General features: G+C 54.3%; 48 protein-coding genes, 2 tRNA genes and 1 other RNA gene (1 of these 51 cut by a window edge). 20 read left to right on the top strand and 31 right to left on the bottom strand.

From position 1 onward, the window contains the following. A partial coding sequence (locus EA20_RS19530; RefSeq protein ID WP_038381490.1) for a penicillin-binding protein activator occupies positions 1-467 on the bottom strand: 467 nt, incomplete at its 3' end. 62 nt (positions 468-529) lie between these two features. Between EA20_RS19530 and rsmI the strand changes: the two genes are divergently transcribed. Both rsmI and rnpB read left to right on the top strand, forming a co-directional pair. After that, on the top strand, positions 530-1393 hold the full coding sequence (rsmI, locus tag EA20_RS0105330; RefSeq protein ID WP_024965851.1) for a 16S rRNA (cytidine(1402)-2'-O)-methyltransferase: 864 nt from the start codon (positions 530-532) through the stop codon (positions 1391-1393). Positions 1394-1425: 32 nt separating this feature from the next. Further along, positions 1426-1804, top strand: an RNA gene (rnpB, locus tag EA20_RS19955) — RNase P RNA component class A. Between the two features lie 500 nt (positions 1805-2304). Here rnpB and EA20_RS0105320 read toward each other — a convergent pair. Together EA20_RS0105320 and EA20_RS0105315 are read right to left on the bottom strand one after the other, a co-directional pair. Beyond that, positions 2305-2607, bottom strand: coding sequence for a hypothetical protein (locus EA20_RS0105320; protein ID WP_024965850.1), 303 nt, complete (start codon positions 2605-2607; stop codon positions 2305-2307). Positions 2608-2891: 284 nt separating this feature from the next. Next, positions 2892-3128 (bottom strand): YgdI/YgdR family lipoprotein, encoded by a 237-nt coding sequence (locus tag EA20_RS0105315; RefSeq protein ID WP_024965849.1) that lies wholly within the window; start codon positions 3126-3128, stop codon positions 2892-2894. Between the two features lie 396 nt (positions 3129-3524). Between EA20_RS0105315 and EA20_RS0105310 the strand changes: the two genes are divergently transcribed. Beyond that, a complete protein-coding gene (locus EA20_RS0105310; RefSeq protein WP_024965848.1) occupies positions 3525-4100 on the top strand; it encodes a UPF0149 family protein in 576 nt (191 codons plus the stop codon). A 39-nt stretch (positions 4101-4139) separates the two neighbouring features. Here the strand turns inward: EA20_RS0105310 and EA20_RS0105305 are convergent, their stop codons facing one another. Continuing rightward, complete coding sequence (locus tag EA20_RS0105305) at positions 4140-4847, bottom strand: pirin family protein (protein WP_024965847.1); 708 nt, start codon at positions 4845-4847, stop codon at positions 4140-4142. A 126-nt stretch (positions 4848-4973) separates the two neighbouring features. Here EA20_RS0105305 and EA20_RS0105300 point away from each other — a divergent pair, with 126 nt between their 5' ends. Next, positions 4974-5876: a LysR family transcriptional regulator gene (locus tag EA20_RS0105300; RefSeq protein ID WP_024965846.1), complete on the top strand. Its 903-nt coding sequence runs from the start codon at positions 4974-4976 to the stop codon at positions 5874-5876. Positions 5877-5995: 119 nt separating this feature from the next. Here EA20_RS0105300 and EA20_RS0105295 read toward each other — a convergent pair whose 3' ends face one another. The 8 genes from EA20_RS0105295 to EA20_RS0105260 all read right to left on the bottom strand — a co-directional run bounded on the left by EA20_RS0105295 (position 5996) and on the right by EA20_RS0105260 (position 10530). Then, complete coding sequence (locus EA20_RS0105295) at positions 5996-6988, bottom strand: glutathione S-transferase family protein (protein ID WP_024965845.1); 993 nt, start codon at positions 6986-6988, stop codon at positions 5996-5998. 282 nt (positions 6989-7270) lie between these two features. Further along, a complete protein-coding gene (locus EA20_RS0105290) occupies positions 7271-7690 on the bottom strand; it encodes a DoxX family protein (RefSeq protein ID WP_024965844.1) in 420 nt (139 codons plus the stop codon). Between the two features lie 208 nt (positions 7691-7898). Then, entirely contained in the window at positions 7899-8180 is a 282-nt protein-coding gene (locus tag EA20_RS0105285) for a YqjK-like family protein (protein ID WP_024965843.1), read from the bottom strand. Further along, positions 8180-8572, bottom strand: coding sequence for a phage holin family protein (locus tag EA20_RS0105280; RefSeq protein WP_024965842.1), 393 nt, complete (start codon positions 8570-8572; stop codon positions 8180-8182). Before EA20_RS0105280 ends, EA20_RS0105285 begins: the two co-directional genes overlap by 1 nt. A gap of 2 nt (positions 8573-8574) precedes the next feature. Then, positions 8575-8880: a YqjD family protein gene (locus EA20_RS0105275; RefSeq protein WP_024965841.1), complete on the bottom strand. Its 306-nt coding sequence runs from the start codon at positions 8878-8880 to the stop codon at positions 8575-8577. A gap of 47 nt (positions 8881-8927) precedes the next feature. Next, positions 8928-9302 carry a DUF1090 domain-containing protein gene (locus EA20_RS0105270; RefSeq protein WP_024965840.1) on the bottom strand — a complete coding sequence of 125 codons (375 nt, stop codon included), beginning with the start codon at positions 9300-9302 and terminating at the stop codon, positions 8928-8930. Positions 9303-9466: 164 nt separating this feature from the next. Then, positions 9467-9853, bottom strand: a complete 387-nt coding sequence (gene mzrA / locus EA20_RS0105265) for an EnvZ/OmpR regulon moderator MzrA (RefSeq protein ID WP_024965839.1) — start codon at positions 9851-9853, stop codon at positions 9467-9469. Beyond that, on the bottom strand, positions 9853-10530 hold the full coding sequence (locus EA20_RS0105260) for a DedA family protein (RefSeq protein ID WP_024965838.1): 678 nt from the start codon (positions 10528-10530) through the stop codon (positions 9853-9855). Before EA20_RS0105260 ends, mzrA begins: the two co-directional genes overlap by 1 nt. A gap of 540 nt (positions 10531-11070) precedes the next feature. Between EA20_RS0105260 and EA20_RS0105255 the strand changes: the two genes are divergently transcribed. Continuing rightward, positions 11071-12549: a tagaturonate reductase gene (locus EA20_RS0105255; protein WP_024965837.1), complete on the top strand. Its 1479-nt coding sequence runs from the start codon at positions 11071-11073 to the stop codon at positions 12547-12549. A 182-nt stretch (positions 12550-12731) separates the two neighbouring features. On the opposite strand, the gene sstT is transcribed toward EA20_RS0105255, so the two are convergent. The 4 genes from sstT to EA20_RS21220 all read right to left on the bottom strand — a co-directional run bounded on the left by sstT (position 12732) and on the right by EA20_RS21220 (position 16544). Next, positions 12732-13973, bottom strand: coding sequence for a serine/threonine transporter SstT (gene sstT / locus EA20_RS0105250; RefSeq protein ID WP_024965836.1), 1242 nt, complete (start codon positions 13971-13973; stop codon positions 12732-12734). Positions 13974-14162: 189 nt separating this feature from the next. Beyond that, entirely contained in the window at positions 14163-15134 is a 972-nt protein-coding gene (locus EA20_RS0105245; protein ID WP_024965835.1) for a TerC family protein, read from the bottom strand. Positions 15135-15382: 248 nt separating this feature from the next. Continuing rightward, positions 15383-16369 (bottom strand): Gfo/Idh/MocA family protein, encoded by a 987-nt coding sequence (locus EA20_RS0105240; protein WP_024965834.1) that lies wholly within the window; start codon positions 16367-16369, stop codon positions 15383-15385. A 46-nt stretch (positions 16370-16415) separates the two neighbouring features. Further along, positions 16416-16544, bottom strand: coding sequence for a hypothetical protein (locus EA20_RS21220; RefSeq protein WP_255342924.1), 129 nt, complete (start codon positions 16542-16544; stop codon positions 16416-16418). A gap of 54 nt (positions 16545-16598) precedes the next feature. Between EA20_RS21220 and EA20_RS0105235 the strand changes: the two genes are divergently transcribed. Then, positions 16599-18290 (top strand): chloride channel protein, encoded by a 1692-nt coding sequence (locus EA20_RS0105235; protein WP_024965833.1) that lies wholly within the window; start codon positions 16599-16601, stop codon positions 18288-18290. A gap of 128 nt (positions 18291-18418) precedes the next feature. Here EA20_RS0105235 and EA20_RS0105230 read toward each other — a convergent pair whose 3' ends face one another. After that, positions 18419-18925: a M48 family metallopeptidase gene (locus tag EA20_RS0105230; RefSeq protein WP_024965832.1), complete on the bottom strand. Its 507-nt coding sequence runs from the start codon at positions 18923-18925 to the stop codon at positions 18419-18421. A gap of 201 nt (positions 18926-19126) precedes the next feature. Here EA20_RS0105230 and rlmG point away from each other — a divergent pair, with 201 nt between their 5' ends. Then, a complete protein-coding gene (rlmG, locus tag EA20_RS0105225; RefSeq protein WP_024965831.1) occupies positions 19127-20254 on the top strand; it encodes a 23S rRNA (guanine(1835)-N(2))-methyltransferase RlmG in 1128 nt (375 codons plus the stop codon). Positions 20255-20263: 9 nt separating this feature from the next. Here the strand turns inward: rlmG and EA20_RS0105220 are convergent, their stop codons facing one another. Next, positions 20264-20977: a polyphenol oxidase family protein gene (locus EA20_RS0105220; RefSeq protein WP_024965830.1), complete on the bottom strand. Its 714-nt coding sequence runs from the start codon at positions 20975-20977 to the stop codon at positions 20264-20266. A gap of 84 nt (positions 20978-21061) precedes the next feature. Beyond that, positions 21062-23071: an FAD-dependent oxidoreductase gene (locus tag EA20_RS0105215; RefSeq protein WP_024965829.1), complete on the bottom strand. Its 2010-nt coding sequence runs from the start codon at positions 23069-23071 to the stop codon at positions 21062-21064. 741 nt (positions 23072-23812) lie between these two features. Here EA20_RS0105215 and EA20_RS0105210 point away from each other — a divergent pair. The 4 genes from EA20_RS0105210 (at position 23813) to EA20_RS0105195 (ending at position 29183) form a co-directional block, all read left to right on the top strand. Further along, positions 23813-24439, top strand: coding sequence for a carbonic anhydrase (locus EA20_RS0105210; RefSeq protein ID WP_024965828.1), 627 nt, complete (start codon positions 23813-23815; stop codon positions 24437-24439). Continuing rightward, positions 24436-25920, top strand: coding sequence for a SulP family inorganic anion transporter (locus EA20_RS0105205; protein ID WP_024965827.1), 1485 nt, complete (start codon positions 24436-24438; stop codon positions 25918-25920). The genes EA20_RS0105210 and EA20_RS0105205 overlap by 4 nt, the downstream gene beginning before the upstream one ends. A gap of 363 nt (positions 25921-26283) precedes the next feature. Beyond that, entirely contained in the window at positions 26284-27393 is a 1110-nt protein-coding gene (locus EA20_RS0105200) for an AI-2E family transporter (protein ID WP_024965826.1), read from the top strand. Between the two features lie 314 nt (positions 27394-27707). Further along, positions 27708-29183, top strand: coding sequence for a TrkH family potassium uptake protein (locus EA20_RS0105195; protein ID WP_024965825.1), 1476 nt, complete (start codon positions 27708-27710; stop codon positions 29181-29183). A 366-nt stretch (positions 29184-29549) separates the two neighbouring features. Here EA20_RS0105195 and EA20_RS0105190 read toward each other — a convergent pair whose 3' ends face one another. After that, positions 29550-29885, bottom strand: a complete 336-nt coding sequence (locus EA20_RS0105190; RefSeq protein ID WP_038381489.1) for a hypothetical protein — start codon at positions 29883-29885, stop codon at positions 29550-29552. A gap of 724 nt (positions 29886-30609) precedes the next feature. Further along, positions 30610-30684: transfer RNA gene (locus EA20_RS0105180), tRNA-Phe, on the bottom strand. A gap of 317 nt (positions 30685-31001) precedes the next feature. Between EA20_RS0105180 and EA20_RS0105175 the strand changes: the two genes are divergently transcribed. Genes EA20_RS0105175 through EA20_RS0105165 form a run of 3 tightly spaced genes read left to right on the top strand, consistent with a single transcriptional unit; the run spans position 31002 to position 32291 of the window. Further along, complete coding sequence (locus EA20_RS0105175) at positions 31002-31484, top strand: type VI secretion system tube protein TssD (RefSeq protein WP_024965822.1); 483 nt, start codon at positions 31002-31004, stop codon at positions 31482-31484. 10 nt (positions 31485-31494) lie between these two features. Further along, positions 31495-31962, top strand: coding sequence for an STM2901 family protein (locus EA20_RS0105170; RefSeq protein ID WP_024965821.1), 468 nt, complete (start codon positions 31495-31497; stop codon positions 31960-31962). Next, positions 31962-32291, top strand: a complete 330-nt coding sequence (locus EA20_RS0105165) for a DUF1493 family protein (RefSeq protein ID WP_038381488.1) — start codon at positions 31962-31964, stop codon at positions 32289-32291. Before EA20_RS0105170 ends, EA20_RS0105165 begins: the two co-directional genes overlap by 1 nt. A gap of 832 nt (positions 32292-33123) precedes the next feature. Here EA20_RS0105165 and EA20_RS0105160 read toward each other — a convergent pair. After that, positions 33124-33199: transfer RNA gene (locus tag EA20_RS0105160), tRNA-Phe, on the bottom strand. A 700-nt stretch (positions 33200-33899) separates the two neighbouring features. Here EA20_RS0105160 and EA20_RS0105145 point away from each other — a divergent pair. Further along, positions 33900-36044, top strand: coding sequence for an ornithine decarboxylase (locus EA20_RS0105145; protein ID WP_024965817.1), 2145 nt, complete (start codon positions 33900-33902; stop codon positions 36042-36044). 35 nt (positions 36045-36079) lie between these two features. On the opposite strand, the gene EA20_RS0105140 is transcribed toward EA20_RS0105145, so the two are convergent. Then, positions 36080-36718, bottom strand: a complete 639-nt coding sequence (locus EA20_RS0105140; protein WP_024965816.1) for a TetR/AcrR family transcriptional regulator — start codon at positions 36716-36718, stop codon at positions 36080-36082. Positions 36719-37003: 285 nt separating this feature from the next. On the opposite strand from EA20_RS0105140, the gene EA20_RS0105135 reads away from it, so the two are divergent. Then, complete coding sequence (locus EA20_RS0105135; RefSeq protein ID WP_024965815.1) at positions 37004-38221, top strand: Tm-1-like ATP-binding domain-containing protein; 1218 nt, start codon at positions 37004-37006, stop codon at positions 38219-38221. A gap of 2 nt (positions 38222-38223) precedes the next feature. Further along, on the top strand, positions 38224-39051 hold the full coding sequence (locus EA20_RS0105130) for a phosphoenolpyruvate hydrolase family protein (protein ID WP_024965814.1): 828 nt from the start codon (positions 38224-38226) through the stop codon (positions 39049-39051). 174 nt (positions 39052-39225) lie between these two features. On the opposite strand, the gene mltC is transcribed toward EA20_RS0105130, so the two are convergent. Genes mltC through mutY form a run of 3 tightly spaced genes read right to left on the bottom strand, consistent with a single transcriptional unit; the run spans position 39226 to position 41714 of the window. Next, complete coding sequence (gene mltC / locus EA20_RS0105125) at positions 39226-40305, bottom strand: membrane-bound lytic murein transglycosylase MltC (RefSeq protein WP_024965813.1); 1080 nt, start codon at positions 40303-40305, stop codon at positions 39226-39228. A gap of 51 nt (positions 40306-40356) precedes the next feature. Next, positions 40357-40629: an oxidative damage protection protein gene (locus EA20_RS0105120; protein WP_024965812.1), complete on the bottom strand. Its 273-nt coding sequence runs from the start codon at positions 40627-40629 to the stop codon at positions 40357-40359. Beyond that, complete coding sequence (mutY, locus tag EA20_RS0105115; protein WP_024965811.1) at positions 40626-41714, bottom strand: A/G-specific adenine glycosylase; 1089 nt, start codon at positions 41712-41714, stop codon at positions 40626-40628. The genes EA20_RS0105120 and mutY overlap by 4 nt, the downstream gene beginning before the upstream one ends. A gap of 153 nt (positions 41715-41867) precedes the next feature. Between mutY and trmB the strand changes: the two genes are divergently transcribed. From trmB to EA20_RS0105095, 3 genes are all read left to right on the top strand, one after another. Beyond that, entirely contained in the window at positions 41868-42587 is a 720-nt protein-coding gene (gene trmB / locus EA20_RS0105105; protein ID WP_024965810.1) for a tRNA (guanosine(46)-N7)-methyltransferase TrmB, read from the top strand. After that, positions 42587-42913, top strand: coding sequence for a YggL family protein (locus EA20_RS0105100; RefSeq protein ID WP_024965809.1), 327 nt, complete (start codon positions 42587-42589; stop codon positions 42911-42913). The genes trmB and EA20_RS0105100 overlap by 1 nt, the downstream gene beginning before the upstream one ends. A 96-nt stretch (positions 42914-43009) precedes the next feature. Then, positions 43010-43720, top strand: coding sequence for a DUF2884 domain-containing protein (locus EA20_RS0105095; RefSeq protein ID WP_024965808.1), 711 nt, complete (start codon positions 43010-43012; stop codon positions 43718-43720). 34 nt (positions 43721-43754) lie between these two features. Here EA20_RS0105095 and EA20_RS0105090 read toward each other — a convergent pair whose 3' ends face one another. From EA20_RS0105090 to EA20_RS0105070, 5 genes are all read right to left on the bottom strand, one after another. After that, the gene (locus tag EA20_RS0105090; protein WP_024965807.1) at positions 43755-44129 is read right to left on the bottom strand and encodes a hypothetical protein; all 375 of its coding nucleotides are present in this window, start codon (positions 44127-44129) and stop codon (positions 43755-43757) included. A gap of 145 nt (positions 44130-44274) precedes the next feature. Beyond that, positions 44275-45414 (bottom strand): radical SAM family heme chaperone HemW, encoded by a 1140-nt coding sequence (gene hemW, locus EA20_RS0105085; protein WP_024965806.1) that lies wholly within the window; start codon positions 45412-45414, stop codon positions 44275-44277. Then, a complete protein-coding gene (locus tag EA20_RS0105080; RefSeq protein ID WP_024965805.1) occupies positions 45407-46000 on the bottom strand; it encodes an XTP/dITP diphosphatase in 594 nt (197 codons plus the stop codon). The genes hemW and EA20_RS0105080 overlap by 8 nt, the downstream gene beginning before the upstream one ends. A gap of 24 nt (positions 46001-46024) precedes the next feature. Beyond that, the gene (locus EA20_RS0105075; protein WP_024965804.1) at positions 46025-46579 is read right to left on the bottom strand and encodes a YggT family protein; all 555 of its coding nucleotides are present in this window, start codon (positions 46577-46579) and stop codon (positions 46025-46027) included. Between the two features lie 8 nt (positions 46580-46587). Then, a protein-coding gene (locus EA20_RS0105070) for a YggS family pyridoxal phosphate-dependent enzyme (protein ID WP_024965803.1) crosses the window boundary here: on the bottom strand, positions 46588-46599 show its 3' end. It continues 696 nt past the right edge of the window; 12 of the gene's 708 nt are visible here — the last part of the coding sequence; its start codon lies beyond the right edge, outside the window — the gene reads right to left on this strand; the stop codon is at positions 46588-46590.

Raw genomic sequence — 46599 nt, 5'->3', positions numbered from 1 at the left:
CGAAGCACCTCAAGCGAAGGACGCCCCTGGCGGGTGGCGATCACCAGTTGGTAGTAACGCGCCTTCTGCGTTTCAGAGAGGGCGTTAACATCCATTCGGCTGAGCAGGGCGTCGGCGCCGCTCAGGTTCTGCTGCACAATGCTTATCTGCGCGTTTAGCAGGTTGCTTTCCTGACGCTGAGTGTCGTTGAGCGTTTGCGGCAGTTTGCTGAACTGATCGATAGCCTGCGGAAACTTCTCTTCTTTCAGCAACGCTCTGATTGCGAGTAATTGCCAGTCAACCTTGTTATCATCGGGGCTTTGCTGCATCTGCTGCAGGTAGTATTCGGAAGTGCCCGTTGCTGCCCCCTGCACGTTTGCCACCGGCATTTGCGGGTCCCGGCTGGAGCACCCGGCAAAAATAAGGGCAGCCAGCAGAAGGGGAAAGCAGCGTCCTGCTTTGTTATGAATGACTTTCGAAGGAAGCATACTGTATCCAGTGATGTTTTTTTCAAGATGCTCAATATTAAATCGGCAATTCGGATCTCACAATGAAACAACACGATCGGGCAGAGATTTCTGCCAGCACGCTTTATATTGTTCCCACACCGATCGGTAACCTGGGCGATATCACTCAGCGCGCGCTGACGGTGCTCTCAAACGTCGATCTGATCGCAGCGGAAGATACACGTCATACCGGGCTGTTGCTACAACATTTCGCCATCAATGCGCGCCTCTTCGCATTGCACGATCACAATGAACAACAGAAGGCCGAGCTGCTGCTGGCAAAGCTGCGCGAGGGGCAAAGCATCGCGCTGGTTTCCGATGCGGGCACGCCGCTGATTAACGATCCCGGCTATCATCTGGTGCGTCTGTGCCGCGAAGCGGGCATCCGTGTGGTACCGCTGCCGGGCGCCTGTGCCGCCATTGCCGCCTTGAGTGCCGCGGGGCTGCCGTCTGACCGTTTTTGTTACGAAGGGTTTCTTCCCGCCAAAAGTAAAGGCCGCTGCGATACCTTACGCGCGCTTGAGCAGGAGGCGCGCACGCTGATTTTTTACGAATCCACCCACCGTCTGCTGGAGAGTTTACAGGATATGGTCACGGTTTGGGGAACGGAACGCTATGTCGTTCTGGCGCGTGAAATCACCAAAACCTGGGAAACGATCAAGGGCGCGCCGGTGGGTGAGCTGCTGGCATGGGTGCTGGAGGATGAAAACCGTCGCAAGGGTGAAATGGTGCTGATTGTGGAAGGCTATCACGCGCAGGAGGATGCGCTGCCGCCGGAAGCGCTGCGTACGCTTGCCCTGCTGCAGAAAGAGCTACCGCTGAAAAAGGCCGCCGCGCTCACCGCAGAGATCCATGGTGTGAAAAAGAACGCGCTCTATAAATATGCGCTGGAACAGCAAGAAGGGTGACAAACCGCGCGGAATGCCCTATTATCCGCGCCGAAGCTGACCAGACAGTCGCCGCTTTGTTGCCGTCCTCTTTCGGGGGGAGACAGACAGAGGGGAGGAAAGTCCGGGCTCCATAGGGCAGGGTGCCAGGTAACGCCTGGGGGGCGCAAGCCCACGACCAGTGCAACAGAGAGCAAACCGCCGATGGCCCAGAAATGGGATCAGGTAAGGGTGAAAGGGTGCGGTAAGAGCGCACCGCGCGTCTGGCAACAGTTCGCGGCACGGTAAACTCCACCCGGAGCAAGGCCAAATAGGGGTTCACCAGGTACGGCCCGTACTGAACCCGGGTAGGCTGCTTGAGCCAGTGAGCGATTGCTGGCCTAGATGAATGACTGTCCACGACAGAACCCGGCTTACCGGTCAGCTTCGAACTCATTCAGTAAAAACCCCGCTTCGGCGGGGTTTTTGCGTTTCAGAATTTAACGGCAAGATGAATGACTGTCCACGACACTCTCTATGACAGGAAAGCGGCTTACCGGTCAGCTTCGAACTCATTCAGTAAAAACCCCGCTTCGGCGGGGTTTTTGCGTTTCAGAATTTAACGGCAAGATGAATGACTGTCCACGACACTCTCTATGACAGGAAAGCGGCTTACCGGTCAGCACCGAACTCATTCAGTAAAAACCCCGTGTCAACGGGTTTTTTACTTTCGGAAAGGCAATAAAACGCCTGTTGACGTTGAAACATGCCTTCCAGACCATGCCTGTTCTGACGCCAGAAGGCGGTATCGAAAAATCCTGCCATCCCTGCAAATCCCAGCCACCGCGTATTGGTTGTCCAAATGTTGCCATGAGAGTAAAAGCCACGCCTGACGTATTTATCAGGATTGTGCGGAAGCCTTGATCCCGACAGGGCAAAACCGGCAATCTGCCCTAATGTTTGATTTCTATTTGGTTCCAGCCTTTTTTAAACATGCAGTCCTTTACCAGAATCTCTCGCTGCTGTTGATTGGCGTCGCTTGTGGTGTAATCAGTATCGTAACTTTTATGTTTCTTATCTTTTGAGGTGTATTTACTGCTAATAATATTGTCAGGCGGCAGCTGGCGTAATGCCTGAGCCTTGCAGTCGGTCTCCGCAATATTTTCCTGCTGCTCCGTAGCCTCCGGTTTGACCCATTTATACTCCACGCATCCCGTCAGACAGAAAGGAAGAAGCAACATAATTAATTTTTTCATGATGTGTTTTTTTCCGGGAAATAAGAACAGCTCAGAACAATGATGCTGACCTGGATAAACAGAATGATGGTGCGTGTTAACGGGCATATCTGGAGAGATCTCGTCAGGCGCCAGGCCAGCTACGGCATTGCTGCCAGGATAGCCAGCCTGCGCCGCCGTTACGTTCAAAGCCCCAACGTTAGTAAATGCACGCCAGCATGCTGATGCACACGCTTTCCGTTTGGCCTGTCCAGACCCACAGGTTTCAAACTGACTAACCTGACAATCTTGTTAAAATAAGCGTTTTATTTTTCAACAATCTCTTTCACGTCCTGCTGCCTCAGTTGATGCATATTGCCGTCACTGTCTTTATAGGATAACAAGCCGGTCTCTTTATCTTTTACCGGTTTGCCAGAAGTCGTCAGCATATGACCATCCTGTGTGGAGATAACGTAATCACTGGAACACGCCGACAGGAGAAATGTAGTAGCAGCTAACAGAAGGGGGAATAAAATAGTTTTTCCTGATACTGAAGTTTTCATTATGCATACCTGTTAATTTTGTAATTATACCTGATACCGTAAAACGCTTTATTTTTACTTTTTTTTATTCAACCGTACTATAACGGGACATTTTTAATTGTTATTGATGGTTTTGTTTTGATCTAAGTCATTTTGTGAGCCTCTCGGATTCGCTTTGTCATTCCCCATCAATGAGCGCTACCAGGACAAGTTAAGAAGCGTTGGTCCTGAAGATGGATTGATTTCCCGCCATATATCACGTTTATTACGGGCGCTTATGAACGCCTGAACGGATTTTCAGCCATACTGCAGGTATCTCTTAATCCGTTTATCCCCGGAAACAGTTTTTTGCAGCACCTTGTTTCAAACGGAGTAAGATGCTTCTCACACACTCTCGACAGGCGCAGGAGATCCCGCATGAATACTGGACCATTAACGGAAGAAGAACTGGAGTGGTTAGATGATGCGCTGCTTCAGTACGGCAATGACGAATCGGTCATGGACGTCTCTGAACTGGACGGCATGTTAACGGCCCTTCTCTCCAGCCCAAATGTGGTGGAGCCTGAGCGCTGGCTGGTAGCGTTGTGGGGAGGTGAAGCGTCACAGCCTGAGTGGCCTTCAGAGGAGAATAAGCGTCGTTTTCAGCAGCTGACCTGGCAACATATGAACGATATTGCTGAAAGACTGAACGATGCGCCAGACCAGTTCGCGCCGCTGTTCGGCGTCAGTGAAATGGATGGCGAAGAGTATACCGTGGTGGAGGACTGGTGCGTGGGCTATCTGCGCGGCGTCGCACTGGGAGACTGGGCCGCCCTGCCGGAACAGCCGCAAAAGGCGCTGGATGCCATTGCGCTTCATGGTATGGAAAGTCGTTTCTCTGAGCTTGAGCAGATGACGCCAGAAGAGTATATACAGAGTCAGAATGCTATCGGTCCGGCGGCGCTGACGCTGCACCGGTACTGGCTGCCGCTTCGCTCATCAAGACTGAATTAAGCCGTTTACCCCGTCACCGGGAGCAGCGACCGGTGTAAATTATTCGCCGGGTAGATCAATCACCAGCGCCCGTAGCGGGGTGCTGGCCGTCAGCGTCACGCTCTCTTCTTCCTGAATAAACGCTCCATCTCCACACACCAACGCCTGTCTGGAACGCGAAGGTGTTCCGACATTTAACGCGCCGTGGATGGATTGCAGATAAGCCTGTCGGCCATGAAGTGCAATAGTTTCTGTCTCGCCAGCCTTAAGCTGCAGCTGATGGATCCAGACCTGCTGACGAAGTTGCAGGCTGTCATGTGCGCCATCCGGCGAAGCCAGCAGCAGATAACGCTGGTCGACAGGCACCGCCATTCGCTGTACCGTCATGTTTTCCCGTGCCGGAGAGGCGTCCAGCCAGAGCTGCATCCGCGTCAGCGTCTGATCTTTACTGAGGTTATGTTCACTGTAGCTGACGCCTGGCTGCGTTGAGAGCAACAGCGCCTCGCCGCTACGGGCCGTGACGTGGTTGCCATCGCTGTCGCGATATTCCGCCTCACCCTGCAGGATCAGATTCAGGACATCGACCTTTGGATAGGTTCTGGGTTGAAAGGAAGCCCCTGGTGTCAGCACTTCCTGGTTGAGCACGCGTAATGAAGCGTAGCCCAGCAATTTGGGATCAAAATAGTGACCAAAGGAAAAAGTGTATCGCGCCTGGAGCCAGCCGTAATCAGCCTTGCCACACTCTTGCGCGGTGCGACTGGTTATCATGAAATCCTCCCGCCGGCCGTTCTGATTTCCGGCCTTGTATGAAGTTCTTATAGTAAGTTTCTGGACGCCGGATTGTTAGCCAGTTAATCTGCTCAGCATATTCAAATTTACTGACAGAGAAAGGCTATGGCAAAAGATCGTGCGCTGACGCTGGAAGCATTACGCGTGATGGATGCTATCGATCGCCGGGGCAGTTTTGCGGCAGCGGCGGATGAGTTAGGGCGGGTACCTTCTGCCTTAAGCTATACCATGCAGAAACTTGAGGAAGAGCTGGATGTGGTGCTCTTCGACCGTTCCGGTCACCGGACCAAATTCACCAATGTAGGGCGGATGTTGCTGGAGCGTGGCCGGGTGCTGCTGGAAGCCGCAGACAAGCTGACCACCGATGCCGAAGCGCTGGCGCGCGGCTGGGAAACTCACCTGACCATTGTCAGCGAAGCGCTGGTCCCCTGCAGCCACCTCTTTCCGCTGATTGATAAGCTCGCGCTGAAAGCGAATACGCAAATTTCGCTGGTGACGGAAGTGCTGGCCGGTGCCTGGGAGCGTCTGGAGCAGGGGCGGGCAGATATTGTGATTGCGCCCGATATGCATTTTCGCGCCTCATCTGAAATCAATACCCGCAAGCTCTACAGCATGATCAGTGTGATAGTCGCCAGCCCGGATCATCCCGTTCATGATGAGCCAGAGCCGCTTTCCGAAGTCACTCGCGTAAAATATCGCGGCATCGCCGTGGCGGATACTGCCCGGGAGCGCCCGGTGCTAACCGTGCAGCTGCTGGACAAACAGCAGCGCCTGACGGTGAGCTCGATTGAGGACAAGCGCCGTGCGCTGCTGGCGGGACTGGGCGTGGCCTCAATGCCTTACCCTATGGTGGAAAAAGATATTGCGGAAGGCCGCCTGCGCGTCGTCAGCCCGGAATATACCCGCGAAGTGGATATTATTATGGCGTGGCGACGGGACAGCATGGGAGAAGCGAAGGCCTGGTGTCTGCGTGAGATCCCTAAGCTTCTGGCAAAGCAGCAGAAATAAGCACTGCCTGACAGGCTGGATGGGCGCGGTTTAATGGGCTGGAATCGAGTCAGATTCTGTCGCTAAGGACGGAAAGTGTCTGCCGGACAGCGTTTGTCCGGCAGAGCGACGGCGGGTAATCAGCGTGCGCGGAAGCGTTCGTCCCTGCCGTGCGGCTCATCCCAGTTAAAGGCTGGCCCCAGGGAAATCACACCCGACGGATTAATGGTGGTGTGGCTGCGGTAATAATGGTGACGGATATGCGCAAGATCCACCGTTTCTGCCACTCCGGGCAGCTGATAAATTTCCCGCAGGAAACCGTTCAGATTAAGATAGTCGCTGATGCGATGCTTATCGCATTTGAAATGGGTCACATAGACCGGATCGAAGCGAACCAGCGTCGTCCATAAACGCAGATCGGCTTCGGTCAGCTGATCTCCCGTCAGATAACGGTGCTGTCCCAGCATCTGTTCAAGACGGTCAAGGGAGCTGAAAAGGGCGGTCACCGCTTCATCATACGCTTCCTGCGACGTCGCAAACCCGGATTTATAGACGCCATTATTGACCGTATCGTAAACCCAGCTATTCACCTCATCGATTTTCTCCCGCAACGCGACGGGATAGTAATCTCCTGCACGCGCGCCGACGGCATCAAAAGCGCTGTTGAACATACGCAGAATATCGGCTGATTCATTACTGACGATGGTGTTCTGCTGCTTATCCCAGAGTACGGGAACGGTGACGCGTCCGGTGTAGTTTTCATCGGCGTGCAGATAGAGCTGATAGAGAAACTCATTCTGATAGAGGCTGTCACCGGTCGCCGCCGGGAAAGATTCGTCAAATGTCCAGCCGTTCTCCTGCATCAGCGGATGAACGACGGAGACGGAAATCATCTGCTCAAGCCCTTTCAGCTTACGCATAATCAGCGTGCGGTGCGCCCAGGGGCAGGCGAGGGAAACATACAGGTGATAGCGTCCCGCCTCGGCCTGAAAGCCAGCCTTACCGGTGGGGCCGGCCTGGCCGTCTGCGGTCACCCAGTTGCGCCAGGCGGATTCAGAGCGTTTGAAACGGCCACCGGTGGATTTGGTGTCGTACCAGTTATCGTGCCAGACGCCCTCGATAAGTTGTCCCATTAGCGGGCTCCTTCAGTTGATTTCGCTGTTTTCGGTTGGAATTAATTGTGGTGGCTTTTCCCGGGTAACGCTGTGGAAAATGTCACACCATAAAGATCACATCCGGAATGAGTCTGTAAGTCCTGCTGACAACCTCTCTGCCGATTATAGTAAAAGCCTGGAGAAGTATTAAAACAGAGCGGGTAATCACACTACTCATACCCGGAGCGGATCTTTGCCGGGCTGGGCAGATGCGTGAAAAGCGTCAGGCGGGCAGTCAAACTGACTGACCCGCCTGTTTTTTCAGATTGTCACCTTCGCGCCAGTCAATTTTGTTTTTTTGCGCAGCAAATGATCGATGCTGAGAGCGCCTGGGCCGGTAATAAACAGCAACAGGTAACCGCCAGCAATGCTCATGTTCTTCATAAAGTTAATGGAGTTGCCCGCCACTGAGGCATCGCTGTGAAACAGGAATGCGGTCAGCAGGGTAAAAATCACGGTGACGATTGCCGTAAAACGGGTCAGAAAGCCAAACAGAATCGCCAGGCCACCGCCGAATTCAAGCAGGATTGTCAGTGGCAGAAAGAAGCCGGGAACGCCCATGCTTTCCATATACTGTTGGGTGCCAGCGTAACCGGTGATTTTTCCCCAGCCAGCCACGATAAACAGCACCGGCATCAGGATACGCGCTATCAGAAAACCTACATCTTCGAATTTTTTCATTATCTACTCCAACAATAATTGTATGCCTGGCGACAAAGCCAGTGGCTGTTTTTACAGGCATGACGCGAAGTTAGACGCGGTGCCGTTTGTTGAGGAAGATAATATTCGGGCGGGGGTAGGATTGTAAGCGAGATAAATTGTTATAGTCTTTCAGTAAAACTGAACCCTCCGGGGCGAAGCCCGGAGAGTCCGGTGAGGCGAAGACCGCTTAACGCCCAGGCAGATAAGTCCGCACAATGCGCCAGGTACTCCAGAATCCAAGCCCCCGCTTCACCCAGCGGGTGATAATGCGCGGATTACGGACGGACCAGATAGCCATCAGGCCGCTACCTACGGCAGCATAGCGACGCAGATTAACCAACGTCAGCCAGCCCCGATCGTAGCGCGCGGTGCGCTCCAGCCAGAGTTTTTTACCGGCGCTCAGATCGAGCCGCTGCTGCTGGATCTGGCGCAGCAGTTCGGCTTTGTGTTGATCGCGCTCGCGGCTCATTACTCATCCTCCAGCAGTTCACGGTCTGACTTCAGCTCCCGGCGCGTGGCGCTAAGCAGCGTGGAGCGCCGTGATTTTGCCCGTGTCCAGAGCCCGAAGAAGAGGGCCAGCGCAAAGAGTACGCCGGTGGTGACGCCGATGGCCATCAGTCGGTATTGAGCATCAACGGCCCAGATGATCAGCACCATCAGACTCATCAGGCCAAACGCGGTAAAGAGCATCGTCAGGCCAATCATGATCAGCATCTGGATCAGATTGGCCTTCTCTTCCTCAAGCTCAACCACCGCCAGCCGCACACGGGTTTCCACGATGCCGACCAGCGTGGTGACAATGCGCTGACCGATGTCTATGACCCCTTTGCCGGGGCCGTGGCTTTGCGGAGAATTAGCCATAATTAACGACGCGTCAGCAGAACACCCAGCACCACACCAATGGCGGCACCGATGCCTACGCTGGTCCAGGGATTTTCACGCACGTAGACGTCAGCATGATCCGCCACTTCACGCGAAGTTTTAGCGATGCGATCGCCTGAATCGCCCAGGCGGGCACGGGTATCTTTCAGCGCGCTTTGCGCTTTGCTGCGCAGCTTATCCAGTTCGTTTCTTGACTTATCGCCGGTGTGGCTCAGCACTTCTTCCAGCGTATCCGCCAGCGTTTTCAGTTCGGCGCGCAGATGCTCAGATGTGGTGTCTTTAGACATGACAAACTCCTTTAATAGTCAGATGTGAGAGCCAGATGGTCAGGCACCTAATAGGGTGCTGCCTGGACTTCCCTAAGTTCACGCCTGGCCTCAGCCAGTTTAGCTTCACGTTTGGTGATTTTTTGACTGTCATCACCCTCCGCTTTTTCCTGGTCCAGCGCTTTCTGGCGTTCTTCCACTTTCTGATGATGCGCTTTTACCTTCGCCTGGTGAAGAGATTCGAGCTTTTCATCAGTGCAACCCGCGCGCGCTTCCGTTAAAGCTCGTTCCAGTCCGTTCACGCGGCGTTGATTGTCATTCTGGCGAGCCAGATCGATCTCATGCTCAATATCCTGCGCCTTTTGCGTACAAAGGGAGTCTGCTGCATGAGTGAAAGTGGTTAGCGTCAAAATGCCAAGGCCAAGAATCGTGCGGTAAATCATAGTGGTCGCTACCTTCCCTTGTTTGGGCCGCTGGAACGTCCCGGTTTTCCCGTCGCTGCCGGTTGGAAATATCAGCCACTTAAGCATAGTCATAAAACCGGGAAAGCTCAAAAAGAGAGAAGATTCTTAGGGATAGCGCAGAAGAGGGGACGGGCAGACGCCCGTCATCCCAGCGTCTGCTTAGAGGAGGGAAGGCGATTACTTTTCTCCAGCGAAGCCGTTTTTCCCATTCGGGCGATCTCAAAGCCTTCAGGCAGCATGTCACGCAGCACCTTTTCCGCCGCATTGCTTTGCTCGGCAGAATCAAACTTGATTACCAGTGAATCTTTATCCGGCGTGATGCTTTTGATATGGATGCCGTTGGCGTTAAGCCGCTGGTAGACATAGAACCCGTCGGGCACGCTAATGCCCTGTTGCGATGGGCGGATCTGCAGTGCGGTTTCGTTGCGAAACAGTGCAGGGATAAACGCCACCATCAGCAGCGCGGTAGCGCCAGCAAAGAGAAGGGTAAGCAGCCGCAAAGAGAGGCGTGGCCAGCGTTGACTCAGCATCAGGAGTGTCCTTTGCCATTGTCCGTGCTGCGCTTTTTACGCCAGAGCACGTACAGTGAGCCAAACAGGCCAAAGACCAGCAGCACCAGTGGCAGCAGCATCAGGCAGAACATAAGCTGATCTTCATATTTGAGAAAGAGGGGCGTTTTGCCGATGGCGAAACCCAGCACGGTCAAAATCAATACCCACAGCAGGCCGCTCATCCAGTTAAAAAACTGGAAACGGGCATTGCTCAGGCCTGAGAGACCGGCGATGGTCGGCAGCAGCGTACGTACAAAGGCGATAAAGCGACCTATCAGCAGCGCGGAAAGCCCGTGACGATGAAAAAGCTGGTGGGCCCGCTGATGGTATTGTGCGGGCAGATGAGAGAGCCATTTTTGCACCGTGGGCGTATTGCCCAGCCACCGGCCCTGAATATAGCTGACCCAGCATCCCAGACTGGCCGCCGTGGTCAGGATTAACAGCGTAAGCGGAAAAGACATCGTGCCTTTGGCAATCAGCACGCCAACCAAAATCAGTAAACTGTCACCCGGCAGAAACGCGGCAGGAAGCAGCCCGTTCTCCAGGAAAAGGATCATAAAGAGCACAAAGTAAATCGCCCAGACCAGTGAAGGATCGGCGAGCGACTCATAATCCTGTTGCCAAAGCGCATGTATCAGATCTTTAAATATATCCATTAGGTATTCCTGAACATCATTGTTGGCGTTGTTCTGGCAAAGGCCGTCACGAATTATTATTCATCATTATAGGTGCAGGCGGAATCAGAACACACAAGTCTTATCGGTTTGCCGGAAAAGCGACGCGGCCTGCAGATTGTGCCTCAAACCGTAAAAAATAGCGGTTAACTGTAACAAACAACCGTAAACGGAGACAGCGAAACCCGGCATTAACGATGTTTTACAGTGGCTGGCGGTTAGCGGAAAGAGGTTTTACACAGGCTGACACTAATAGCCTCCGGCCAGGCAGCCATGCTTCTGTTTACTGGTGAAAAGTGTGGCTTTCCCGCCCTTGAGAAGAGAAGTTAACAATTAACGGCGTTTTCACCTGTTACGTTTTACCGGTTCTTAACAACCGATTAAAAACAGGTTTTTGTGATCGAGACAGCAAGTCCACCGCAGTCACGCGACAGCAGAGGGTTAACTTTTACATAGTGGCTGTTTACGAAACCGCACGTACAAAGCGCTTGTGCTTAAGCTTGAGCGTAAAAGGAGGCTGACATGCTGAGAGTAAACCGCAGGGATTTTCCCGGTCGCGCGTATCCCACCCGTATCATCCAGTTTGGCGAAGGGAATTTCCTGCGCGCGTTTATTGACTGGCAAATTGATTTACTGAACGAGCATACCGATCTCAATGCGGGCATCGTCGTTGTCCGGCCCCGCAATACTCCAGCGGAGCGCTCGCTCAATCAGCAGGATGGCCTGTATACCACGCTTATCCGGGGCGTGAATGAGGCGGGAGAAATCGTCAGCGAACCCAGACTTATCCGCTCCGTTAATCAGGAGATCCACCCACAGGCACAGTACGACGCTTTTATGGCACTGGCGAGAGAGGAAAATATCCGGCTGCTCTTTTCCAATACCACCGAGTCAGGCATCAGCTATCAGCATGGCGAAAAATTGACAGACGCGCCAGCCGCCAGTTTTCCGGCGAAGCTGACCCAGCTCCTCTATGCGCGCTGGCAGCATTTTAATGGTGATGAGGACAAAGGATGGGTGATGCTGCCCTGTGAGCTGATAGAAGAGAATGGTCCGGCGCTGCGGACGTTAATCTTACGCTATGCCGACGAATGGGCATTGCCTGCGGCCTTCGCGCACTGGGTTGAGCAGCATAATACGTTCTGTTCAACGCTGGTGGACCGGATCGTGACGGGCTATCCAGAGGATGCCGCAGAGATCGAGGCGTCGCTGGGTTACCGGGACGACTATCTGGTCACGGGCGAAGTCTACTATCTGCTGGTTATACAGGGTCCTGCATGGCTGGCAGATCTTCTCAGGTACGATAGTTATCCCCTTAATATCAAACTTGTGGAAGATATCGCGCCCTATAAAGAACAGAAAGTGGCCATCCTTAACGGCGCGCATACGGCGATGGTGCCGGTGGCTTTCCTGGCCGGACTGAATACGGTGGGGGAAGCGATGGAAGATGCTGACGTTGCCTGTTTTATCGACCAGGTGCTGAGAGAGGAGATTATTCCGGCGCTTTCCCAGCCCGCGGGTGAACTGAATCGCTATGCAGATGCGGTAATTAACCGCTTTCGCAATCCCTTTATTCGTCATCAGCTCCAGGCTATTGCGCTCAACAGCATGACCAAATTCCGCACGCGTCTGCTGCCACAGCTGCTGAACAGCGCGGCACGTTCTGGCCATCCTCCCGCACGCCTGTCGTTTGCTCTGGCCGCGCTTCTGGCCTTCTTTCGCGGGAAGCGTGGTGAAGAGCGCTATCTGTTGCAGGATGACGCCGCCTGGCTGACGCTTTTCGCCGATCTCTGGGCAAAGGTGGAGAAGGGGGCGCTGACGCCGCAGCAACTGGTTGAAGCCGTGCTCAGTAACCGCCAGCACTGGGGAGAGGATCTCACGCAGGTGCCGGGACTTACCGCCGCCGTGACGACACATCTGCAGCGCATTATTGTTGACGGTATGCGTCAGTCACTGGTTCGGCTGAATCAGGTAAACGCCGCAGTCGGGCTTAGCCAATAAGCTGCATGAGAACATAGCCGCGCAAGCGGCATAAAAGATAGCGACAGAATACTTGCGAATGAACGAACGGTTCTCAGCGGAGCGGGGAAGAGAAGCCGGAGTGAGTGTGCAAAGAGGGGAATCAACGCCAGTCAGCAAGCAGCAGGCGCATCCGGGCGCAATGACCCGGACGCGCCGACCGCTCAGACTGCTTTCTGGGCTTCCCGGCGTTTTTCAGCCATACAGGCCGCCGCCGTAAACAGAATATCGGTGGAGGAGTTCAGCGCCGTTTCGGCGGAATCCTGCAGTACGCCGATAATAAAGCCCACGGCGACCACCTGCATGGCGATATCATCGGGAATGCCGAACATATTGCAGGCCACCGGGATCAGCAGCAGTGAACCGCCCGCCACGCCAGAGGCTCCGCAGGCGCACACTGAAGCGACCAGGCTCAGCAGGATTGCGGAACCAAAGTCGACCTGAATGTTCAGCGTCGTGACCGCCGCCAGCGTCAGTACCGTAATGGTGATTGCCGCCCCCGCCATACTGATGGTTGCCCCGACGGGAATCGAAATAGAGTAGGTATCCTCATCCAGATCCAGCTTTTTCGCCAGCGCCATATTCACCGGGATATTGGCGGCGGAGCTGCGGGTGAAAAAGGCGGTCACGCCGCTTTCACGCAGGCAGGTAAACACCAGCGGATAAGGGTTCGCCCGGATTTTCCACCATACCAGCAGCGGATTTACCACCAGCGCCATCAGCAGCATACAGCCCAGCAGCAGGCAGAGCAGTTGAGCGTAGTCGAGCAGCGCCGAGAAGCCGGTTGACGCCAGGGTTGATGCCACCAGACCAAAAATACCGACAGGCGCCAGGCGAATCACGATACGCACCAGCACGGTGACCGCACTGGACATATCGTTCAGGAACGCGCGTGTGGTGGTGCTGGCGTGGCGGAAGGCAATGCCGAGACCGATGGCCCAGACCAGAATGCCGATATAGTTGGCGTTCATCAGCGCATCAATCGGGTTCGCCACCATACTTTTAAGCAGTCCCTGCAGAACCGCCAGAACGCCGCCAGGCGGCGTGATTTCCGTTGTGGCCCTGGTCAGGGTTAATGTCAGAGGAAAGAGATGGCTGAACACCACCGCCACCACGGCAGCACAGAAGGTGCCCAGCAGATACAAAATAATAATGGGACGAATGGTGGTTTTCTGCCCGTGCTGATGACTGGCAATTGATGCTGTGACCAGCACCATTACCAAAATCGGCGCCACTGCCTTCAGCGCGCTGACGAAGAGATCGCCCAGCAGACCAACGGCCAGCGCGTTATCTTTTGAAACGCCCGCCAGCACGATGCCCGCCACCAGACCAATCATAATTTGGGCGACGAGGCTGCCCTGCATCAGGCGAGAAAACAGGCCCGGACGATTATTTTCCATTCTCATAGTAGAAACCAGCTGTGATAGTGATAGGGATGCGCGTCAGCGTCGGTTGCGCTGAACATAGCGGCATTCTCATGTTTGCGCTGGGAAGTATAAGGAAATGTTGTGGCAGGGAAAGCGAAAAGTCGCGAAACCTGGCCCGGAGATGCATTAACTTTGCATACTCCGGGCCTTACTCACAAAATGAGCGCGTTATTTGCCCGCTAACCGGCGATCGTTGCGGCGGTTAACCCAGGTATTAATCAGCAGCGTCAGGGCGAGGATGCCGCCGACGGTACTCAGGGAGACGGCCACCGGGATGTGGTAAAAATCGACGATCAGCATCTTAACCCCGATAAAGACCAGCACCACGGCAAGACCATATTTAAGCATGGAGAAGCGCTCGGCCACGTTTGCCAGCAGGAAGTACATGGCACGCAGGCCAAGGATGGCGAACAGGTTAGAGGTCAGCACGATAAAGGGGTCGGTCGTCACGGCAAAGATAGCCGGGATACTGTCTACCGCGAAGATGACGTCGCTCAGCTCCACCATAATCAGTACCAGAAACAGCGGCGTGGCAAAGAGAATGCCGTTGCGGCGGACGAAGAATTTCTCCCCTTCCAGGTTGTCAGTCATCCGCAGGTGGCTGCGTAACCAGCGAACAACCGGCTTGTCGCCAACGGCTTCTTCACCCTCTTTACCAGGCATACCCATCTTGATACCGGTAAAAATCAGGAACACGCCAAACACATACAGGATCCAGGCAAACTCAGACACCAGCCAGCTCCCGGCGAAAATCATAATAGTACGCAGGACAATCGCGCCCAGCACACCGTATATCAACACGCGCCGTTGCAGGGCCGCCGGTACGGAGAAGTAACTGAACAGCATCAGCCAGACGAAGACGTTATCCACGGCCAGCGCTTTTTCCAGCACGTAGCCGGTCAGGAAGGCGAGTGTCTGGGTATGGGCGATTTCAGGGCCAGCGGTGCCTTGTAAGTACCAGTAAAAGGCGGTGGCAAAGAGAAGAGAGACGGATACCCAGACCAGCGACCAGACGGCCGCCTGCCTGAAGGTCATTGTTTGTGCGCCACGACGTCCCTGCAATAACAGGTCAATCGCCAGCATAATCAGCACCACGACAGCGAAACTGCCCCAAAGTAACGGCGTACCTACAGTGTTCATAGCATTATCCTGTGCATAAAAATGGCCAACGTTGGAAGACGTCAGCCACAGTGTTGATGCTGTAAGCAAACCTCGCCTCCCGGCAAGGTCTCACTTACAACGCAGGATGGATCCTGGTTGCCCGGTAACCGGGTGCTTACGCACCGTAATGACGATTAGCCGGCAATGAAGTTACTCCCCTTTGCTGCGTTTGAAGATAGAGGCCGGGGCGCTACTGGTCAATCCTTGATGTTAATATTTAGAAATATTTACACATCCACCTTATCCGCCGGAAAAATCACGCCAGTTTGACGCCGTATTTCGGTCAGCAGCTTCGCTGTAGTGCGTGAAACGGCCAGTCCGGGATGGTTGACCTCTTTATTATCTATCAGTTTTGCAAATGTTTCTGCTTCGTAAAACATCGTATTGATGTGCTGAGGTTGTGTGAGATCCTGAGGCTTACCGCTGCGTGGCATGACGGTGATGCGCTGGCATTCAGCAATATGATCGATCACCAGCGACCCCTCTTCCCCCTGGATTTCGCTGGCGTTAACGGACTGGCTGACTTTGGAGTGCAGCAGAGTAACGTCGAAATCGCCATAGTTCATCACCACAGTACCGTGAGCATCGACGCCGCTTTCCAGCAGCGACGCGTTTGCGGCCACGCTAACCGGTTCGCCCCATAGCGCGACGGCAGAGGCCAGACAGTAAAAGCCGATATCCATGATGGAACCGTTGGACCAGGCAGGATTAAACGTGTTGGGGTTTTCGCCATCGAGATAACGCTGATAGCGGGAGGAATACTGACAGTAGGTCAGTTGGGCTTTACGCAGCTTACCAACGCCGGGCAGCGCCTGCTGAAGAACCCGAAAGTTGGGCAGACTGGCGGTTTTAAATGCCTCGAACAGCACCACCTGGTTATCGCGGGCGCAGGCGATCATCGCCTCGGCCTCGCGCAGATTGGACGCCAGCGGTTTCTCGCAGATGACATGTTTGCCGTGCTGCATAAACAGCAGCGCCTGCTGACAGTGCAGCGCATTGGGGCTTGCGATATAGACTGCATCAATATCCTCTGACCCGGCCATCCGCTCCAGTGAGGTAAAAATATGCGCCACCTGGTACTCATTGCTGAAGGCCTGAGCCTGCTCCAGCGTTCGGGAATAGACGGCGGTAAGTTTCATCTTACCGGTCTGATGTGCAGCGTCGACGAACTGCCGCGTAATCCAGTTGGTGCCAACTATTGCGAAGCGAATCATAGCGTGTTGCGATCTCCACTCATTTTTAAATTGCGGAACAGATCGGTCACCGTCCCACTCTGGTCTGACTCAGAGTAACATGGCGGGTCAACCGGACAAGGTGAAAAAGCGTTGTTTTACTGACGGAAATGGCGGGGCGAAGCGCCATAATCCGCAGGAATATTTGATTTTCCATCGCACCTCCTGGAGGATAGCGTCAGATAACATCTTGCAGGATAACGGCATGAAAATGACAACGGGTAGCAGACATGCGCTGAACTGGACCAGTATTCTGGTCGCGATTCCGGTGGGCTTTGCCGCCTCGCTGGTGACGCTGCTCTTCCGGCTGACCATCGAATTGATCAACAGCCTGATGTTCAGCACCGACAAAGATATTACCCAGGCGGTACAGGTTTACCCCTGGTATTACTGGCCGCTGATTGTCGGTGCTGGCGGCGTTATAGCCGGATTTTTCCTGCGTTACGCGACGGCGATTGAGCAAAAAGAGACGGTGCGCACGGACTATCTGGAGGTGATCAACGCCAGGCTGGACGCGGTGCCGACCAAAACCTCACTGTTTCGTGCGATCTCATCCCTGGCCAGCATCAGCAGCGGCGCTTCAATAGGGAAAGAAGGGCCGATGGTGCAGCTCTCCGCGCTCTGCGGCAGCCTGATGGGGCGGTTTTGCTTTCAGCGTTTAAACCTGCGAAACAGTGATGTGGTGGCGATGGCGGCGGCGGCCGGCCTTTCATCCGTCTATCATGCGCCGCTGGCGTCGGCCATTTTTGTGGCGGAAATTGCGTTTGGCATCTCGGCGCTTCAGCGCGTCATCCCGCTGATTATCTCCTCCGGCGTGGCGGTGCTGACCATGTGGACGCTGGGACACCGCTCCGCCATCTACACCTTAACCAGCGCGCAGTTTGAGCTGACGCCCGTTAACATGCTGCTGACTGTGGCGCTGGGCCTGCTGGCGGGACTGGCGGGCGGGGCGTTTATCTGGCTGATTAATCAAAGCAAGGCCCGCTTCGGTAAGATCAAAAGCCTGCCGCTGCGTCTGGGGCTGGGCGGCTTACTCGTCGGCGGCATGGCGACAGGCAGCAGCAATATCCTGGGCAACGGCTACGAAGTGATTGTCACGATCATGGCAGGCGGCTTTCTGATTAAAGGCCTGGTGATCCTGCTGGTGCTGAAAATGGTCGCCACCGCCATCTCCGTCGGATCGAGCGCCGTCGGCGGGCTTTTTACGCCTTCGCTACTGATTGGCGCTATTGTTGGCGTGCTGCTGGCTTCGCTGGCAAGCCTTGCGGGGCTGCCGGTCAGCCATGCAGTGATATTCGCAGCCATCGGCATGGGTGCCGTGCTGGCTTCCGTCAGTCAGGCACCGCTGATGGCGATGCTGATGGTGCTGGAGATGACGCTCAACAGCAGCCTGCTTTTCCCCACCATGATCGCCTGCGTGCTGGCGACCATGACTGCCTACCGGTTACAGCTCGCCAGCACCTATCCGCTGATCAAAAATCACTTCAGCCGCTCAGATGCGAAGTTTGAATTTGATAACGGCATTATTTCGCAGTTCATCGTCTCCGGCGCAGCGCTGAGGCCGGAAGATTCCGTGGGTAAAGCGCTGGCGGTCAGCTCGCTTAAACGGGAGCGCTTCGTCTACGTGGTCAGCGAAGAGGGCGAGTTTCTCGGCGCCACCTCCATCCACGACATTTCCCGTAAGGTGCTTGATAAAGAAATTACGCTGAATTCGCCGGTCAGCGGGGTGATGGATACCGCCTTTCCGACCATCTATGAAAACCAGACCATTACTGAAGGGTGGGAAGCGTTTGCCGCGATAACGCTGGAGCGCTTACCGGTGCTGAATAATCCGCAGGAAAGAAAGTATCTTGGCGCGCTGACCAAAACCAGCCTGATCCAGAAAGCAAAAGCGTTTCTCTGATCGCGCTCAGCGCCTGAGCTGCAAGCGACAGGAGGAGAGCCCGGCGCTCAAGAGATAAGAGCCTGCGGTTCATCTTCCTCCTTTCCCACCGGGAAGAGACAGTCGCAAGCAGGAACGCAGATCCACCGCTACAGCCTTTCTTTATTACTCAGCTCTTTCCAGTTGAGCCAGAGACGCATATCAAATTCGAGCTGATGATAATCGGGATCCATATGGCAGCATAATTGATAGAACGCTTTGTTATGCTCTTTCTCTTTAAGGTGCGCGAGTTCGTGAATCACGATCATCCGCAGAAAATCCTCCGGCCCGTCGCGGAACAGGGTCGCAATCCTGATTTCATTACTGGACTTTAACTTACTGCCCTGGACGCGGGAAACGAAGGTATTGGTACCCAGCGTGCCTTTAATCGGGTTCTGTTTGTTATCGTACATCACCCTGGAAAGCGCGGAAGCATTTCTCACATAGCGCTGTTTAAGCTCGGAAACGTACTGATAGAGGGCTTTATCGTTCTGCACGCTGTGGCCGCCCGGATACTTTTTATCCAGCCAGAGGCCCAGCTTGCCCTGGTCAAACAGCGTCTGTACCTGAGCAATAATGTTGGAGGGATAACCGTTCAGATAGCGTAACTGAGTCATAATGCCGCAAGCGTAATAAATTTCCCCGATTATAGCCGGTTAAGACGGCGATTGAACATCGCGCCGGACCGCAGCGCCCTCAAAGCTGAGCCATTTTCCGCCCGGCTTTAACGCTAACCGCGCGCTGCCTGCAAGAAAAACGTTTACTGTCAGCCCGTTTTAGGGGATAAAACGCGGGAATTTTACCACGCCGGAGATCCCATGAGCCAACTCGAACTGAGCCACCGCACGCTGACGCTGCACCGTTTTCCCCAGATGCGCGAAGAGAGTCCGTTGCAGGCATGGGATGCAGCAGATGAGTATCTGCTCAGCCACCTTGCTGAAACCCCGGCGAACGGACCAACGCTGATTTTCAATGATACGTTTGGCGCCCTGGCCTGCGCGCTGTTTGGCGAAACGCTCTACAGCATCAGCGACTCCTTTATCGCTCACCAGGCCACGCGGCAGAACCTGGCGCTGAACGGCATGGATGAAGGTGACGTACAGCTGCTGGACAGCCTGGCCGCGCTGCCCGTTTCACCTGCCCGCGTACTGATTAAAATCCCAAAAACCCTGGCGCTGCTCGAACAGCAGCTTCGCGCGCTGCGCAGCGTGGTGACGCCGGAGACGCAGGTCATCGCGGCGGGTAAAGCGAAGGATATTCACACCTCAACCTTACAGCTGTTTGAGCGCGTATTGGGTACCACCCGCACCTCACTGGCAGTAAAAAAAGCGCGGCTGATCTACTGCACGCCAACGCTGCCAGCGCTGCCAGATTCCCCGGTGATTAACAGCTGGCCGCTGGACGGCACGCCCTATCAGATCCACAACCATGCGAACGTTTTTGCCCGCACGGGCCTGGACGTCGGTGCCCGCTTCTTTCTGGAACATCTGCCGGATGGGCTGGAGGGGGAAATCGTGGATCTGGGCTGCGGCAACGGTGTGATTGGCCTGATGGCGCTGGAGAAAAATCCCGCCGCCGAGGTGCATTTCCTTGATGAATCCTGGATGGCGGTCGCCTCCAGCCAGATGAACGTGGAACTGAACCGGCCACAGGATCTGGCGCGAAGCCATTTCGGCGTCAATAACGCGATGGCGGGTTTCCCTTCCGATCGCTTACATGCGGTTCTCTGTAACCCGCCGTTCCACCAGCAGAGCGCGCTGACCGATCATATCGCCTGGCAGATGTTCCGTGATGCGCGGCGCTGTCTGCAATATGGCGGCGAACTGCGCATCGTCGGCAACCGTCATTTAGATTACTACCGCAAGATGAAAAAACTGTTCGGCAACTGCACCACGCTCGCGTCGAATCAGAAGTTCGTCATCCTGCGCTCGGTTAAACTGCGCTAGTTTTCAGCCTTATCGCCGTCTTATCCATGAGAATCGCTGCTGATAGCCGTGGCTGAAATGGGTGTTACGGCGATAGCTCGCCTGCGCTTCCGCCATGCAGTAGGTACAGATCCGACTCATCTCAATCTGCGCTTCCGGTACGCCTTCGCGCATTGCCATCCGCTTCACCAGCAGCGGTAAGTCGAACCAGACGCCCTGGGTCGTGCCGCTGGCCTGCGCCCGCACGGCACGATCGTTAGCGGGCTGCCGTTCAGTAAAATGCATCATCCCGGTCAGGTTGAGCGGATCTTCCCGCTGCATCTGCGTAAGCTGCGTCTTACCCAGTTCATAGCAGCATGGCCCGATTGAAGGACCGATGGCGATCATCAGGTTCGCTGGCGATGCACCGCGCTCACCCAGGCGATGAATGGCATTGATGACGACGCCTTTCAGCGCGCCGCTGAGTCCGGCATGTACCGCCGCCACCTGCTGCGTTTGCGTATCGGCAATCAGTACGGGCAGGCAGTCTGCGGTATAGACCGCCACGGGACGGTTATCGGTGGCGATCAGGCCATCCGCTTCCCGGCTTTTTACCGGCAGGGCGTCACTCGCCAGCACGACGGTAGCGCTGTGGCGCTGGTGGTTATAAATCGCCTCTTCGGGCGGGCGTTCTCCCGCGGGCAGAAAAGCGTGATCCAGCCACTCAAGACGCGACAGTAGCGGGGAAAAGTAAGGCTGAGGCATCAGAAGGTCCTTATTAGCAAACGGCATGCTAACAATGTCTGCACATTATGCCTGGCTTGCAACCTTTTTAAGCCCAGCCGCCCGTCAGATTTCAAGCGCCAGCCGGGTTCCCTGCGCGATTGCGCGGCGGGCGTCCAGTTCGAGCGCCACATCCGCCCCACCGATAATATGCACGCTTTTGCCTGCCGTCCTCAGCGGATCCGCCAGCGCCCGGTTAGGCTCCTGTCCGGCACAGATCACCACGTTATCCACGCTTAGCTGCATGTCGGCGCCTTCCCGACGGATGAGCAGGCCGTTGTCGTCAATCTTCAGATACTCCACGCCACCCCACATCGCCACGCCGTGCATTTGCAGACTGGCGCGGTGTATCCAGCCCGTCGTTTTACCCAGGCCCGCGCCCGGCTTGCCCGCTTTGCGCTGCAGCAGCCAGATTTGCCGTTCGGCATGAGGACGCTGGGGCTCGGTCAGCCCGCCGGGACGCTGGAGCGTCTGGTCTATTCCCCACTGGCGGCAGAAGGCATCCACGTCCAGGCTGGTGGCAGGGCCGTGCTGGCTGAGATATTCGGCGGTATCGAAGCCGATACCGCCCGCACCGATAATCGCCACGCGCTGTCCCACCGGTTTTTTATCGCGGATCACCTCCAGATAGCTGAGCACCGAAGGGTGATCGATACCAGGGATAGCCGGTACGCGCGGCGAGACGCCGCTGGCGAGGATAATCTCATCAAAGGCCCGCAAGGCTGATACGGTGGCCCATTCTCCCAGTCGCAGAGCGACGTTATGCAGCTCAAGCTGACGGCGAAAATAGCGCAGGGTTTCACTGAACTCCTCTTTGCCGGGGATCTGCCGGGCGACGGTGAACTGGCCGCCAATCTCCGCAGCACTATCAAACAGCGTGACGTTATGTCCCCTTGCGGCGGCGTTTACGGCAAAGGCCACGCCCGCAGGTCCCGCCCCAACGACCGCAAGCTGTTTTGCCCGTCCGGTTTTGACGATGGGCATTTCTGTTTCATGGCAGGCGCGTGGATTGACCAGGCAGGAGGTGATTTTGCCGGCAAAAATCCGATCAAGGCAGGCCTGATTGCAGCCGATGCAGGTATTAATCTCATCGCTGCGGCCCTGCTGCGCTTTGCTGACAAACTCCGCATCGGCCAGGAAGGGGCGCGCCATCGATACCATATCCGCGCAGCCCTCATCCAGCAGCGCCTGGGCGATATCGGGATGATTGATACGGTTAGTGGTGATGAGCGGCAGGCTGATGTGTTGGCGGAGCTGTCGGGTCACCCAGCCAAAGGCGCCTCGCGGCACTGGCGTGGCAATCGTGGGCACTCGCGCCTCGTGCCAGCCGATGCCGGTATTGATCAGCGTGGCCCCTGCCTGTTCTATAGCCTGCGCCAGCCGGAGAGTCTGCGCCAGCGTGTTGCCTTCGCTGACCAGATCGAGCATAGAAAGCCGGTAGATCAGAATAAAATCGTTCCCGACCGCTTCGCGTACCGCGCGGACGATATCAACAGCGAAGCGCATTCGCCGCACTTCGTCTCCTCCCCATTCATCCTCACGCTGGTTGGTCCGGGCGACCAGAAACTGATTAATCAGATAGCCTTCTGAACCCATAATTTCCACGCCGTCGTAGCCCGCCTGCCTGGCAAGTACCGCGCAGCGCGCAAAATCAGCAATCAGCGCGAGGATTTCGTCGTGGCTCAGGGCATGAGGCTGAAATGGGTTAATGGGTGCCTGTAGCGGGGAGGGCGCGACCAGCTCAGGCTGATAGCTGTAGCGGCCCGCATGCAAAATCTGCAGGGCGATTTTACCGCCCGCCTGATGGACCGCTTCGGTGATTTCGCGGTGATGTGACAGCTGGTCGGGATGATTCAGCACCGATGCCCCGGCCATTACTACGCCTTCTGGCGAAGGAGAGATCCCACCAGTGACGATCAGCGCCACGCCTGCCGCCGCCCGCTCAGCATAGAAGGCGGCCAGTCGGCGTGGGCCATCGGGGTGTTCTTCCAGGCCGGTGTGCATGGAGCCCATCAGAAAGCGATTTTTTAACTGGGTAAAGCCCAGATCCAGCGGAGAGAAAAGGGAAGCGCTCATGGGATCCTGCTGTCAAGTGGTCGGATGAGTATCACTTTAGCGATGAATGCGGCTTTCTCAACACCGCAATTGCGGGAGTGTGATGCGATCCCGGTTTTCGCTGGGACAGGTTTCTTAAAGCGATACGGCAGGAATTTCGTCTTTCCATCATTAAATAGCGAAAAATAAAGCGAACGCATTTTTATTGAACAATAGCGCTCAATTGTAAAGTTTTTTAAATGAACCGTTTTAACCCTGACGATAATTGATAACGAAAGTGATCTTTTAGAATCCAGATATTATCAGGGTTCACAGAATAAACAGGGATAATTACCCCTTCTGTTGCAAGGGTGTTATGAGAGGTGGGTATTAAAAGAAGACGGATGTCTTTATTTTTCCAGCGCTGTTTATGACAAAATTAATTATATTGACACCAGGTTATGTAACTAAAGTTACTGGTTTAAGTGATTAATTTTAAAGAGTTTTTAATGGAAATATTATTATTTATAGGAATTTGTTATGAATGAAAATGAGGTGATGGCAAAAAGAAGGTGGAATGGAAAGTATATTTAATAAAAATTACAATTTCCGTTCAATTGCAGCCACCAGGAAAACTCCTAATCACTCTGCTGGCACTAAAATGTCAGAACTTATTTTATTTCTTATGTGCATACTAAAAACGGAGGCTTTACCTCTGTCTATTCCATTTATCCTATTTGGCGCTCAGGTTTATTCCTGTTGTCCTGAGAGAGAGGCTCTATTTTGACGACTTTAAAACCTCTGTTAGCGAAAAACCGCAGTTGGGCCTTACAGCGCCGCCAACGCGATCCAGAATATTTCCAGCAAAATGTGCATTCCCAGAAACCGCACTCACTCTGGATCGGCTGCTCAGACAGCCGCGTCCCAGCCGAAGTCCTGACTGGCGCCCATCCTGGCGAGCTGTTTGTACACCGTAATATCGCCAATATGGTGGTCAGCGGCGATGATAACTTTATGAGCGTCCTGCAATATGCAATCGACTATCTGAACGTTTCGCGCATTGTACTCTGTGGACACTACGGCTGCGGTGGCGTGCAGGCGGCCGTTTCGCTGCCGGATATTCCTCTCTCCGGTGAAAATTCCCCTCTGGCACGCCGCATTACGCAACTGCGCGAGGCGCTGGCGCCGGGGCTGGCTGAAACCCGTGATACCACTGACGAAGGCGAGCGCCTTAACCTGCTGGTTGAGGCAAATGTGCTGGCGCAGTTCGGCCATCTGATCCAGACGGCACCGATTCTTAACGCCTGGCGTTCAGGCCGGGAGCTTGACGTTTTTGGCTGCGTATACGACCTGCATACTGGTCATCTCAAAGAGCTTATTCAGCATAATTCAGAGGGAAATTTATTATGAACTTAAGCACGCTTCGTCAGGATATTCCCGCCGGACTTGTCGTCTTTCTTGTCGCCCTGCCGCTGTGTCTGGGTATTGCCCAGGCCAGCGGCCTGCCGCCCTTTGTCGGGTTGCTGACCGGGGTCATCGGCGGGCTGGGCGTTACCACCTTCAGCCCCTCTAAGTTTGCCGTCAGCGGGCCGGCAGCCGGACTGGTAACTATAGTGACTGGCGCCATCGAAACGCTGGGTTCATTCTCCGCGCTGCTGCTTGCGCTGATGATTGCGGGCGTGCTGCAATTTCTGTTAGGCGTGGCGCGCGCCGGACGGTTCATCACTCTGGTACCTGGCACGGTGATTAAAGGGATGCTGGCGGCGATCGGTATTTTGTTAATTATTCAGCAAATCCCCGTTGCACTCGGTGTTTCTGAAGGAAACGATCTGGGCACAATGTTAACGGGGAACGCTTTCAGCGTTTCACTACCCGCCATCGCGGTTGCCGCCACTGGCCTGTTTATTTTGTGGTTCTGGACTACCCCGACGGTAAAAAACAGCAAGGCGTTAAGCTGGATACCTGGCCCGCTGATGGCAGTTCTGTTTGGCTGCATGGTGACGCTGATTGGCGGCGCCTTTTTCCCTGGCATGATCGGCAATCTGACGCGCATCGCTTTGCCCGAATTCGACAGCATTCAGGCGCTGACCGGCGAGATTGAGCGGCCAGACTGGGCGGTATGGCAGAATCCGGCGGTCTATGTGATTGCGGTGACGCTCGCCATCGTTGCCAGCCTTGAAACCTTACTGAGTCAGGAAGCCCTGAAAAAACTCCGTCCGCAGAATCCGCCGCCTTCTCCCGATAAGGAGATGCGCGCACAGGGGATCGGTAACCTGCTGAGCGGCTTTCTGGGTGGGCTACCGATCACTGCCGTGATTGTCCGTAGCTCCGTTAACGTCAGCGCGGGCGCACAGAGTAAAATTTCCATCCTTATTCATGGCGTGCTGTTGCTGGTGTGTGGTCTTTTCTTCAGTAACTTGCTGAACGCCATTCCGCTGGCCAGTCTGGCGGCGGTGTTGCTTTATACCGGGTACAAGCTGGCCGCGCCCCGGCTGTTCGTTGAGCATTTTCGTCAGGGGGCCCAGCAGTATGTTCCGTTTCTGGCGACAATTGGTGGAATCCTGGTGTTTGGGATGCTGGCAGGGATCGGGATTGGCCTGGCAACGCAGATCCTGTTTAGCATCTACAAAAGCCACCGCAATGCGCTGGTGCTGACCCGCTATGACGATCACTTTGTCCTGCGCTTCCAGCAGAACCTGACCTTTATGCATAATCCCCGCCTCAAAAACTTACTGGAAGAGATCCCGGAAAACAGCGTGGTGATTGTCGAACATGACAATGCCGAATATATCGATCCCGATGTGAAAGCGGTGCTGGCGGACTTTGGCGAAGGCGCGCGCAAGCGCGGCATTGTTCTGAACCAGTGGCCGGTTAAGCTGGCGCCGGCCTGAGACTGACTTCCCTTTCCCGTCCAGTGAGGTACCGCCCGGTTATCGCGGTGCCGTCAGACGTCACTCCAGCGGGCAGGAAAGGGAAGCGTTAAAGTTTCAGGATCGCCATTTATCTTCTGCTGTCCGCCATCCGTGCCTTTTCAACGTGATGCGTTGTGTTATGCGCCTCAGAGAGCGAAAGAACCGCAGACCGGCAGCGCAACGTCTTTTTATCATTCCTATTGCCCTATGAGTTTGTGACGACAAACGCATCACTCACGCTGGTTGACGCTTTCTGTTACGCGTTGTCAGTACTCAGCCATTGCAAAACGCATTATGCGTTCTATGCTACGGGGGCAAAATTGCAGTGATTAAGGGACATTTATGAGATTCAAAGGCCTGACAAAGGGATTTTTTATCCTGATCCTGGTTATCGTGACGGCAGCTTTTTTCGATGTGTTAGGGCCCTATTTCTCTCCGGTACTCTGGGCTGCCATCCTCGCCGTGATTTTCCATCCGATGAAGACCCGCCTCAGGATATACCTTGGCGAACGAAACGGCCTGGCATCGATCCTGACGGTTTTCGTGATCTGCATGATCGTATTTACGCCGCTGGCGATTATTGTCTCTTCAATGGCGATTGAATTTAACGTCGTCTATACCAAGCTGCAGAATAACAACACCCAACTGCCTGTTGTGCTGGCGGATGTCATGCGGCATCTGCCGGACTGGGCGAACAGTTTTCTGGCTGAACACGATCTCAATACGGCGGACAGTATCCAGCAGAAGCTGTCGCAGGTCGCGCTTCAGGGTGGGCAGTATGTGGCAGGAAGCGTCTTTCTGATCGGCAAGAGTACCTTCAGCTTTACCGTCGGGTTTGGCGTGATGCTCTATCTGCTTTTTTTCCTGCTGAAGGATGGTTCCTATCTCGTCAGCCTGATTCTGGAAGCGCTGCCGTTATCAAAGTATGCCAAACATCACCTGTTTATGAAATTTGTGGCGGTTTCACGTGCAACGGTGAAAGGCACCGTCGTGGTGGGGGCAGTGCAGGGAACGCTGGGCGGGATCGCATTTTACTTTGCCGGCATTGAAGGAAGCCTGCTGTGGGGCGCCCTGATGGGTTTCCTTTCGTTGATCCCGGCAGTGGGTTCCGCCATTGTCTGGGTTCCGGCAGCGATTTTCCTTTTTGCCACGGGCATGATGTGGAAAGCCATCTTACTGATCGCCTTCTTCGTGATAGTGGTCGGTATGGTGGATAATATCCTGCGTCCCATTCTGGTCGGTAAAGACACCAAAATGCCGGATTACCTCATTTTGATCACCACGCTGGGCGGCATGGAGATTTATGGCATCAACGGTTTTGTTATCGGTCCGCTGATTGCGGCGATGTTTATCGCCTGCTGGAATCTGCTGTCCGGTCGCGATCATCAGGGCAACAGCGATGAGATCGACGAGGAATTTATTGAGGAAGGGAAGCACCACCCGGAGAATTAACAAAACGATTCCCCGCTTCGTTACGGTAAAAGCAGCCATCCGGCTGCTTTTATTGTTCTTAATAACGTGTCGGCTTCGGGAACAGGCTCGCCCGTAAGACACAGGAGCTCGCTTCTGACCGGCTGAGCCGTGTCGTCCATGGCACAGGACGCTTTATTCCCCGTCTCTCTACGCCTCCCGCGCTCCGTCGTCACTCTCGCTGACGAGCCAGATAATTGCGTTTCAGCCGCTTTTTTTACGATATTTTTACGGCGGGCAGGGTTTAATAGGACGGCAGGATTTTATGTCAGAATTCCCCTAACCGGAGCCGTGCTGTGCAATTTACACCAGTCATTAACGTTCACCGTTTGCGGGTGGTGACGCACCTCTGTGGCTTTTTGGTGCTTCTTTACAGTTTTTCCATGTTGCCACCCATGCTGATCGCCCTGATCGATAAAGAACGCAGCTACCTCGCTTTCCTGACCACTTTCCTGACCTTTTTTACGCTCGGCGGCGGGGCCTGGCTGTCGACGAAGCATGCTGGTATTCAGCTCAGAACCCGCGACGGTTTTGTGATCATTGTGCTGTTCTGGCTGCTCTTTTCCGTCATCAGCGCCATGCCGCTCTGGCTGGATGATGCTGTGGGGCTGGGCTTTGCCGGTGCGTTGTTCGAGGGGGTTTCCGGGATTACGACCACAGGAGCCACGGTAATCGGTGACGTCAGCGCGCTCCCGCATGCCTATCTCTACTACCGGGCGCAGCTTAATTTTATCGGCGGGCTGGGCGTCATCGTGCTTGCGGTCGCCGTGCTGCCGCTGCTGGGGATTGGCGGTGCCCGACTTTATCAGTCAGAAATGCCAGGCCCGTTCAAAGAGGAACGCCTGACGCCGCGGCTGGCGGATACGGCACGCAGCCTGTGGCTCACTTATCTGCTGCTGGGGCTGACCTGTTCCATGGCCTATATGCTGGCCGGTATGCCCGCATTTGACGCGCTCTGCCACGGACTTTCGACCGTCTCACTGGGCGGTTTCTCTACCCGTAGCGAGAGTATCGGCTACTGGAACAGCCATGCTATTGAGCTGGTAGCAGGCATTTTTTCACTGCTCTCGGCGATCAATTTTACCGTCTGGTTTGTGGCCTTTACCCGGCGTACGTTGCAGCCTTTCCGGCAGAATGCCGAGCTGCGCTTCTTTCTGCTGATTACCGCGATCGTCGTGCTGATCGTCGCCTGGCAGATCTGGCACGCCGGGATGTATAACCTAACCGGCAGCCTGATACATGCTTTCTTCCTGACCAGTTCGATGATCACCGATAACGGTCTGGCAACCAGCGATTACGCTAACTGGCCAGCGCACACCATTATGCTGCTGCTGACCACCAGTTTTTTCGGCGGTTGCGTGGGCTCTACCTGCGGCGGGATTAAGGCGCTGCGCTTTCTGGTGCTGTTCAAACAGAGTCGCCAGGAGCTGCACCAGCTCTCGCATCCCCATGCGCTGCTGAGCATCCGCATTGGCGGCAGCGTGGTAAATGAACGCATTCTTCGCTCGGTATGGAGCTTCTTTTTTCTCTATATCCTGTTCACGATTTTTTTTATCTGGGCGCTGAACGTGATGGGCTATGACCTGATGACGTCGTTCGCCACCGTAGCGGCCTGTATCAATAATATGGGGCTGGGGTTTGGCGAAACTGCGTCCACTTTTGGCACGCTGAGTGATGGTGCCAAATACCTGATGTGCGCGGCGATGATACTGGGACGGCTGGAGATCTATCCGGTGCTGATCCTCTTCTCACGCTTTTTCTGGCGGGCGTAGTACAACATTGCAACATGCCGTTGGGCATCCGCTACTTTTTGTGTTTGATGTAAATGCGTATAGCGCAGGGCGAGCTTAGAAAAGGGTATACCTTCTTAAGGTATGCTGGTCGAAACTGAAATTGTTTACGTCTGGCGTCACTAGCCTGTTACAGGAGATAGCGCAAACTGCGCCAGATTCACATTTCCTGCCAGCGTGGAGTTATATCGCCACTATTTCACCACCAAAACTGACCGCGAAATAACGTGATAATTTGAGTATTGGTTTTAGATACATTCGTAAAGAAGCGGCAGGGAGAAAGTATTTCCGGGGCGTCGGGAAAGGGGGCTTGCTGATAACCCCCATAAAGCGCGGTGTCTGCCTCAGTTACCAGCTAAGGCTGGTCTTGCTGACTTTCAGATTCTGATTGTACATCATATTAATGGTGGAGTAGCTGCACGAGTCAGGGCCACCGTCGCAGTAATCGCTGATAACCTTATCCAGAAGCTTGCGGTCTGTCGCCTGGGTGAGATGTTTGAAGGCTTTAAGGTTCGTTTTTTCCATCATACGTAAGGTGGTGGGCTGGCACATATCCACCGCACCCTCACAGTAATCTGCGGCGACGTTTGACTGAATATAGTTAATCACTTGCTGCTGCTGTGCGGCGGAATTATCAAAGTCCATCGGATGGATAAATGCGGCATGCGCAGTGATGGCGGTCAAAAAAAGGGCTGCCCCTAAAGCGATTCTCAACGTACTGTCCCCCAGAAATTTTAATGCGCGTAAGATTAATCCTATTTGCATGAAAAGTGAACCCTTCGTGTTAAGAAAATTCTTAGTGTATGCAGCCTTAAAGCGGCACGATGCTCGTTAAGTTATCAGTATGTAAAACAGATGGTTGCCTTCTGAAGCGACATTTTTCCAGACAGATAATGATAAAAGATTGATGAGATCGACTCACTGAGGGAGATGGCCTAAGAGTACAGAAGTAACCAGTTATCTGCTCTGCTGAGCTGCCTTCTGCACTAACAGAGCGTCAAGCTGGAATGGGTCGCTTATGTAACATAAGCAACGATCATCATTTTTGTTAAATGAAGTAAAAGAGCCACTGTAAGATCAGGTTTTCTGGTGGCAGCCGGGACTGTCAGACAAAGTACAGATAGTGCAAAAGATGCCCCTGGCAGGTTCACTTGTTTGATATGACTGAATGGGCCGATAAAGCGTTTTTCCTCAGGCCGGACAAAGACCCAATTCTCCCTTGTCATGATAACTTCATCAGAGAGCTAGTCATGATCGAAAGCGTGCTTATGGCAGTGCAAAGACCGGCAGACACAGTGAGCGGAGAGAAAGTAGCGAAAAGATTCAGGCTGATGGAATCAGGGCAGTGACATCCGTGGGCAGAACACCAGAAAGCAAAAACCCGCCGTAAGGCGGGTTCTTTAAATAATGGTGCCGGACTCGGAATCGAACCAGGGACACGGGGATTTTCAATCCCCTGCTCTACCGACTGAGCTATCCGGGCAACGGGGCGCATTAAACTGGATTATCCATTGCTTTCACCAATGGATAATCTTTAGCGAATATTCCAATTTACTGTTTCTTTAAACAAAAAGTGATTGGCTTTTCTCAAGGGACGGTCTCGACGTTTCTCTCAGAACTCTGCCATCTGGCAGATGCTATAACTCTGCATCTCTACGAAAGATAATGTTATACCCTATTAATAAATCTATTAATTTCCCTGATGGCAATCACATTAACCCATCTGAAATTGTTCATTTACTCCTTAAAGACAAAGTATTAGACTCCTTAATCCACATATATGATAAGGGATTATCGAAAATGGCTATACCGGGTAACATGTGGTTGTACGATGATGGTGGCGCACTTATCAAGGGAGGATGTGATGTTCAAAATAGAGAATCTAGCATTGAGTTTAAAGGATTCCATCACAACCTGAGTATCCCTACGGATAATGCTACGGGTAAGCCTACTGGCACACGTCAGCATTCACCGATGCTCATTATTAAGGAGTTTGATTACTCAAGTCCCTATCTGTACAGGGCGGTGGCTACCGGGCAGGCACTGCAAAAAGCTGAATTAAAGTGGTACAAAATTAATGATGCTGGACAAGAAGTTGAGTATTTTAACATGCTGCTTGAAGGGGTTCGCATTGTGTCCGTATCGCCAACAATGGCTGCACCCGCTGACACCAATAATAACCACCTCGAAACCGTAGAAATGCGCTACGAGAAAATCACCTGGAAACATTGCGACGGTAACATTATTTTTGCAGATGCCTGGAATGAGCGCCAAACGGCGTAGCGGGGTGGGAATGGGTACCATTGATGAGAGAAACAGGACATACGACTACCATGGACACGCTAATGTGACGTCCGGCGAACTGTTTGACCTGATCTTCATTGAGCAGCTTGCAGATGCATTAGGGATAACCACTGAAGCTGCCAGTATGGTTCTGATTGGCCAGCCATTCATCCCGGTTTCAGGAAAGCTATCAGCCGCCACTAACACACCAGGTACGAGTGTAGCCTCTATCCTGTCAAGAAAGCTTTTGGGGGATACTCGTTTCCCGTTCGGACTCAGGCTGGGTGCACCTATGGGTAAACTGTCAAAACTAAAAATGGTTCCTACCAGCAAAATAGCAACCTTCTTAGGCCGCTGGGTTCCGTTTGTAGGTTATGCTGAATTAATAATCACAGTTCAGCTTGTTGCTATACGTACGCGCCAAAAATACAATCTGATTGCTCGTCCGAAAGATCGTATACAATGGACTTCATTCTAATGGGCAGAGATTACGAAAAAGAAGTTATCGGGTACATCATGGAGCGTTATCCTGTGAGAACGAGATGGTTTAAACCCGAAGTTAAGCAGGTCACTAAGGAATGGTCCTTACTCGATGACTTTCAGTTTGTACCAGAAGATGCACATGATTTTTTATCAGACTTGTTCGGGCATTTTGAAATTGAACATTCAAACTTTGATGGTAGAAACTACTTCGAATATGAATATCCATTTTGGCAAAAGAGACCTTCGCCGGCACCAGAAGTCAAACCGCTGACTGTTGCGATGATTATCGAGTCTGCAAAGGCGGGTCGGTGGTTATATGACTGAAAAGGCAGGGAGGTCACATCATTATTTTTCTTAATAGCCTCCTGCTGGCATACTCAAGGGTTTACTCAGCAGGATTTTATTATGAGCTGCTTATACCATAAAAGTTAATAGCAATTGAGACTTAAAACTTCATGAGGTTTCTGGCTGGACTGATGATTCTCTTTAATATAGCTGCGCGTGCTACATAATTAAATATTGACGTCCGTAATGCCGACTCATAATTATGAGGGGGAGTTATTATGGTGGGTTTATTTTGATGCCCGTTCAATGATCTGTTTAGTTAGCGTTACCGTCAGACTTTAACTCTCTGGCGCTTCGTTTTATGTCTTATATTCGGGGACAATTTCATAGCTGATTCTTAAGGCCCTTAATACCAGCCTGGCAATATCTTTGCCAAAATTGGCCCGTAACGCATGTTTTATCTCTTCTGTTTGGGAGGAAATAGTGAGGGTAAAACTGAACTGTTTAAACAGACCCGTTGGTGCTCTGGAGTGTCTGAGGCAGTGACTGTTACGTTTTAGGTAAAGGGAAGTTAACCCCTGAATTTCCCGAGTCATAATCCCTTAAAGACCAGCAGAATACTGCGCAATGCAAATTATCCGTTTCCCGCGCTTTCACATCATTATCAACAACCAGACATGAGATAAACCGTAACTGACCGTCGCAGGAAAGTAAGAAACAGACTCGACAGAGGGTGTTGAACTCTCTGAAGGTAAAGAATAGCCAGGAAAGCAAAGGGAAATGTAGCAGGCAAATAACGTGATCTAACTATCAGCAATCTACCAGAACGCCAGGAAGCAAAAACCCGCCGTAAGGCGGGTTCTTTGAATGATGGTGCCCGGACTCGGAATCGAACCAAGGACACGGGGATTTTCAATCCCCTGCTCTACCGACTGAGCTATCCGGGCAACGGGGCGCATTAAACCTTACTGGTCGCGGTGCGTCAATGCCTTTATGACTGAAACGTTACCGATTGCACTCTTTTCCATCAACGTCTGTGAAAACAGCGAGTTTACTGAACAATCAGGCGGATTTCCGTTCTTAAGAATGGCCCGCGGCCTCTGTTCAGAATCGCCTTTTTTATTGACCAGAACTGTCAGAAAGAAGAGAGGATAGGGGGCATTCATCTGGGGGCATTGGCAACGATAACGGTTTTCTTAACGTCATTATTGGTAAAACGCTACTACTGGTAATCAACAACACAACTAAGCTTAATCCCGCCGCCTTCCTCCTGTTTCGTTACCTTGAATCCCTTACTTATAAGTGCCATCATTGCGGTCATTCTCACCAGCGTTGTTGAGGTCGCTACGATGAAAGCCACGCCGCTGCTTAACAGCCTTTTTCCCCGCCGGGTTTTTCCACGGCAAAAAATCGTCTCTGCCCGCCCTGATTTCACCTGCTTCACCGTGCGGTGAGGTCTGTCCGGCGCCTCACTTTTGGCCATGCGTAAAAGCAGATCCCATCTGATTTTACTGATGTCTGGCGGTTGTGGCTGAAGCGTCTGTCGCTCAACTCTCCTCCGATACCGTTCGCCGGATAAAGGCCGTGGCCTCTGTCCATGCTGTGCCTCTGGCACCCGCTCATCCTTGCCACTTAAGGATTTGTGATATGACACCTCTGAAAATTGCAGCCAGTAACGCCGTCGCCATCCATCTGCAGACCGGGCGCGAAGTCGTAACGCTGGATAATACTGACTTTACCGATGTTGCCGCGGTCGTGGTCTCTGTTCCGGATTCGCGCAGCGGCGTGCTGGCGCTGCTCCGGCATACCGGCTTTAACCTGCCAGTTTTTATCGCGCTGGATGCGCCAGAACAGGCGCAGGATCTGCCGCAGGTAACCGGTTTGCTTACCGGTGAGCCTGGCGATGCTGCGCTGCTTGAAGCCGCTGCCGCTGAATATCAGGCGGGGCTGCTGCCGCCGTTTTTCCAGACGTTGACCAAATATGTTGCGATGGATAACAGTACCTTTGCCTGTCCGGGTCATCAGGGCGGCGCGTTCTTTAAAAAGCATCCGGCGGGGCGTCAGTTCTTCGACTTTTTTGGCGAGAACATCTTCCGGGCTGATATGTGTAATGCGGATGTGAAGCTGGGCGATCTGCTGATCCATGAAGGCTCGGCCAAGCACGCGCAGAAGTTTGCCGCCAGGGTCTTTAATGCCGATAAAACCTATTTTGTGCTTAACGGTACTTCCAGCGCGAATAAGGTGGTGACCAATGCGCTGCTGACGCGTGGAGATTTGGTGCTGTTCGATCGCAATAACCATAAATCAAACCACCACGGCGCGCTGATTCAGGCAGGCGCCACGCCGGTCTATCTGGAAACGGCCCGCAATCCGTTCGGTTTTATCGGTGGGATTGATGCACACTGCTTTGATGAAAGCTGGCTTCGTGAGCAGATTCAACGCGTCGCGCCCGATCGTGCTGGCGAAGCTCGTCCTTTCCGTCTGGCGGTGATACAGCTCGGCACTTATGACGGCACAGTCTATAACGCCCGGAAAGTGCTCGATGCCATCGGTCATTTGTGTGACTACATTCTGTTTGACTCCGCCTGGGTTGGCTATGAGCAGTTTATTCCGGTAATGCAGGCCTGTTCACCGCTCTTGCTCGAACTGAATGAAAACGATCCGGGCATCTTTGTTACCCAGTCGGTACACAAGCAGCAGGCGGGATTCTCTCAGACTTCGCAGATTCACAAAAAAGATAATCATATTCGCGGACAGCAGCGCTTTTGCAGCCATAAGCGGCTCAATAACGCGTTTATGCTGCACGCCTCCACCAGCCCCTTTTATCCGCTTTTCGCCGCGCTGGATGTGAATGCCCGAATGCATCAGGGCGAGGCAGGACGCCGGCTGTGGCATGAGTGCGTCATGCAGGGGATTGATACGCGTAAAGCCATCTTACAGAAGTGCGGGATGATCAAACCTTTTATCCCGGATGAGGTGGACGGCAAACCCTGGCAGGAGGCTACGACCGCTGAGATTGCCGCTGATACGCGCTATTTCAGCTACGCGCCAGGGGCCGACTGGCACGGCTTCACCGGCTATGAAAAAGACCAGTACCTGGTCGATCCCTGCAAATTATTGCTGACCACGCCGGGCATTGATGCCGTCACCGGCCACTATGCCTCCTTTGGCATTCCCGCGACGATCCTCGCCAATTATCTGCGGGAGAACGGCGTGGTGCCGGAGAAATGCGATCTCAACTCGATCTTGTTTCTGCTCACGCCTGCGGAAAGCATGGAAAAGATGGCGCACCTTGTGGCAAGGCTGGCGCAGTTTGAGCAGCATATAAAAGAGGATGCGCTGCTGCGCGATGTGCTGCCGACCATCTACCGCAAAAACCGGGCGCGCTATGAGGGCTACACGCTGCGCCGCCTGTGTCAGGAAATGCACCAGCTCTATGTCAGCCATGGCGTGAAGGATTTACAGAAGGCGATGTTCCGCCAGGAGAGCCTGCCGGAGAGCGTGATAAATCCCCAGGACGCCAACAGGGAGTTTATTCGCGGCAATGTGGAACTGGTGCCCATTGCTCATGCGGAAGGGCGTATTGCGGCCGAAGGCGCGCTGCCTTATCCGCCAGGTGTGCTCTGCGTGGTGCCGGGCGAGCGGTGGGGCGGTGCCGTACAGCGCTATTTCCTGGCGCTGGAGGAGGGACTGAATCTGCTGCCCGGCTTTTCGCCTGAACTACAGGGCGTTTACGCTGAGGCGGATGCCGCCGGCGTTAAGCGCCTTTATGGTTATATGATCAGATCCTGATGAGTAACCTGAGCCGGCGCTGCCGGCTCCTCCATTTAGCGCGCAGGCAGTACACCCGCTTCTTCACGCGCCTGACGGACAATGGCTTTGGCAATCCATTTACCAATGTCCTCCAGCTGTTCATTGTCGCAGCCCCAGATATCTTTCATCACCAGAAAGATCTCCGAACCGTAAACCAGCGAAAGCGACTGAACCACCCGCTGCACCATCTCTGGCGGGAGTTCGGCATTCAGCGGTTCAACGACATGTTGCAGCAGCGCTTTACGGTTTCCCCGCACCAGCTTCTCTTTTTCCGGTTTATCGGTGGCTTGCGATTGTGCCCACTGGGTCAGCGAGAGATGCAGTGCCGCCCGCAGCGTGCCTTCATGTGCCAGCATACGCGGAAAGGCAAAGGTCAGTAGCTCATCAATGCGTTCTCCCACCTCTTCGCGGGTGGGCCGCCAGCTTTTAATCGGACTGAGCGTTTCCGTCACAATGGCGGAAACCAGCGCGCTCTGGGTCGGAAAATAGCGATAGGCCGTTGCGCGGGAAAGCTGTGCTTCATGCGCCACCTCGGTAATCGACGGGAACGCGCCGCTGTCGAACATTTTCATTGCAGTTTCAATCAGTAAACGACGCGTTCTCGCACGTGTGGCGGTCAGTGTTGTCACCCCAGCGGAATCCCTTTGCTCCACAGTAACCTCATTTTTACGGTTAATTTGGCTTAAAATTCAAGCAATTGACGGACGGAAGTATGGTCAACTCGCGCAGCTTCCGTATGACCTGACGAGCAGGACTTAACTGTAAGCATAGCCAACTTCCCTGTGAGACACACATTCCATTCAATTGATTTACCATTGATTTAGGTGATACTGTTATCTCAAAGCGATGAGCGCAAGCGATACTTCGACGTTATTAACTTTTTTACTTGTGCTTAATCAAGTCTTTATTGCGTCTTATAACAGGGTGTTGTGATGACTATGAGTCCAGGTAGAGGGTTTATCTACGCCGTGGCAACGGCAGATACTAAAGCGCGGGAACTGTTTTTTATCAGTGAAACGGTGGCGGAAACGGGCGTTGAAGTGGTGACGGTTGATCTTTCAACCCAGCCCGGCAGACCCTCCGGCGCTGATTTTCCGCCGGAACTGATCGCTGACTTTCATCCTGAAGGTCGTGGCGCGGTCTTCTGCGACGACCGGGGCAGAGCGATCGACGCGATGGCGCTGGCGTTTAAGCTTTTCCTCAGTCAGCGGCGCGATCTTCTCGGCGTGATTGGCCTGGGCGGCTCGTGCGGCACGGCGTTGATTACGCCGGCGATGCAGGCACTGCCGGTGGGGGTGCCAAAAGTGATGGTCTCGACGATGGCTTCTGGTGACATTTCGGGGTATATCGGTGCCAGTGATATCAGCATGGTCTATTCCGTTACCGACGTCGCCGGTCTTAACCGCATCTCGCGCCGCGTACTCGGCAATGCGGCCAACCAGATTGCTGGCGCGGTACTTTTCCAGCAAGAGGAAGATTTTTCAGATAAGCCCGCGCTGGGACTGACCATGTTTGGTGTGACCACGCCCTGTATTCAGCAGATCAGCGCTGCGCTGGAGGCGGATTACGACTGTCTGGTCTTCCACGCCACGGGCAGCGGCGGCAACGCGATGGAGAAGCTGGTGGAGAGCCGCATGCTTTCCGGCCTGCTGGATCTGACCACTACCGAAGTGTGTGACCTGCTGTTTGGCGGTGTCCTTGCCTGCGACGACACGCGCTTTGAAGCCCTGGCGAAAGCCCGCATCCCCTGCGTAATCTCCTGCGGCGCGCTGGATATGGTTAACTTTGGCCACGCCTCTACCGTGCCGGAGAAGTATGCCGACAGGCTCTTCTATCATCACAATGCTCAGGTCACGCTGATGCGTACCACGCCGGAAGAAAACGTCGCTATGGCGCAGTGGATAGCCGCCAGGCTCAACCGCTGCGAAGGTGATGTCACCTTTCTGATCCCGGAAAAGGGATTTTCGGCGCTGGACAGCGAAGGCCAGCCGTTCTGGTCGCCAGAAGCGGATCGGGCATTTATTACCACCCTTGAAGCAGAGTTGCTGCAAACGGACCGCCGGAAAATTGTCCGGCTGCCCTGTAATATTAACGATCCCCAATTCGCCGAAGCTGCGGTGAAGCACTTCCGGGCGCTTGCGGAGAAGGAGTTCTGAGCATGGCTTTTACCCGTCAGGAAATAGTGAAAAAATTTCAGGCAATGATTGCGCGTCGTGAACCGATTATCGGCGGCGGCGCGGGCACCGGACTCTCCGCCAAATGCGAAGAGGCTGGCGGCATCGATCTGATCGTCATTTACAATTCAGGGCGCTACCGGATGGCAGGACGCGGCTCGCTGGCCGGGCTGCTTGCCTATGGCAATGCGAACGAGATCGTGGTCGATATGGCCAGAGAAGTGCTGCCCGTCGTCAGTAAGACGCCGGTGCTGGCAGGCGTTAACGGTACGGATCCGTTTTGCCAGTTCGATCGTTTTCTCGATGAGCTGAAGGCGATGGGCTTTTCCGGCGTGCAGAACTTCCCGACCGTCGGCCTGATTGACGGGAATTTCCGCGCCAATCTGGAAGAAACCGGCATGGGTTACGATCTGGAGGTGGAGATGATTCGCCTGGCGCACCAGAAAGATTTGCTGACCACCCCTTACGTCTTCAGTGCGGAGGACGCGGTCGCAATGACAGAGGCGGGCGCGGATATCATCGTTCCGCATATGGGGCTGACCACCGGCGGCAATATTGGTGCGGAAACGGCCTTTAAGCTGGCGGATTGCGTGGGGTTAATCAATGCCTGGGCGGCGGCGGCGAAGGCGGTACGTGAGGATGTTATCGTTCTCTGCCACGGCGGGCCGATCGCCAGTCCGCAGGATGCGGAGTACATCCTGAGCCACTGTCCGCAGTGTGACGGTTTTTATGGCGCAAGCTCAATGGAGCGTCTCCCTTCCGAAATCGCCCTCACTGAAACAACGAAGCAATTCAAAACGATCCGGCGTTAATCTTTGTCAGCGTCAACAATGTTTTCCGGCGGCAGGCTTCACTCTGCCGCCGGGTAGAGCAACAGAGGGCAAGAAAAACGGACAGGCTCTTACTGCAATGCTTCCACGGCGACGTTCAGGTAACGCCATCCCTGGCGTGATCTGGTTTTCCTGCCCCGGTGATGTTTTATCGCTTTAGTAACGGTGATAGCTCTTCTGTGCGGTATTAACCTTATAAAGGTAGCGACGTGATTCCGCGGAAGGGTGTTTCTTCGTCAGCGTCTGATAAACCTCAGAAGGTGACAGATCGTTAATGACGTTAAAAGCCTTATTCCGGTTGCTGGAGAAGACCTTCAGCACGCTGCCCGCCCCGCCGTTATAGGCAGTAATCACCGCATAGCGGCGCGAGGTTGGATCGGTAATGCCGGCGAGATAGCTCGACTGCAGCAGCGACAGATACGCCGTACCCGCATCGATATTATTTTCCGGATCCAGCAGATAACTGCGGCTTGGCTTGCCCCATTTGCCTTTCATGCGGAACACATCCACGCCCGCGCTGTGCTGCACGACCTGCATCAGGCCAAGCGCATCGGCATGGCTGACCGCATAGGGGTTAAAGCTTGACTCGATCTGCATGATCGCCAGGATCAGCGACTGATCCACGCCATATCTCGCCGCCGCCTGGCGTACCATCGGCAGGTATTTATGCGCTCGCTTGTCCAGATGGTTAGGCACCATCGGGATAGTGACGGACCAGATCACATGCAGGCCTGAAGTGCGCCGCTGGAGCTTATTCTGGATCAGATAGTCGGCGAAGCTTGCCGCGCGGCCCTGCCAGCGGATCGGCTGACCGGTATTGTCCAGCACCTGGCCGTACAGCAGCGGCTCTTTGCCAAGCTGGATGTCGTTCGCATCCGAATAGAGATCGACGTTCCCCGGATCTTCACCGATCAACAGCGTGGTGATAATCGCCTGACGCAGGCTGGCGGTAGGGTTAGTTCCGGCTATGGTCTCGATGGTAATCGAACCCGCATCAAAGTTGATGTGGCTACGGGTGAAGTACTGATCGCTGTACTTCACATAATCTTTGGGGCCGGCGATCAGCACTTCATTCATGCCCCAGATATTTTCGATATTGTGGGCAAACTGGCCCATCAAAATGTCAAAGCCGTTGGTGTCTTTCACCCACTCCTCATGAAAGAGCGGTTTTTTGTTGCTGGAACAGGAGATTAACAGCGGCGCGATGACCAGCAGGCCTATCAGTTTCTTATTCATTGTGTCGTGCTTCGCCCAAATTGAGAGGGCCTCATTCCGGAGGCCCAACGATTATTCTTCTGGCGGGGTGTAACCTTCGATATGAACATCATGGCCTTCGAACAGGAATTTCACCATCTCCTGCTCAAGCAGCTTCCGGTCTTCCGGGTTCATCATGCTGAGCTTCTTCTCATTGATCAGCATGGTCTGTTTGCTCATCCACTGTGCCCAGGCTTCTTTGGAAATCTCGTTATAGATGCGCTTGCCCAGTTCACCCGGGTAGAGCTGAAAATCCTGTCCTTCAGCATCGCGTTGCAGGAACGTGCAAAAAATGGTTCTGCTCATGACTTTTCCTCTTCTGTTGCGCCAATGCTCAGGGCGCTCTGTTGCGGGTGACGCAGCTGCTGTAACAGGCGTTCCACCGGGGCGGCCAGCCCGACGGACTGTGGTTGCGCTAAGTTATACCAGAGACCGGCGCCTTCATCCATGGCCGCACCGGCGGAAAGCAGCGGTAGCCACATTGGCACGATATCGAGATGAAAATGGCTGAAGGTATGGCGAAAGGCGATGCCCTGCTGCAGCGCACCGGCGTCGAGCCGCTTCTCGTTCAGCCACTGCTCCAGCTCGGGCTGAGTGGCGAACTGTGGAAAACAGAACAGGCCGCCCCACAGGCCGACGGGAGGACGCTGCTCCAGCCAGACGTGATTCTCTCTCTGCATCATCAGCAGCCAGCCGGTGCGCACAGGCAGCGTCTGTTTCGGTTTTTTGCCTGGATAGCTGGCCCAGCTGCCGCTGGCATAGGCGATGCAGCGGGACGATAGCGGACAGATCTCACATTTTGGCTTCGAGCGTGTACAGACCATGGCACCCAGATCCATCATCGCCTGATTGAACTGGCTGACGCCTTCAGCGGGCGTTACCGCTTCGCTGATCTGCCACAGGCGGTTTTCCACCTCTTTTTTTCCCGGCCAGCCTTCCACGGCATAGCAGCGGGCAAGCACGCGCTTTACGTTGCCATCCAGGATGGGGAAATGTTTGCCCAGCGCGAGGGAGAGAACGGCACCCGCAGTAGAGCGTCCTATGCCCGGCAGGTCGGCAACCTCTTCGAAGGTTTGCGGGAAAATTCCGCCATGCTTATCCGCAACGCATTTAGCCGCTTTGTGCAGGTTGCGCGCCCGTGCGTAATAACCCAGCCCGGTCCAGAGATGCAGCACTTCATCCAGTGGCGCATCAGCCAGATCGGTCACCGTAGGAAAGCGCGCCATAAAGCGTTCAAAGTAGGGGATAACCGTAGTCACCTGGGTTTGTTGCAGCATCACTTCGGAAAGCCAGACTTTATAAGGCGTTTTTTCCTGCTGCCAGGGCAGCGTTTTACGCCCGTAGCGCTGATACCAGTCCAGGACCTGGCTTGAGAACGGCGGCGCTTGCATCATGGTCAAGAGAGTTCCCGAAGAATAAAAATCAGGCTGGGATTCCAGCACAGACCAACTATGCTGTAAACCGGAAGTTTTCGGGGCTTGCTTAACAGCTGTAACATTGCATAATGCCCGTTTTCCAGATATTGCAGACCAGCAGGCAGAAACATGAATAATGATGTGATCTCTCCGGAGTTTGATGAAAATGGTCGCGCAATGCGCCGTATTCGCAGCTTCGTACGTCGTCAGGGCCGCCTGACCAAAGGACAGCAGCATGCGCTGGAGACGCTCTGGCCGGTCATGGGCGTGGAATACCAGCCCGAGCCTGTTGATCTGGCTGGCCTGTTTGGGCGCGAGGCGCCGGTGGTGCTGGAGATTGGTTTCGGTATGGGCGCATCGCTGGTCGCCATGGCGCAGGCGAACCCGCAGCAGGATTTCCTCGGCATTGAAGTGCATTCGCCGGGCGTCGGTGCCTGTCTGCAAAGCGCACATGAGGCTGGCGTGGAGAATCTTCGCGTGATGTGCCACGATGCTGTTGAGGTACTGGAAAAGATGATTCCGGATAACTCGCTGCGTATGGTTCAGCTTTTCTTCCCCGATCCGTGGCATAAAGCCCGTCATAATAAGCGTCGCATCGTTCAGGTGCCTTTTGCCGAGCTGGTGATGCGCAAGCTGAAGCTGGGCGGCGTTTTCCATATGGCGACCGACTGGGAAGCCTACGCGGAGCATATGCTGGAAGTCATGGGCTCGATTTCGGGTTATAAGAACCAGTCAGCAACACAAGATTACGTGCCGCGTCCTGAATCGCGACCGTTAACAAAATTTGAGCAGCGTGGCCAGCGTTTAGGGCACGGTGTTTGGGATCTGATGTTTGAGAGGATTAAATAATGGCTACCCAACGCAGTCGTCGTTTGCGTAAAAAAATGCACATCGATGAGTTCCAGGAACTGGGCTTCTCCGTCGCCTTTTCTTTTCCGGAAGGCACCAGCGAAGAGACGATCGATTCCACCGTCGATGCGCTGATTAACGAAGCGATCGATCCAAACGGCCTGGCCTTTGACGGCAGCGGCTATTTGCAGTGGGAAGGGCTGATTTGCCTGCAGCAAACCGGTAAATGCACCGAAGAGCATCGCGAACTGGTGCGTAAATGGCTGGAAGATCGCAAGCTGAACAACATCCAGGTGACCGAACTTTTTGACGTCTGGTGGGACTAAACTTTTATCTTCTGTCGCTGAGTACCGCGGCAGGCCCGGTAGAAAGTGAATCAGGGCCACGCTTGCGTGGCCCTGTCGATCTCAGGAGAGAGTGAAATGCGTAAAGCGATAATGGTGGGTGCGTTACTTCTGGCCGCAGGCCAGGCACAGGCGGACTACCAGTGCAGCGTGAACCCCCAGGACGATGTTGTTATTTCCCCTCAGAGCGTGAAGGTTGTGGGTGCCAGCGGCAATCTGACCATTACGCCAACGGGCGAAGTACAGCGTAACGGAGAGGCGGTCACGCTGGACACCGCAACCCGTCAGCAGGCGATTAATTATCAGGCTTCGCTGCGCCGGGATTTACCCTGGGTCGATCAGGGCGCGCGTCAGCGTCTGGAGAAAGCGCGCGTCGCGCTGGACGGCGTGATTGTGCAGAAGCTGGGTGAGAGCAGCAACGTGCGTAGCCGGCTGACCACGCTGGACGGCCAGCTTAAGCAGCAGATGAACCGTATTATTGAACATCGCAGCGACGGGCTCACTTTCCACCATCAGGCTATCGACCAGGTGCGTCAGGATGGCGAAAAGCTGGTTCAGAGTGCATTGGGCGGCGTATTGCAGGACAGCCTTAACGAAGTGGGCAGGCAGGGCGGCAACAGCGATAATCCGCTCCAGGCGATCATGGGCAATCTGGGCGGGCTACAGCAGTCTATCCAGGCCGAATGGCGCAGCCAGGAAAAGGATTTTCAGAACTTTGGTCATGAGGTGTGCAACCGGGTGACGACGCTGGAAGCGCAGCGCAAGGCGCTGATTGCCGGACTGAAATAAAAAAACAGGCTGCCTTACGGCAGCCTGCTGAATATCATGCCTCCTGGTGATGAGGCTTTTTATGCGCTGAAGGATGCGCTTTTTCTTTCGCGTGATGTTTTGCCTCCTGGCGGTGTTCACTCTCCCTCTGTTTCTTCACGTGCTTATGACTCTCGTTATGATGCCCTGAGCGCTCGTTATGATGATCTGAACTCACTATCCTGTCGAAGCGATAATGTTCTGAGCCTTTACTGGCATGCCTGTTGCGGTGCGCTGACTTATGATTGTGAAGCTCTGAGTCTTTACGGTCATGCTTGCCGTGATGCGCCATCTCCGGCCTGCGTTCATGATGGTCATCGCCGGCCCAGGCGCTCAGACTTGCAGCAGAAAGCAGTACGGCGAAAAGCACTTTCAGTCCAGATTGTGTCATTGCTATTTCCCTATCGATTGTGAGTAACGATATCCATCGCCGGGCCAGATTCGGCCTCCCACAATTTACTGTCAATAAGAAAACGGGCATTAACGTCTGAACGGAATAGTGATTTTGATAAATATCAAAATGCTTGCGCTAAATCTTATTCGTCGGCCAGAAACAGTTCCAGAAGTGAGTTGAGGAACAGCTTCCCTTTTTCCGTAACCTGCCAGCTTTCTGCCGTTTCGGTCAGATAGCCTTCAGCCAGCGCTTTATCAATCTGCTGACGTATTGCACTTTCATCCAGCCCGGTATAACGGCCAAACTCTTCTCTTGGCGCCGCTTCCAGCAGGCGGAAACGGTTCATAAAGAACTCGAAAGGCTTCTCTTTATCATTAACCTGATGCCGCCTGTCGAGATAATTGCCAGTCATAAAGCCGCGTGGATGTTTAGTTTTGCTGGTACGAATAATCGTACCGTCAGCCTGAGTCAGCTTACCGTGCGCGCCGCAGCCAATCCCCAGATAGTCGCCAAAGCGCCAGTAGTTAAGATTATGCTCGCAGCGATAGCCGGGTTTGGCATAGGCGGATGTTTCGTACTGCTCATAGCCCGCCGCCGTCAGTATCTGATGGCCCTGCTCAAAAATATCCCACAGCGCATCGTCATCGGGCAAAACCGGTGGCCTTGAAGCGTAGAGCGTATTTGGCTCAATCGTGAGCTGATACCAGGAGAGATGCGGCGGGTTGAGTTCAATCGCCTGGCGCAGATCGTCCAGCGCTTCCGTCAGCGACTGGTCTGGCAGGCCGTGCATCAAATCCAGGTTAAAGCTGCGCAGACCGAGAGCGGCGGCAAGCCTGGCCGCACGCTTAGCCTCTTCCGGGCCGTGAATGCGGCCGAGCCGCTCCAGCTTCTGCTGGCTGAAGCTCTGCACGCCAATCGAGATGCGGTTGATACCCGCCCGCTGATAATCGCTGAAGCGATCGGCTTCGACGGTGCCAGGATTAGCTTCCATGGTAATTTCAGCTGTCGGGGAGAGCGGCAGTCGCGCCCGCACGCCGTCCAGCAGCATCTGCATCGCTGCACCAGAGAGCAGGCTCGGCGTGCCCCCGCCGATAAATATCGTTCCGACTTCCCGACCTGAGGCCAGCGGCAGATCGGCATCCAGATCCGCCAGCAGATGCCGCACATACTCTTCATGCGGCACCTCGCCCTTCAGCGCGTGCGAATTGAAGTCGCAGTAGGGACACTTCTGCACGCACCAGGGAATATGAATATAGAGACTGAGCGGAGGAAGATTACCCATTACGCATCGCATCCAGCAGTAGCGTCAGCGCTTTACCCCGGTGAGAAACCGCACGCTTCTCTTCTCTGCTCAGCTCGGCAGCCGTTTTTCCCAGCGCCGGCACATAAAAGATCGGATCGTAGCCGAAGCCGCCTTCACCGGCTGCGCTGCGGGTAATTTCACCTTCCCAGCTGCCGTGAAAGACCAGCGGCGTAGGATCCTCGGCGTGGCGCAGGTAGACCAGAACGCAGTGAAACTGCGCCTGCCGCTTGCCGTCAGGGACCTTTTCCAGCGCCGTGAGCAGCTTGTTTAGATTCTGCAGATCGCTGGCATCTTCTCCGGCGTAGCGGGCGGAGTAGATGCCCGGCGCGCCGCCGAGCGCATCCACCGCCAGGCCTGAATCATCCGCAATGGCGGGCAGGCCGGTGATGGCGGCGGCATGGCGCGCTTTCAGGATCGCATTTTCGATAAACGTCAGGCCAGTCTCTTCGGCCGACGTCACGCCCAGTTCGGTTTGCGCCACGATGTCGAGGCCAAAGGCCGCCAGCAAATCGGCCAGTTCACGAACTTTCCCGGCGTTGCCGGTGGCGAGCACAACTTTTTGCATATTAGATCCAGAATTCATACGGGGTTACAGCAGATACCAGAGGCCGGGAAAGAGATCCATGCCCAGGAAATTCAGCATATAGAGGACGAGGATAACCACCATTGCTGAGAAGTCGATGCCGCCCATGGCCGGCAGGATACGGCGAACAGGGGACATCAGCGGTTCGGTCAGTTGGATCAGCACCTGATCAACCGGCCCGCGGCCCTGGCTTATCCAGCTCATCAGCGAGCGGATGATAATGACCCAGAACACCAGATAACCGGCTGATTTCACCAGCGACAGCAGGCCGACCAGCAGGTTCATCGGATCGACCGAGAAGGCACCGACCTGAATCAGCAACAGAATAGGATACTTCAGCGTGGTCAGCACAAACGCCAGCAGCAGCGAGGCAGTATCAACCGGCCCGACAGACGGCAGGATACGACGCAGCGGCTTAACCACAGGCTGGGTGACCTTGACGATAAACTGCGCCAGCGGGTTATAGAAATCACAACGTGACCACTGCATCCAGATACGTAACAGCAGCACCATTACATACAGGTCGATCAGGGTCTTGACCAGAAAAGTCAACGTCAGCATGGGTTTCCTCAATTAGTGTT

The organism is Pantoea sp. IMH, assembly GCF_000599885.1.
Lineage (GTDB): Bacteria > Pseudomonadota > Gammaproteobacteria > Enterobacterales > Enterobacteriaceae > Erwinia.
This window is presented reverse-complemented; position numbering and strand designations above follow the sequence as displayed.

Excerpts from the sequence above, each read along its gene's own strand:
- rsmI (WP_024965851.1), top strand. The coding sequence starts at position 530 with ATGAAACAACACGATCGGGCAGAGATTTCTGCCAGCACGCTTTATATT.
- EA20_RS0105320 (WP_024965850.1), bottom strand. The coding sequence starts at position 2,607 with ATGAAAAAATTAATTATGTTGCTTCTTCCTTTCTGTCTGACGGGATGC.
- EA20_RS0105315 (WP_024965849.1), bottom strand. The coding sequence starts at position 3,128 with ATGAAAACTTCAGTATCAGGAAAAACTATTTTATTCCCCCTTCTGTTA.
- EA20_RS0105310 (WP_024965848.1), top strand. The coding sequence starts at position 3,525 with ATGAATACTGGACCATTAACGGAAGAAGAACTGGAGTGGTTAGATGAT.
- EA20_RS0105305 (WP_024965847.1), bottom strand. The coding sequence starts at position 4,847 with ATGATAACCAGTCGCACCGCGCAAGAGTGTGGCAAGGCTGATTACGGC.
- EA20_RS0105300 (WP_024965846.1), top strand. The coding sequence starts at position 4,974 with ATGGCAAAAGATCGTGCGCTGACGCTGGAAGCATTACGCGTGATGGAT.
- EA20_RS0105295 (WP_024965845.1), bottom strand. The coding sequence starts at position 6,988 with ATGGGACAACTTATCGAGGGCGTCTGGCACGATAACTGGTACGACACC.
- EA20_RS0105290 (WP_024965844.1), bottom strand. The coding sequence starts at position 7,690 with ATGAAAAAATTCGAAGATGTAGGTTTTCTGATAGCGCGTATCCTGATG.
- EA20_RS0105285 (WP_024965843.1), bottom strand. The coding sequence starts at position 8,180 with ATGAGCCGCGAGCGCGATCAACACAAAGCCGAACTGCTGCGCCAGATC.
- EA20_RS0105280 (WP_024965842.1), bottom strand. The coding sequence starts at position 8,572 with ATGGCTAATTCTCCGCAAAGCCACGGCCCCGGCAAAGGGGTCATAGAC.
- EA20_RS0105275 (WP_024965841.1), bottom strand. The coding sequence starts at position 8,880 with ATGTCTAAAGACACCACATCTGAGCATCTGCGCGCCGAACTGAAAACG.
- EA20_RS0105270 (WP_024965840.1), bottom strand. The coding sequence starts at position 9,302 with ATGATTTACCGCACGATTCTTGGCCTTGGCATTTTGACGCTAACCACT.
- mzrA (WP_024965839.1), bottom strand. The coding sequence starts at position 9,853 with ATGCTGAGTCAACGCTGGCCACGCCTCTCTTTGCGGCTGCTTACCCTT.
- EA20_RS0105260 (WP_024965838.1), bottom strand. The coding sequence starts at position 10,530 with ATGGATATATTTAAAGATCTGATACATGCGCTTTGGCAACAGGATTAT.
- EA20_RS0105255 (WP_024965837.1), top strand. The coding sequence starts at position 11,071 with ATGCTGAGAGTAAACCGCAGGGATTTTCCCGGTCGCGCGTATCCCACC.
- sstT (WP_024965836.1), bottom strand. The coding sequence starts at position 13,973 with ATGAGAATGGAAAATAATCGTCCGGGCCTGTTTTCTCGCCTGATGCAG.
- EA20_RS0105245 (WP_024965835.1), bottom strand. The coding sequence starts at position 15,134 with ATGAACACTGTAGGTACGCCGTTACTTTGGGGCAGTTTCGCTGTCGTG.
- EA20_RS0105240 (WP_024965834.1), bottom strand. The coding sequence starts at position 16,369 with ATGATTCGCTTCGCAATAGTTGGCACCAACTGGATTACGCGGCAGTTC.
- EA20_RS21220 (WP_255342924.1), bottom strand. The coding sequence starts at position 16,544 with ATGGAAAATCAAATATTCCTGCGGATTATGGCGCTTCGCCCCGCCATT.
- EA20_RS0105235 (WP_024965833.1), top strand. The coding sequence starts at position 16,599 with ATGACAACGGGTAGCAGACATGCGCTGAACTGGACCAGTATTCTGGTC.
- EA20_RS0105230 (WP_024965832.1), bottom strand. The coding sequence starts at position 18,925 with ATGACTCAGTTACGCTATCTGAACGGTTATCCCTCCAACATTATTGCT.
- rlmG (WP_024965831.1), top strand. The coding sequence starts at position 19,127 with ATGAGCCAACTCGAACTGAGCCACCGCACGCTGACGCTGCACCGTTTT.
- EA20_RS0105220 (WP_024965830.1), bottom strand. The coding sequence starts at position 20,977 with ATGCCTCAGCCTTACTTTTCCCCGCTACTGTCGCGTCTTGAGTGGCTG.
- EA20_RS0105215 (WP_024965829.1), bottom strand. The coding sequence starts at position 23,071 with ATGAGCGCTTCCCTTTTCTCTCCGCTGGATCTGGGCTTTACCCAGTTA.
- EA20_RS0105205 (WP_024965827.1), top strand. The coding sequence starts at position 24,436 with ATGAACTTAAGCACGCTTCGTCAGGATATTCCCGCCGGACTTGTCGTC.
- EA20_RS0105200 (WP_024965826.1), top strand. The coding sequence starts at position 26,284 with ATGAGATTCAAAGGCCTGACAAAGGGATTTTTTATCCTGATCCTGGTT.
- EA20_RS0105175 (WP_024965822.1), top strand. The coding sequence starts at position 31,002 with ATGGCTATACCGGGTAACATGTGGTTGTACGATGATGGTGGCGCACTT.
- EA20_RS0105170 (WP_024965821.1), top strand. The coding sequence starts at position 31,495 with ATGGGTACCATTGATGAGAGAAACAGGACATACGACTACCATGGACAC.
- EA20_RS0105165 (WP_038381488.1), top strand. The coding sequence starts at position 31,962 with ATGGGCAGAGATTACGAAAAAGAAGTTATCGGGTACATCATGGAGCGT.
- EA20_RS0105145 (WP_024965817.1), top strand. The coding sequence starts at position 33,900 with ATGACACCTCTGAAAATTGCAGCCAGTAACGCCGTCGCCATCCATCTG.
- EA20_RS0105135 (WP_024965815.1), top strand. The coding sequence starts at position 37,004 with ATGAGTCCAGGTAGAGGGTTTATCTACGCCGTGGCAACGGCAGATACT.
- EA20_RS0105130 (WP_024965814.1), top strand. The coding sequence starts at position 38,224 with ATGGCTTTTACCCGTCAGGAAATAGTGAAAAAATTTCAGGCAATGATT.
- mltC (WP_024965813.1), bottom strand. The coding sequence starts at position 40,305 with ATGAATAAGAAACTGATAGGCCTGCTGGTCATCGCGCCGCTGTTAATC.
- EA20_RS0105120 (WP_024965812.1), bottom strand. The coding sequence starts at position 40,629 with ATGAGCAGAACCATTTTTTGCACGTTCCTGCAACGCGATGCTGAAGGA.
- mutY (WP_024965811.1), bottom strand. The coding sequence starts at position 41,714 with ATGCAAGCGCCGCCGTTCTCAAGCCAGGTCCTGGACTGGTATCAGCGC.
- trmB (WP_024965810.1), top strand. The coding sequence starts at position 41,868 with ATGAATAATGATGTGATCTCTCCGGAGTTTGATGAAAATGGTCGCGCA.
- EA20_RS0105100 (WP_024965809.1), top strand. The coding sequence starts at position 42,587 with ATGGCTACCCAACGCAGTCGTCGTTTGCGTAAAAAAATGCACATCGAT.
- EA20_RS0105095 (WP_024965808.1), top strand. The coding sequence starts at position 43,010 with ATGCGTAAAGCGATAATGGTGGGTGCGTTACTTCTGGCCGCAGGCCAG.
- EA20_RS0105090 (WP_024965807.1), bottom strand. The coding sequence starts at position 44,129 with ATGACACAATCTGGACTGAAAGTGCTTTTCGCCGTACTGCTTTCTGCT.
- hemW (WP_024965806.1), bottom strand. The coding sequence starts at position 45,414 with ATGGGTAATCTTCCTCCGCTCAGTCTCTATATTCATATTCCCTGGTGC.
- EA20_RS0105080 (WP_024965805.1), bottom strand. The coding sequence starts at position 46,000 with ATGCAAAAAGTTGTGCTCGCCACCGGCAACGCCGGGAAAGTTCGTGAA.
- EA20_RS0105075 (WP_024965804.1), bottom strand. The coding sequence starts at position 46,579 with ATGCTGACGTTGACTTTTCTGGTCAAGACCCTGATCGACCTGTATGTA.